This window comes from Pseudooceanicola sp., assembly GCF_029213205.1.
Classification (GTDB): Bacteria; Pseudomonadota; Alphaproteobacteria; order Rhodobacterales; family Rhodobacteraceae; genus Pseudooceanicola.
In genome coordinates this window covers 1-55,718 of the sequence record NZ_JARGNH010000013.1, presented here as the reverse complement: position 1 = coordinate 55,718, position 55,718 = coordinate 1, and the positions used below count along the sequence as shown (strand labels likewise).

Below are 55,718 nucleotides of genomic sequence, written 5' to 3'. Positions count from 1 at the left end.
AGAGTCAGCGCCCTCGGCGTGCTGAACCCACCGAGCCAGGCACGGGCGACCAGATCGGTCAGCACCAGCCCGATCAGCGCCATCGGAAACGCCGCCGCCCGGACCCCGGGCACGGTGCCGCCACAGACGGCCATCAACGCCAGCAACACCGCCGCCGGCACCAGCATCGAACGCCCAATGGTCAGCGCCAGACGCTGCGGGTCAATCGCGGTGTTGACGGCAGCAAAGCTGAAGATCCCCAATGTCAGCGGCAGCACCGGCCGCTCCTGACGGCGCGGCACATTGTCGAGCACCGGCAGCACATCCTCCATCGAGAAACCGACCTTGACGCTTCCCGCTGCCATCCGGTTCAGCTGCGCCTCGGCGGTTTTGCCATCCAGCCGCTCCAAATCGCCAAAGGCTGAAACCTGACCCAACCGGAAGGTGCCGTTGCCCTCGACATCGGGGCCCAAGACCTCCCAATCCCCGGCAAAGGCATAGCGCCAGGGTTTCGATCCCGGCGGACGGCGCACCATCAGCGATGGCGGCCCGTCCGGGGTGCCGGTGGCGACGAAATCGGTGCCATTGGTGACCAGCGTGGTGCCGCTTTCACCCGGTGCCGAAATCTGCTCCGCAATATGCGAAACGGTCATTTCATGCAGCGCCAGACGCTGGGCAAAGCTCGAGGCCGGGGCGATGAAGCCGCTGATCGCAAAGCTGAGGCAGGCCCCGAGCAGTCCAACCAGCAGGAACCCGGACACCAGCCCCCAGGACGGCGCCCCCGCCGCCGAGAGCACCACCAATTCGCCGTCGCGGCGCGACCGGCCGACTGCGGTATGAACCCCGACCAAGATCGCGATTGGCAGGGCCAGATCCAGGATTTCGGGGATCTTCCAGGACAGCAGCCGGATCAGGTCAAACGCCGATCCGCCGGTGCTGACGATGGTTTCCAGCAGGCCGGTGAATTCCTCGGCCAGAAAGACGATCTCGACCAGCGCCAGAATCGACAGCGTGACGGTGAGGGTCGGACCCAGGACAAGGCGCAGGTAGGGACGCATCCGGCCGCTCCTATGCCAGACCGGCGACGGCCAGCACCACAGCCAGGGCGCCACCGGTCGCGATCCAGGAATCAAAGATGTCGAATAGCCCGCCCTGATGCGGCACCAGCTGCGGGTAATCCTTGACCCCGGCCCGCCGTTTCAGATGCGAGGCGGTCAGATCGCCGATCACCGTGAACACGCCGATCAGCAGGGCAAAGGCGATGGCCTGACCAGAAGCGACCGAGGGCAGCAGCAACGCCGCGCCACCCGCAGTGAGCACCAGCATGATCGCGCCGCCTGCCAGCCCCTCGATCGTCTTGTTCGGGCTGAGAGCCGGAAACGCCTTGTGGCGGCCAAACACCTTGCCCGCCAGCAGCGCGTAGCTGTCAAAGGTCTCGATCCCGATCCAGGCGGCCAGAAACAGCGCCTCGTTGCCGCCGGTGCAGCTGACGCCAAAGGCCAGGATCGGCAACACCGGAAAGCTGAACAGATCGGCCGCAGCTGCCTCGGGCCGGGTCAGGCGGATGACCATCGCCGCCAGCCAGGCCAGCGCCAGCAGCGCCACGGCCCAGCCCCAGGGCACCAGCAGGATCAGCAGCAGAAAGCCAAGCCCCGCCGCTGTCGCCCAGACAATCGCCAGCCCGGCACCGCCGGGGCGAAACCGCACGCTTGCCGCCTCCCAGACCACCCGCAGGATCAGCCCCAGGCAGGCCAGCGGCATCAGGACCGGGGCAAAGGCGAACACTGTGCAGACCGACCCGACAATTGCGGCCTCGATATTCAGAATTGGCCAGATTTTTCGGGCACCGCTGCTGGTGGCGGGCACAATGCTCATCGCGCCAACGATGGCATAGCCAAGCGACAACAGCGCCAGCGCCGCAGCGACAACGCCAAGGGTCGACTGGGCCGCGATCATTTTTCGGCACCGACTTTGCGAACCACCCGGCCCTGGTGCCAGCGCATGATCGGCCAGATCAGCGGCGCGATCCAGTAGAGCGCGGTCATCTGCCAGCCCGGGGTGACCGCAAAGCGGCCACGCTCCATCCCACGGATGGTCAACCGGGCGACGTCGCCGGGCTGCCAGAGCCCGCCGCCTTCGCTGATGATCTTGGTCGCCTCGGGCTTGGTCAGCGATTCGGCGGCCAGCTGCGGCGTGTCGGTGTCGGGCGGATAGCAGAGGGTGACCGAAATATCATGCGGCGCCAGTTCGACACGCAAAACCTCGGCCAGGGCCCGCACCGCGAATTTCGACGGTGCATACGCACCATACCCATAAATACCAAAGAACGCCGCGCCGGAAGAGATCAGTGCCATCTGCCCGCCACCGGCGTCGCGCATCAGCGGGGCCGCCGCATGCAGCAGGTTCAGAGTGCCGGTGTAATTGACCGAAAGTTGGGCGTGATGCGATCCGATCTCCTGATCGAGGAACCGGCCCGGCTCGGCCAGACCGGCGCTGGCCACCACAATGCCGGGGGCGCCGCGCGCCGCAAACGCCTCGGCCACAGCCGCCATGACAGCGGCGTGATCAGTGACATCGCAAGCGATGCAATCAACCCCGGCGCCGGGCACGTCGCGGCGGAGCGAGCCCGCCGCGACCGCCAAGCGTTCAGCGTTGCGCGCGATCAGCACCACTGGCCGACCCTTGGCCGCGAGTTGCCGCGCGACCTCAAGCCCGATGCCGCTCGACCCGCCTGAAATCCAGGCCGGGGCGTGCTGCCCGGGCCGCGCCATTATCCGGTGGTCCCTTCCGCAAAGGCGACCATCTGCCGATAGGCCTCTTCATCGGCCATCTGTTCCGGCGGATGCTTGAAGATAAAGGCCGAAGCCGCCTTGACCGGACCGGCCATCCCGCGTTCGCGGGCGATCTTGGCACAGCGGATCGCCGCCAGCGCCTCGGCCGCCGCATTCGGACTGTCCTCGACCTCGAGCCGCATTTCGACATTGGTTGCGACACCGCCGAACAGGCGACCCTCAAGGCGGATATAGGCGACCTTGCGGTCGTTCAGCCATGGCACATAATCCGAAGGGCCGACACGAATGTCGTCGCCAGCCAACCGGGCATCCATCGCCTCTTGCACCGCTTCGGTTTTCGACTCGCGCTTCATTGCCAGCCGGTCACCGTCCATCATGTTGAGGAAGTCGGTGTTGCCGCCGACGTTCAACTGATAGGTCCGGTCGATCTGAACGCCGCGCATGTCGGCCAAGGCCGCCACCGTGCGGTGCATGATCGTGGCCCCGAACTGCGCCTTGAAATCGTCGCCCAGGATCGGAATGCCGGCATCTTCGAATTTCTTCGCCCAGACCGGGTTGGAAACGATGAACACCGGGATGCCGTTGACGATCGACACGCCCGCGTCCAGCGCACATTGCACATAGAACTCGACCGCCTCGATGGAGCCGACCGGCAGGAAGATGATCAGGACTTCGGCGTTCGAATCCTTCAGCACCTGGGTCACTTCGGCCTGGGTCAGCGCCGGTTCCGGCGACCCCTGAAAGGCCCGCTCCGGGTTCTGGTTGCGCATGAACGCGGTGAACCCGTCCAGGTCCGGACCACGGCGCACCATGGCCTTATGCTCGCTTACGTCATCGCAAAAGGTCGCGGTGCAGTTCGGCGCGGCCATGATCGCCTCGCCCAGCGGGCGATTGACCTTGCGCGCGTCGATATCAAACGCCGCCACAAATTCGATGTCCGACGGCGCATAGCCGCCAAGGTCGGGGAAGCTGACCCCGATGGCCTTGTCACCCATCTGCTTGCAGTAGGACACCCCCTGCACGAGTGAACTGGCACAGTTCCCTACCCCGGCAATAGCCACCCGGATTGGGTTTTTCTTTTCAATTGTCATTCTCAGAGCTCTCCGCCCGTAACCCGATATGTTTCAGTCACGTATTTGCCCGACGCGAGCCGCCCCACCAGCTTTAGACCGGTGACACGCGGGAAAAGCCCGCCGTCGTCGACATCGAGGTAGGCGTAAATCATACGCGCCTCCTCATCTCCCATGCGGGTAAACAGCGCAGGGCGCCCTTTTTCTACCCGCAAAATTGGTTTTACCGTCGGCAGCGCCTTGAAACTGACGTCATAGGTGCCGTCGCCGTTGGAACTTGCCGAAACGCCATAGGCCAGGCGGCGTTCCATGCCGCTCAGCCCCTTGGCCGCGCCATCGGTGTTGTACCGCCGCCAATAGGCCGAGACCGGCGATTTGGCGTCCAGCTGACCGCCCGTCACCCGCGCGGCATAGACCACCGTGTTGGAATTCGGCGAGCGCTGGATAAAGAACACCTGGCCGCCGTCCTTGGGCCGCGGGAACTCGCTGCGGAACACCGGCATCGCCGCCGTCACCTGCCGCGATTGCAGGCTCAGCTTGGGCGCCGCCTGCGCCGCCGGGGCGGCGAGGGTGAAAACAGCCGTCACAAACGCGAAAAGAAGCGCTATGGTTCCCCTGACCACGGCCGGGGTTACAGGTTGGATCTGTGCCATGGAGTTATGTTCCGACAGCTTTGCCCACGAGGTCGGCGGTCATTTCAGCGGCTTGCGCCAATGCCGTGACCACGCGGTCGATGTCGGCCTCTGTATGGCCGGCGGAAATGAAGAACCGAATGCGCGGCAGGTCCTTCGGAACGCCGACATGGATGATGGGCGGCGCATAGATCCCCTGCTCCAGCAGGATTTGCGAGATGGCAAGCGTCTGCTCCTGCGTCTGGAACAGAACCGGGATCACCGCTTCGCCCACCGCGGTGTGGGTGTCCAGACCCGCCGCGCGGGCCTTGCTCAGAAACATCTGGCTGTTGCGATGCAGGGCGCGCACCCGCTCAGGCTCGGCCTTGAGAATGTCCAATGCGGTCTGCGCGGTGGCCAGCGTGGCGGGCGACAGGCCCACCGAATAGACGAAACAGGGCAGCGTGAACCGCAGCCAGTCGATCACCACCTTCGAAGCCGCGATGAAACCGCCCGAAGAGGCAAAGCTTTTCGACAGGGTGCCGATCTGCAATTCGACCCGTTCGGGATCGACGCCGCAGCGTTCGCACAGGCCGCGGCCAGCGTCGCCCAGAACGCCATAGGAATGCGCCTCGTCCAGCAGCAGCCAGGCGTCGTGACGGTCCTTGATCTCGACCAGCCGAGGCAGGTCGGCCAGGTCGCCGTCCATCGAATAAAGTCCCTCTGCCGCGATGAGAACGCGGGCGTATTTCGACCGTTCCGTCGTCAGGATATGCTCCAGATGATCGAGGTCGTTGTGACGGAATTTGATATGGCTGAACTTGCCAGCCTTGGCGCCCATCACGATGGAATTATGCGCAAGGTCATCGGTGATGACCAGATCGCGCGCACCCATGAAATGGCTGATGATCGACATGTTGGTCAGATAGCCCGAGATCAGCGCCAGCACCCCGCCAACGCCCAGAAACTCGGCCATGTCGTCTTCGAATTTGCGGTGCGCGGTGCGTTCGCCACCAACCAGCCGCGACGCCCCGGCGCCGGATCCGAATTCGTCGATCGCCGCCTTGGCGGCGGCGGTCATCCGCGGATCCTTGAGCAGGCCAAGGTAATCGTAATGCGCAAAGCTGACGTATCCGCCCGCCAATTTATTCGACGCATCGGCAATCGTATCCGTATGCGCAAACCAGGGGTGTCCGCCTTCGAGAAGCGCAGAACCGGCCATCCGAAAACGGCGGCGCGCATAACCTTCGAAGCTCGAACTTTTGGGGTTCGGTTTGTCCACTCTTCCCTCCGACACGGGCGTCTCTGAATAGCAATGCCGTGCCAAAAACATAGGGGGCTTACGGTCACCGATGGGACGCTTTCTAGAGATCATAAAAGCGTCATGCAATGCACGAAAGGGGAAATGACGCGGGGTAGCTGGGCGCCGGTGCCTGTATGGCTTTGCGGCCCGAATCCCGTAATAAACCGAAACAATTGTAACAGAATACGAAGGAAATCGGCCAGTTTCCGCCACCTCGCCAGTTCAGCGCAGCCCGTCCTTGGCGATGTCCCGGGCCAGATCGCGCACCACCTCGCCACGCGCGGCGGCAACCGCGGCAACACCGCCGCCCGGGGCGATCGGCGCGCTCAGGGAAAACAGGCCCGAACGGTCTCGGCCACCGGCATCGGGGGCGACGAAATACTGGCCGCTCATCCGGAACAGCATGTCGCCGTCGGCGAACATCTCTTCGACCCTTACATCGACCCGCACCGCCGCCCTGTCGGCAAAGGGCCAGGGCTCCGGCGCCACCCGGGCGCTGGTCATCTGCGCCAGATAGCGCGCCAGTTCCAGGGTCACCGCCCGCGCCGGGGCATCCGACCAGAGCAACCCGCCCTGCGCGGTCAGGGCACCGTCGTTGCCACGCCTATGGATCTCTTCAGAGGCCGCATAGGCGGGCAGTGACACCTCGACCAGCTCAACACTTCGATAGGAAATCCGCATCTTTTCACCGCTCACCACGGCGGGCGGCACCGAATAGAGCTGCGAGGATTCACCGGAACAGGCGGTGAGCAGGGACAGGGCCAAAACGGCGTGCAGGATGGGATAGCGCATGTCGATCTACCTTCCGAAAAGCAGCGAATTCGGGTTGCGTTCCAGGGCCCGCGACAGCGATCCCACGGCGGCGGCGGCGCGTTCAACCTCGCGCAGCGCCTGCGCGGCGTCCTTGCCGATGCCTTTGGAGGCATCATAGCCGCGCAGCACGTCCGAGGCCTGACCGAGCACCGCCTGGGCACGGCGGATCAACGCTGGCAAATCGCTGGACGCCGCCGCGATGCTGTCGGCGGCATCGCGGGCCGAGGCAAAGGTCTGATTGGCGTTCTCGATCAGGCCACCATCGCGCAGGTCGTCCAGCACCTGACGCAGCGATGCCAGAGCCGCCGAAAGGTCGACGGGCAATTGCCGTGCCGCATCGGTGCCAATCAGCGCATCGGCGCTTTCCAGCAGCTTGGCCAGATCCGCCGCCAATTCGTTCAGCGGCAGGGTTTCGGCCTTGGCCGCCACCGCGTCGATCTTCTTGATCAGCTCCGGCACCCCGGCGACGCTGGTCGACAGATCCGCCGCCGCGTCACGCACAGCCACCAGCGCCTCGGCGGCGCTGCCCGCGACATTGCGATCGCGCAGGTCGCTCAGGAAGGCGGTGAGATTGTTCAGGCTGTCGGTGACGGCGCCAGGCATCGCCTTGGCCGCCTCGGTGCCGATCACCGCATTGGCGTTGCGGGCCAGCGCGTTGACCTCATCCACCAGTTCGTTCAGCGGCAGCGATTGCGCCTTGGCCGCCACCGCTTCCAGACGGGTCACCAGCGCCGGCACCCCGGCCACCGCCGCCGTGGCCGAAGCCGCAGCCGCGTTCACCGCATCCACCGCCGCCAGCAGCCGTGTCGCCGCTTGGTCTTCGTTCAGCCGGGTGACCAACAGGCGCAATTCCTCGGTGGTTGCCGACAACTGTCCGGGCAGCGCCTGCGCCGCCTCGGAGCCGATCAGCCCGCGGGCATCGCCAAGCAGCGCCCTGAGGTCGCCGGGCACCTTGCGCAGGTCATCACCGGCAACAAAGCGGCTGACATTATCGAGCGCGCCGATGGCGGCGTTCATCAGATCCTCGATCGGCAGGGCATTGATCCGCTCGAACAGACCTTCGGCTGTGGCCGAGACATCGGCGATTTCGCTTTCGGTGGTCGGGACCACCGGGTTCGGCGACCCGGTCTGGTCCAGCAACGCCGGTTCGGCATCTTCGACCATCAGCAATTCGACCTTCAGCCCGCCGGTCAGGATCGAGGCGGTCACCAGCCGTGCCCGCAGCCCGTCGCGGACCTGCTTGTCCAGAAACTCCAGGGCCGCTTCGGGCGAAGCCTCGCCAGAGGGCAGGCCCAGACGGCCAGGCCGGATCGCCAGCGTCGCCGCCAGCCGCACCTGCCGGTCGCCAAAACGCTCTGGATCGACCAACCCGTTGACCGAAGTCACCCGGCCAACCCGGACCCCGCCAAGATCGACCGGTGAATCCACCGTCAAACCGGCGACATTGTCGGCAAACACCGCCGTCAGGTTCAGCGGCGCGCCGTCGCCCTCGGCAAAGACGCTGGCGCGGGCCGCGCCTTCGTCGGTGTAAACGGAAAAGACGGTGCCCGGGGTCACCACGCCACCGCCTGACACCACGGTGGAAAAGCTGATGCCGCCGGAAATCAGCGAGGCCAGCGAGGAAAAGTCGATCTCAGCACCGCTCGGCCCCAGGTTGAAGGTGAAACCAGAGCTTTCCCAGAATCGCGTCGCGGTCGAGATCAGGCGGTCATGGGGCTTGAAGATGATCGCCTCGGCCTCGACCGTGGTGCCATCGGCAGAGACCTGGGCGCGGCCAATCCGGCCCACGTCGATGCCGCGATAGACGATTGGCGCGTTCTCGGTCAGGCCGGTGTCATCGACCGCACGCAGCACGATGCGCAGCCCGTCGCGCCCGTCGCGCGACAGCGGCGCCTCGCTCAGCCCGTCAAACCGCGCCGGGGCGTTGCCGGGCTTGGTGTTCCACAGCCCTTCGATGAAAACCCCGGTCAGGACGGTGTCCAGCCCCTCGATGCCTTCGGTCGAAATCTTGGGGCGCACCACCCAGAATTGCGCATCCTCATCGACATAGGGGGCAACGTCGCGATCCACCCGCACCCGCACCAGCACCTTGTCGAGCGATTCGGTAAAGGTCACCCGCTCGACCACCCCAACGGCGACATCGCGATAGCGCAGCTCGGTCTCGTTGGCGACCACGCCACTGGCGTTTTCAAAGGCGATTTCGATCACCGGCCCGCGGCTCTGATAGGATTGCCAGGCAACGCCCAGCGCAATCAGCAATGCAATCAGCGGGATGATCCAGACGATCGAGACCCGTTCCAGAATCGACTGGCGCACCGGTTCGACCGGCAACTGCGGCGGGATGATCTGATCGCTCATCCGGGCTGGCCCGGTAGGCGTCGCAAACGGTCGGCCCGGCTGACAATTGTGTCCGGGTCCCAGATCATCCGACTGTCAAAACTCTGCGCAGAAAGCATGGTAAAGACCACCGACATCGCGAAATACAGACTTGCCGGTCCCGGTGCCACGGCAGCCAACGCACCCAATTGCACCAATGACGACAGCAATGCCACGACAAAAACGTCAATCATTGACCACCGCCCGATATATTCGACCAGTTCGAACAGATGTTGCCGCCTGAGCTGGGACATTCCCGATCCATGCCGCACGCTGATCGCCAGCGCCGCGATCACCGCGAATTTGCCAATCGGGATCATCACCGAGGCGACCAGGATCACGATCGCCACGCCCCAATTGCCATGATCCGCCAATTGCGCGGCGCCACCGATGATGGTGTTGTTTTCAACCATGCCCAGGGTGCGGGTTTGCAGCATCGGCAGGACATTGGCCGGGACATAGCAAACCACGCCGACAATCCACCAGGCCCAGACCTTTTGCAGCGACAGCTGATCGCGTGAGGCGATGGCATGGCCACAGCGCCCACAGGTGGCGGTGCCTGCCGGCCACACCGTGGTGCAGCGGCGGCAGGCAATCAGCCCGGCGGCCCGGGCGGTGGTCACCGTTCCAGTGATTTCCATACCGAATACCTGCACATGAAGGTGTCCTGGGCAACCACCAGAACCACCAGGACCGCGAACATCCAGAAGGCCGGGCCGAAATCGACATCGGCCAGATCCGCGACTTTGACCAGCGCCACGGCGCAGCCGATAGCAAAGACCTCGGCCATCGACCAGGGCCGCAGGTCTTCGGAGAGACGAAAGGCGCGGCGCGCGCCGGTGGCCGGCGGGCGGTCCCAGACCAGCGGGATCAGAACATAGAGCATCAGCAGCGCCCGCAGCACCGGCACGAACACGATCAGCGCCGCCACCGCCAGCGCCAGAAACACGAAGGGCCCGCCATGGAACGACAGCGCCGCCCCGAGGATCGAGCTGGAATGCCAGGCGTTGCCAACCCGGATTGTCAGAAACGGAAATATGGTTGCCGAGATCACCAGAATCACCACGGTCAGCGCCACCGCGATCAGTTGCAGCCCGGCGCCACGCCGAGGCGCGATCAGCACCGTATGACACCGCGCGCAAACCGCCCGCTCGCCCCTCGCCGGTTCGCTGACCCGGTAAAGCGCATCGCAACGCGGGCAGGCGATCAGATCGGCAGGGTCGGGGCCGGGGATGATAGGCGCTGACTGCGACATGGGATTCCGGGTCTACCGCATAGGAGGTCTGGCTGGCCCCCAGCTATAGCAGCGCCGCGCCGGATCAACCAGCCGTGCCCGTCGCGGCCCCCTATTTTTCATCGGTGACCAGGCCATAGACCCGTTGCGCCTGCCAGTCGCCGCCTTTGCGGAACACCAGGTCGATGGATTTCTCGATCCGTTCGATGACGATCACCTCGCCCTCCGGATTGGGCCAATCCGGTTCGCCGTAATAGCCAAGTGCGCCATGATCCCCCGGCAGGCTGCGCAAGACCTCGGCCCGGGCCAGCAGCCCGCCCGCCACCAGCGTGCCGTCATCGGGGACCAGCCGCAAATCACTGCCATCCAGACACAGCGCCAGGGCGATCTGCCCCGTCGCACGCCCGGTGACGATCAGCGCCGCATCCGCTGCCGGGCCGGTGCCAAAGCCACCGACCAGGCCCGGCGGATCCAGGGTGGCGGCGGGCGACCAGCGCGCGAGGTCGAGCCCGCAGGCCACCAGCGCCGCCAGCGGATCCGCGCGTGACGGGTCCGGCCAGTTGAGGCAGATATCGACCCGCGCCGACAGGAATCCGGCCCGCGCGCCCTGCCCGACCGGCGTCAACGCCATCTCGGTGATCTCGATCCGAGCGCGGCCCTGTTCCGGGTCCGGCGCGGGTGCCGCGCCGCCAGAGGGTTTCAGACCGGCCGTGCCCGCCAGACGCGGATCGAACAGGAACTGGCGCAGCACCTGCGGCGCGTTCACATCGCCGGTGTTCGGGCCGCTGTTGGCAGCATTGCGAAAATGCCAGCCATGCAGGGCTCGGGGATCAATGCCAAAGCGCGGCACGCCGCCAGCGCTCAGGTCCAGCCCGTTCCAGTCGCGCAGCTGGACATCCCAGCCGCTTGCCACCGGGTCAAAGGTCAGGGTCCAGCCGCCGGGCACGTCAAGCGCGGTGCGCTGCCCGGCACTCAGCGCGGTGTCAGTGGCGGCAAAGGCCAGCCGCCCGGCGCCCGCTGTGCAATCCTCAGCCAGGGCTGGCCCGGCCAGGCCCAGCGCCAGCAGCACCGCGGTCAGGCGCCTCATCTCAATTGTCCGCCGCCGGGGCCGTCGGCTCAAGCGGCGCGGCGGGTGCGGCGACCGGGCGCTCCGGTTCCACCGGTGAATCCCCGGGCATCGCTGGCGGCTGGTTGATCCAGTAGATCAGCACCACGATGCCGAGGATCCCGAGCAGCGCCAGCACCCCGGGCACCCGGCCCAGCCAGCGTTTCAGCGCGCTTTGCTGTCGACGGGCCACGAACCAGAGCACCAGCGCGACAACCAGCCCGGCGATCTGGAATTCCATAAAGAGCTCAATGCGGTTGAACCCGCGCGTGAGGCCGAAATCCTTGGCCGCCGTCATCGCCGGGACGATGATCGACAGCACCATGAGCACGGCCCAAAAGCCGAGGAGAAGCCAGAATGTGAGATCGCGGCGCATGGAGTACCTCCAAATAGCCGCCAAATTACCCCCTCACCCGTCATCGACATAGCAAAAATGTGCTAGGCGATCCGCTCAAGCAATGCGCGGGTGTTCTCGAACGTCATTTCCACCGGATTGCCACCGACGCTGGGATCCTTCAGCGCCGCGCTGGCCAGCGCATCCAGATCGGGATGTTCGATCCCCAGACCTTTCAGCGATTTGGGAATGTTCAGCGCATCGTTCAGCGCGTCGACATAGGCGCAAAACCCGTCAAAGCCGCCGGGAATTCCCAGATAGGCCGCCACCCGGTCGAATTTCCCGGCAATCGCATCGCGGTTGAAGTGCAGCACCGCAGGCATGCAGACCGCGTTGGTGGTGCCATGGTGGGTGTGATAGATCGCGCCGATTGGATGGCTGAGCGCATGGATCGCGCCGAGGCCCTTTTGAAACGCCGTGGCGCCCATCGCCGCCGCGCTCATCATCATCGCCCGGGCCTCAAGGTCATTGCCATTGGCATGGGCGCGCGGCAGGTAATTGTGCACCAGCCGCATCCCCTCAAGGGCGATGCCCTGGCTCATCGGATGATAATGCGGGCTGCTGAACGCCTCGACGCAATGGGCAAAGGCATCCAGCCCGGTGCCTGCGGTGATGTGCTTGGGCATGCCCACCGTCAGTTCCGGATCGCAGATCACAATCGTCGGCAGCATCTTGGGGTGAAAGATGATCTTTTTCTCATGGGTTTCGGAATTGGTGATGACCCCGGCACGGCCAACCTCGGATCCGGTGCCGGCGGTGGTCGGCACCGCCACGATCGGGGCAATCCCCGCCGGATCGGCCCGGGTCCAGTAATCGCCGATATCCTCGAAATCCCACAGCGGGCGGGTCTGCCCGGACATGAAGGCAATGGTCTTGCCCAGATCCAGCGCCGAGCCGCCGCCAAAGGCGACAACCCCGTCATAACCGCCCTCGCGATAGGCGCGCAGCCCCTCGGCGACGTTCACCTCGGTGGGGTTGGGGTCAACCTCGGAAAACAGACCAACGTCGAGCCCGGCCGCCCGCAGCAACGCCAGCGCGCTGCGGGTGATCTCCATCAATGCCAACCCCTTGTCGGTGACCAGCAGCGGCTTGCTGATACCGGCACTGCGGCAGGATTCGGCCAGTTCGGCGATCCGCCCCGGTCCAAAACGAATGGCGGTTGGATAGGACCAGTTGGCGGTGGGTGCCTGGGTAAATGCCATCGGGATCAGCCCTTTTTCAGATGATAGGATTTCGGTCGGGTCAGCGCGTGATAGCCCAGCACAGAAAGCCCGGTGCCGCGGCCTGTGTCCTTGCACCCCGACCAGCACAATGCGGGATCGAGGTAATCGCAGCGGTTCATGAACACGGTGCCGGTTTCCAGCCGGTCGCCAATCGCTTCGGCCGCCACCGCATCGGCGGTAAAGATCGCCGCGGTCAGGCCGAACTGGCAATCGTTCATCAGTGCAATTGCCTCTTCGTCGTCCCTGACCGGCATGATGCCGACCAGCGGCCCAAAGGTTTCCTCGCGCATCACATCCATCGCCTGGGTCACATTGGTCAGGATCTGCGGCGTGACATATGCGCCGCCGTCATCGGCGGGCATCGTGTCAATATGTGCCTTGGCCCCCTGCGCCAGCGCCTGCGCCAGCTGATCGCGCACCACCTTGGCAAAGCGCAGATTGGCCATCGGGCCGATATCGGTCGCCTTGTCCATCGGATTGCCCAGCTTGTAGCCTTGGACCAGCGCCACCGCCTTGGTCAGAAATTCGTCGAACCGGCTTTCATGCACATAGATCCGCTCGATCCCGCAGCAGCATTGGCCGGAATTGAACATCGCCCCGTCGATCAGCCCGGCAACCGCCGCATCGACATCGGCATCGGCGCGGACATAGCTCGGGTCCTTGCCGCCGAGTTCGGTGGCCACGGCGGTAAAGGTCCCCGCCGCCGCGCGTTCCATCGCCTTGCCGCCGCCGACCGAGCCGGTGAAATTGACCACGTCAAAGGCGCGGGCGGCGATCAGGGCGCTGGTGGTGTCATGATCGAGGAAGACATTCTGAAAGACCTCCTCGGGCACGCCAACGGCGTGGAAGGCTTCGGCCAGATGGTCGCCGACCAGCAGCGTCTGGGTGGCATGTTTCAAGAGCACCGCCGAGCCCGAGATCAGTGCCGGGGCCAGGGTGTTGATCGCGGTCATATAGGGGTAGTTCCACGGCGCCACGATCAGCACCACGCCCGCCGCTTCGCGTTTGATCACCCGACGCGCGGTGGCGCTGTCCTCGATCACCAGCGGGGCAAGCGCGTCCTCGGCAATGCTGGCCATATAGCTGGCGCGTTCGTTGAAGCCGCCGAATTCACCGCCATAGCGGATCGGCCGGCCCATTTGCTGCGCCAGTTCGAGGGTCATCCGCTCCTGCTGTTCGCCGATCCGGGCCACCCCGGCCATCACCAGGTCGCGGCGTTCGCTCAGCGGGCGCGCCGCCCAGGCTTTTTGCGCCGCACGGGCGCGGGTGGCAACGGCATGTGCGCCCGCAAGGCTGAGCGCCGCGCGCGTCGCCAGGGTCGAGCCGTCGATGGGGGAGGTGCAGGTGAGCGTGGTCATTTTCGTCCTCACTGGGCCAATTGGCCCGAAAAACCTTTGGGTTGAGCGGCGCGGGGTCGCCACGGGTGGCCTCAGGCCTTTTCGAACCCGCGGGCGATTTCCCAATCGGTGATGGCGGCGTCAAAGGCCTCCTGTTCGACCTCGGCGGCGCGGGTGTAATGGTCGACGGTCCAGTCGCCAAACGCCTCGCGCAGCATGGTCGAGGCGCGTAGCCGCTCGGTTGCCGCCGCCAGCGAGCGCGGGATTTCCGGGACCGTGGTGTCGTCATACAGATCACCCCCGACCGGATCGCCAAGGCTCAGCCTCTCTTCGATGCCCTTCAGCCCGGCGGCCAGCAGCGCCGCCTCGGCCAGATAGGGGTTCATGTCGGATCCCGGGATCCGGCATTCCATCCGCACCGCTTTCGACCCCTCGCCGCAGAGCCGGAACCCGGCGGTGCGGTTGTCGACGCTCCAGGCGATCTTGGTCGGGGCAAAGGTGCCCTTTGCGAACCGTTTGTAGGAATTCACATAGGGCGCCAGGAACACCGTCACGTCGGCGGCGTATTTCAGCATCCCGGCGCAAAAGGCGCGCATTGTCGAAGACATGCCATGGGCGCCGTCCTTGTCGTAAAACGCCGGATCTTTGCCCGCCCAGAGCGACAGATGCACATGCGCAGCGCTGCCGACCGCGTCGTCTCGCCATTTCGGCAGGAAGGTCGCCGAAACCCCCTGTTGCCAGGCGATTTCCTTGATCGCCTGTTTGGCAATCACATGGTTGTCGGCGCAATCCAGCGCCTCGGCATAACGGATGTTCAGCTCTTCCTGACCGGCCTCGGCCTCGCCCTTGGAATTCTCGACCGGCACCCCGGCGGCCACCAGATGGTTACGGATCGGCCGCATCACATGCTCTTCCTTGGTGGTGGCCAGCATGTTGTAGTCAAGATTGTAGGGCGAATAGGGTTTCAGGTCGCGATAGCCGCTGTTGCGCAGCGCGTTGTAATCGCCCTGGAACAGGAAAAATTCCAGCTCGGTCGCCATCATCGGGGTCAGGCCCAGCGCCTGCGCCCGGGCGATCTGACGTTTCAGAATGGCGCGCGGCGAATGTTCGATATCGCCCTGGTCGTGATGATCGCGCAGATCGCACAGCACCATCGCCGTGCCCGCAAGCCAGGGCACCAGCCGCAAGGTGGCGAGATCAGGCTTCATCATGTAGTCGCCGTAACCCGCCCGCCAGGAGGTCGCGGCATAGCCCTCGGGCGTTTCCATCTCAAGGTCGGTGGCCAGCAGGTAGTTGCAGCAATGGGTCTCTTCCCAGGCGCTGGCGGCGAAATGGCTGCCGGTGAACCGCTTGCCCATCAACCGGCCCTGCATGTCGACGATACAGGCCAATACCGTGTCGATGCTGCCATCGGCCACTTTGGATTTCAGATCGGTGAATGTCAGGTTGCCGGGCATGGCGTTCTCCTTTCGGCCAGACGGCGCCCCGAAACCTTCGGGGCGCCGCGATGCTTTCAATGTCGCAAAGCCCGCAGCTTAGCCATAGCGGTAGGGACGTCCGGCCTTTTGCATATCGGCATTATACTGCTTGAAGATCTCGACGACCTTGGCCTTGGTCGGGCTTTCGGCAGCGATCTCGTCCCAGAACTTGTGCGCAGCACTTTCGACCTGATCCCATTCGGCATCGGGAATCGTGGTCAGCTGCATCTTCGGCCCATTGACCCGCAGCGAAGCCTCGCCCCCCCAATACCACCACTGACGGTAGTAGTGGCTCTGCTCCATGCAGACCTTCAGCAATTCCTGAAGATCGGCGGGCACCTCGTTCCAGCGTTCCATATTGGCAAAGAAGTGGCCAATCCAGGCGCCCGAGATGTTGTTGGTGAGGAAGTAGTTGGTCACATCGGCCCAACCGACGGTGTAATCCTCGGTGATGCCGGACCAGGCGATGCCGTCCAGCTCGCCGGTTTGCACCGCGACCTCGATGTCTTCCCAGGGCAGGGTCACCGGGATCACCCCGAACTGGCTGAGGAAGCGGCCAGCGGTGGGGAAGGTAAAGACCCGCTTGCCCTTGAGGTCAGCCAGGCTGTTGATCGGGTCCTTGGTGGCGAAATGGCACGGATCCCAGGACCCGGCGCTGATGTGTTTCACCCCGACCTTGGCATATTCCTCGGCCCAGATCTCGTTCAGGCCGTATTGGTTGAACAGCACCGGCACGTCGAGGCTGTAGCGCGAGGCGAAGGGGAAATAGCCGCCGAAGACGGTGACTTCGGTCGGCGAGGCCATCGAATCGTCGTCCGATTGCACCGCGTCGATGGTGCCGCGCTGCATCGCCTGAAACAGCTCGCCGGTCGGGACCAGCTGATCGGAGAAATAGAGCTCGATCTGCATGCGGTCGCCCGCGATCTTGTTAAAGCTGTCGACGGCGGGCTTGATCACATGTTCGGCCAGTGCCGCGCCAGCATAGGTTTGCAGCCGCCATTTGATCGTCGATTGCGCCAGCGCCGGGGTGGCCAGCGCGGCGGCGGGCGCGATGGCCGCGCCTTGGATAAACTTGCGTCTCGTGGTCATAATCTTACCTCCGATTGGGTTGCATTATCGTGCTCAACGGCCCCTTTCCGGGGCACTTATGTGGTTAATCTCCATAGACCAGTCCCGGCAGCCACAGGGCGATCTCCGGCACCAGCATCACGATCACCAGCGCCGCGACCATCACCAGAACGAAGGGGGTGATCGAGGCATAGATATCACGCAGCGAAATCTCTGGCGGCGCCATCGCCCGCATCAGGAACAGGTTATAGCCGAACGGCGGCGTCATATAGGCGATCTGCGTGGTGATCGTATAAAGGATACCATACCAGATCAGATCGAATCCCAGCGCCTGAACCAGCGGCACATAAAGCGGCGCGACGATCACCAGCATCGCGGTGTCATCCAGGAACGTGCCCATCAGGATAAAGCTCAGCTGCATCAGGATCAGGATGCCCCAGGGGCCGAGGCCCAGCTGTTCGGTGAACAGGTTCTCGATCGCCTTGACCGCGCCGAGCCCGTCAAACACCGCGCCAAAGGCCAGGGCGGCGAGGATGATCCACATGAACATGCAGGAGATCCCCAGGGTGTTGCGCACCGAATTCTCAAACACCTCGCGGGTCATCCGCCCCTTGACCACCGCCGCCAGAAACGCCGCCATCGCGCCAATGGCGCTGCTTTCCACCAACGAGGTCCAGCCATTCACAAAGGGAATCATCATCGTCGCAAAGATGAACAACGGCAGCAGGCCAGCCCCCAGCAGGCGCCTCTTTTCGGCCCGTGACACATTGCGCTCCTCGGGCGACAGCACCGGCCCCAGCTCGGGCTGCAGCTTGCAGCGCACCGCAATGTAGACCACGAACATCGCCGCCATCATCAGCCCCGGCACCACCCCGGCCAGCCAGAGTTGACCCACCGGTTGCCGCGCGATCATCGCGTAGAGCACCAGCACCACCGAGGGCGGCACCAGAATCCCGAGCGAGGATCCGGCCTGGATCACCCCGGTCACCATCCGCTTGTCATAGCCGCGTTTCAGCAGCTCTGGCAGCGCGATGGTGGCGCCAATCGCCATGCCCGCGACGCTGAGCCCGTTCATCGCTGAAATCAGCACCATCAACCCGATGGTGCCAATCGCCAGCCCGCCATGCAGCCCGCCCATCCAGACATGGAACATCCGATAGAGGTCATCGGCGATTTTGCTCTCGGACAGCACATAGCCCATGAAGATGAACATCGGCAGGGTCAGCAGCGGATACCATTTCATCAGCTTCATCGCGGCGGAAAACCCGAGGTCGAAACCGCCGCGGTCGCCCCAGAGCAGCAGCGCCGCCACCACCGCGACAAAGCCGATGGCGCCGAACACCCGTTGCCCGGTCAGCAGCATCAGCATCATCGAGCTGAACATCAGGATGGCGATCATTTCATAAGGCATCAGATCGCCTGCCCCCGGATCCGCAGGATGTCCTTGAAGAATTCGGACAGGCATTGCAGCAGCATCAGAAACACCCCGGTGCACATGATCAGCTTGATTGGCCAGATCACCGGCCGCCAGGCGGTCGAGGACCGTTCGATGAACCCCATCGGCTCTGTCGCGCCCTCGATGCCACCGGTAAAGAACCCTGTGATGATCCGGCCAAAAAAGCTCCAGAAATCGCCGGAAAAATTGCCGAGGCTGTAGGACAGCGACGACAGCCCGCCCCAAAGCAACACCACCAGATAGAATATCAGGAAAAACACGCTGAACCCGTCGACCATGGCCTTTTTGCGATCCGACCATTCGCCATAGATCAGGTCCATCCGCACATTCGATCCCAGCTGGATCGAATAGGGCCCGCCGAGGATGTAATAGGCGACCATCGCGAATTGCGCCATTTCCAACGTCCACAGCGACGGCAGGGTGAAGGTCTTGGAAAACGACGACCACAGCAGGATCCCCATCATCACAAAGATCCCGTACATCACGATCCGACCGATCCAGCGGTTCATCCGGTCCACAATGGCGATGAACCGCCTCATTGCGCCGCCCCCGTGCCCAGCGCCAGCCGGATCAGATCGGCCAGCGCCTGCCCCATCGCGGCGGCGGCCTCGGGCGTGGCGATCAGATCATTGCGGATTTCGATCATCACATTGCGGCGCCCGGCCCCGTGCAGTTTCAGCGTATGGGTGACCCCGTCCGCCGCCGCATAGGGCACGTTCAGTGCCGCCTTGGCGGGCAGCGATTGGGCCCCTGCCAACATCGCTGCGGCGAGACGGTCATCGGCATCATGCAGCAACCCGATCTCGGCGGCGCGCGGCTGGCCGAACCAGGTCGGGGTAAAGGAATGGACCGTCACCAATGCAGCGCCCGGATGCGCCGCAAGGGTGGCCCGCAATCGTGCCTGGAACGGGTCATAGATCGCGGCACTGCGCGCGGCGCGTTGGGCGGCGCTCAGATCGCGGTTGCCCGGCACCTCGATCACTTCGCTGCGGGCGGGCATCGCATTCGGCGCGTCCGGCGGGCGGTTGCAATCATAGACCAGCCGCGACACCCGAGCCGCCACCAGCGGCGCGTCCAACGCCGCTGACATCGCCTGCGCCACGGCCAGAGCACCGGGATCCCAGGCGGCGTGGCTGAGCCGGTCAGCGTCACTCAGCCCCAGACCATTCAACGCGGCAGGGATATAGGCACTGGCATGTTCGCAGACCAGAACCAGCGGCCCCGAACCGTCAGGATTGAGGCAGTCCACCGGCGTGCCTTCACCGGGGCACAAAAGAGGTTGGGCAGCAGTCATAGGAAGCAAGTGACCCGCCGATTGAAACCTTGTCAACGGACAAGTTGTAGTCTTTGCTACAGACGGATGCGTCAATGTAGGAAAAATTAGCAATCCGATGAAAGGGTCCCCTCTGACTGGCTCAGCGCAAATCGTCAAAGACCGCATTCTCGCCCGCCGGGCCGAGCTGACGGCGGCCGAACGGACGCTGGCCGAGGTGCTGCTCAAGGATTATCCGGTCGCCGGGCTGCAATCGGTGACCAGGCTCGCCGGGGCGGCGGGGGTGTCGTCCCCAACGGTGATCCGGATGGCCCGCAAGCTGGGCTTTGACGGCTTTACCGATTTGCAGAACGCCCTGCGCGAAGAGGCGGCGGCGCAGATCCGCGAACCGATTGCCCGCCGCGCGGTCTGGGCGGCGGGCACCGCCGAGGGCCATGTGCTGAACCAATTTGCCGAAGCGGTGGCCAACAATCTGCGCCAGACCCTGGACCGGGTCGATGCCGCGACCTTTGACGCGGTGGCAGCGCTGCTCGCCGATCCGGCGCGGCGGGTGCAGATCGCCGGGGGCCGGATCACCCGGTCCAATGCGGATTACCTGTTCAACCATCTGCAGATCATCCGCCCCGACGTGACCCTGCTGTCGCAAAGCGCCAATGTCTGGCCGCAATACATTCTGGATATGGGGCCGGACACGGTGCTGGTCCTGTTCGACATCCGCCGCTACGAGGCCGATCTGGCCCGGCTGGCCGGGTTGGCGGCCGAGCGCGGCGCCGAGGTGGTGCTGTTCACCGACCAATGGGGATCGCCGCTGTCATCGGGGGCGGCGCATGTGTTCAACGCCCATGTCGAGGCGCCGTCCTCCTGGGATTCGACGATCGCCATCATGCTGCTGGTCGAGGCGCTGATCGCCGAGGTCCAGGCGGCGCGCTGGGACACCGCCAAGGACCGGATCGAGGCACTGGAGCAGATGTTTTCGGCGACACGATTGTTTCGTGGCTAGCGGGCTTGCCCGGAGCGCCCGGCGCCCTCAGCCCAGGCTGATATTGATCACCTGGCCGTCGCGATGTCCCGCTGAATCGCCAGCGCCGCGCCGCGTGGATCGGCCGCGCGCCAGATTGGTCGGCCGACGACGATGTGATCGGCGCCGTCGCGGATCGCGCTGCGCGGGGTGGCCACCCGTTTCTGATCGTCTTCGGCGGCGGCCATCGGGCGGATGCCGGGGGTGACGATCAACCGGCCTTCCGATTCGGGCAGGGCCCGGATCGCGGCAGCCTCGCGGGCCGAGCAGATGACACCATCGGCCCCCGCCTCAAAGGCACGGGCGGCGCGGGTGCTGACAATCTCGGCAACATCGCCCGGCACGATCAGCGCCGCATCCAGATCGGCGCGTTCCAGCGAGGTCAGGATGGTCACGGCAAGAATCTTGGTCTGCGCTTTGGCGGCACCCGCGCGGGCGGCGCGCACCACGTAGGGATCACCATGCACGGTCAGGAAATCGAGGTCGAACCCGGCCAACCCGCGCACCGCGTTTTCCACCGTGGCCGGGATGTCGAACAGCTTCATGTCGAGGAATATGCGCTTGCCATGCTCCTGCTTCAGCTCGTTGGCCAGGGCCAGCCCGCCGCCGGTCAGCATCCCGAGGCCGACTTTGTAAAACGACACCGCGTCGCCGATGCGTTCGGCCAATTGCAGACCCTCCAGCGCATTCGGCATATCCAGCGCCACGATCAGTTTGTCATCAGCCATTTCGATCTCCTGCACCCATCGGGGTTGCTGGCGGTGATGCGGGGGAAGTGGCATGGGGTCAAGACCGGAACCAAATCAAGGCGGATTTCCATCCCAACATCTTGAACCGCCCGCGATCCTGCCCCATCTCATCAACAAGGTTCCCAACCGGCCATGCCTTTTCCAGGGTGGCCCTCAAGGGGGACGCTTGCAAAAGGAGAATGATGATGGACTTGTCCAAGTTCACGGAACGGTCACGCGGTTTCATCCAGGCGGCGCAGACCATCGCAATTCGTGAAAACCACCAACAGCTTTCGCCTGAGCACCTGCTCAAGGCCCTGATGGACGACAGCGAAGGGCTGGCCAGCAACCTGACCCGCAAGGCTGGCGGCGACCCCGATGCGGTGACCCAGGCGCTTGATCTGGCGCTGGCCAAGATCCCGAAGGTCAGCGGCGATGCCGGGCAGACCTATATGGGTCAGCAAACCGTGAAAGTGCTGAGCGAGGCGGAAAAAGTCGCGCAAAAGGCCAAGGACAGCTTCATCCCGGTCGAACGGTTGTTGACCGCGCTGGCGCTGGTGAAAAGCCCGGCCAAGGACGCGCTTGAGGCCGGTGGCATCACCGCGCAAAAGCTGAACGAGGCGATCAACGACATCCGCAAGGGCCGCACCGCCGACAGCGAAAGCGCCGAGGACACCTTTGAGGCGCTGGAAAAATACACCCGTGACCTGACCAAGGCCGCCGAAGAGGGAAAAATCGACCCGATCATCGGGCGCGACGATGAAATTCGCCGCTCGATGCAGGTGCTGTCGCGCCGGACCAAGAACAACCCGGTGCTGATCGGGGAACCCGGCGTCGGCAAGACCGCGATCGCCGAAGGCATGGCGCTGCGGATCATCGACGGCGATGTGCCCGAAAGCCTGAAGGACAAGCGCTTGCTGGCGCTCGACATGGGCGCGCTGATTGCCGGTGCCAAATACCGTGGCGAATTCGAAGAACGGCTGAAAGCCATCCTCAAGGAAATCGAAGCCGCCTCTGGCGAGATCATCCTGTTCATCGACGAGATGCACACGCTGGTTGGTGCCGGCAAGGCCGATGGCGCGATGGATGCGGCCAACCTGATCAAACCGGCGCTGGCCCGGGGCGAATTGCATTGCATCGGTGCCACCACGCTGGATGAATACCGCAAATACGTCGAAAAGGACGCGGCGCTGGCCCGCCGGTTCCAACCGGTCGTGGTCGAAGAGCCGACAGTCGAAGACACGATCTCGATCCTGCGCGGCATCAAGGAAAAATATGAGCTGCACCATGGCGTGCGGATCTCGGATTCCGCTCTGGTGGCGGCGGCGACCCTGTCGAACCGCTATATCACCGACCGGTTCCTGCCCGATAAGGCGATCGACCTGATGGACGAGGCCGCCAGCCGTCTGCGGATGGAGGTGGATTCCAAACCCGAGGAGCTGGACCAGCTCGACCGGCAGATCCTGCAGTTGCAGATCGAAGGCGAGGCGTTGAAGAAAGAGGACGACGCCGCCTCGAAAGACCGGCTGGAGCGGCTGGAAAAGGAACTCGCGGATCTGCAGGACAAATCCAACGAGATGACCTCCAAATGGCAGGCCGAGCGTGACAAGCTCGCTTCGGCCCGCGACATCAAGGAACAGCTGGATCGCGCCCGCGCCGACCTGGAGATTGCCAAACGCCACGGCGATCTGGGCAAGGCCGGTGAGCTGTCCTATGGCGTCATCCCGCAGCTTGAGAAACAGCTGGGTGCAGCCGAGCAGCAAGACGCAAACGGCGTGATGGTCGAAGAAGCGGTGCGCCCGGAACAGATCGCCCAGGTGGTCGAACGCTGGACCGGGATACCCACCGCACGGATGCTGGAAGGCGAGCGTGACAAGCTGCTGCGCATGGAGGACGGGCTGCACAAGCGGGTCATCGGCCAGAACGCAGCGGTGAATGCGGTCGCCAATGCGGTGCGCCGCGCCCGCGCCGGGCTGAACGACGAAGGCCGCCCGCTGGGCAGTTTCCTGTTCCTCGGCCCGACCGGCGTCGGCAAGACCGAGCTGACCAAGGCGGTCGCCGAATTCCTGTTCGACGACGACAACGCCATGGTGCGCATCGACATGAGCGAATTCATGGAGAAACATTCGGTGGCCCGGCTGATCGGCGCCCCTCCGGGCTATGTCGGCTATGACGAAGGCGGGGTGCTGACCGAAGCGGTGCGCCGTCGCCCCTATCAGGTGATCCTGTTCGACGAGGTCGAAAAGGCGCATCCGGATGTGTTCAACGTGCTGCTGCAAGTGCTGGATGACGGTATCCTGACCGATGGCCAGGGCCGGACCGTGGATTTCAAGCAGACGCTGATCGTGCTGACCTCGAACCTCGGCTCGCAGGCGCTGTCGCAATTGCCCGAAGGCGCTGATGCGGCGGAAGCCAAGCGCGGGGTGATGGATGCGGTGCGGGCACATTTCCGCCCGGAATTCCTGAACCGGCTGGATGAGATCGTGGTGTTCGACCGGCTGCAGCGCGAGGATATGGACGGCATCGTCGATATCCAGATGCGGCGCCTGGCCAAGCGTCTGAAGGCGCGCAAGATCACCCTGAACCCGGATGGGGATGCGCTGAAATGGCTGGCCGACGAAGGCTATGACCCGGTGTTCGGCGCGCGGCCGCTGAAACGGGTGATCCAGAAGGCGTTGCAGGATCCGCTGGCCGAATTGCTGCTGGCGGGCGACGTCAAGGACGGTGACAGCGTCGATGTCAGCGTCGGGTCCGATGGGCTGATCCTGGGTGACAGGATCGGCGCCTCGCATCGCGGCAAGCCGGACGATGCGGTGCTGCACTAATCGCTGCGCCATGAAAACCTGCCCCCGGTCAATTGCCTGACCGGGGGCATCGCGCCGCGCGCCCCCGCAAATGGCCCGCCGGGCCAATCTTTCTCTACGCTGACGGTACCTTTGCCAGGTCAGGCGCATGCGCTGCCGGGCGATCCGAAAGCGCCAATCGCTTTGGCAATACCCGCAGATGTCGTTCGATCCCGATGCGGCAATCTAACGGCGCAATCTATCAGAAACTCACGGGTCTCGGCGTCGGTTCGCCACAGCGTCGGGATCGGGGCGGTTATTTCCGTCGCAGCCGGATCACCACGTCGATCTTGGCGATTTCGGCGCCCTCCGGCGCGTCGGGCAGCTGAGCGATGGTCAATTGATCGGCGGGGACGTCGGTCAACCGGCCCTCGTCCTCCCAATAGAAATGCGGGTGATCGTGCATATTGGTGTCAAAATAGCTTTTCGAGCCGTCGACGGTAATTTCCCGCAGCAGCCCAGCGTTACAGAACGCCCGCAGGGTGTTGTAGACGGTGGCCATCGACACCGGGTGATCCTGCGCCTTGGCGGCGGCGAACAGGCTGTCAGCGGTGACATGGCGGTTGCAGCCATCACCAACCAGCAGCATTGCCAGAGCCACCCGCTGCCGCGTCGGGCGCAGCCCGCCGCTGGTCAGCCAGCGGGTTCCGGTTTCGCGCGCATCTTTCGGCAAACTCTGCAAATCGCATCTCCTCGGCCAGCAATATAACGGCCCGGGCGCAACAAACTCAATTGCTTTCACTTTGCGCGCCCCGGGCGGCCATTCACCGCATCAGCCCCTGCGCCCCTTGCAACGCAGTTTACGCGGGTGGTAGAGGGAAACGGATCCGCGCGGACAATCGACACGAAGGAGCTGCACCGCATGGCCGGATATCCGACCAGTTTCAACAAGGACGATCTGCTAAAATGTGCCCGCGGCGAATTGTTCGGGCCGGGCAATGCGCAATTGCCCGAACCGCCGATGCTGATGATGGATCGGATCACCGAGATCAGCGGCGATGGCGGTGAGCATGGCAAGGGCCATGTCGTGGCCGAATTCGATATCACCCCGGACCTGTGGTTCTTTGCCTGCCATTTCCCCGGCAACCCGATCATGCCCGGTTGCCTGGGCCTGGACGGGCTGTGGCAATTGACCGGCTTCAATCTGGGCTGGCGCGGCTGGCTTGGTCGCGGCTATGCTATGGGTGTCGGCGAGGTCAAGCTGAAGGGCATGGTGCGCCCGGACCGCAAGCGGCTGACATATTATGTGGATTTCACCAAGGCCGTGCAGACCCGCCGGTTGACCATGGGCGTCGCCGATGGCCGGGTCGAGGCGGATGGAGAAGTGATTTATCTGGTCAAAGACATGAAGGTCGCCCTGTCAGAAAGCTGACAATGTGGTCCTTGGATCGGGAAGGAGAGCGTGATGCGCCGTGTCGTCGTTACAGGATTGGGAATAGTGTCCTCGATCGGCAATTCAGCCGATGAGGTGATTGCCTCTCTCAAGGCCGGTCGGTCGGGCATCGAAGCCTCGCCGGAAATGGCAGAACATGGGTTCCGCAGCCAGGTTGCGGGCACCCTCAAGATTGACGTGGCCGACCATATCGACAAGCGCAGCCTGCGCTTCATGGGCGGCGGTGCGGCCTATGCGCATATCGCGATGAGCCAGGCGATTGCCGATGCCGGGCTGGACGAGGCCGATATCGTGAACCCGCGGACCGGGCTGATCGCCGGGTCCGGCGGGCCCTCGACCTCGGCCATGTTCGCGGCGCATCAGGTGGTGCTGAAATCCGGCGCAACCAAGCGGATCGGCCCGTTTGCGGTGCCCAAATGCATGTCCTCGACAGTCTCGGCCAATCTGGCGACGGCGTTCAAGATCAAGGGCATCAACTATTCGATCACCTCGGCCTGTTCGACCAGCCTGCATTGCATCGGCAATGCTGCCGAACAGATCATGCTGGGCAAGCAGGATGTGATGTTTGCCGGCGGCGGCGAAGAACTCGACTGGACCCTGTCCTGCCTGTTCGACGCAATGGGGGCTATGTCGTCGAAATATAACGACACCCCGCAACAGGCCTCGCGCGCGTTTGACGAGGGCCGCGATGGTTTCGTGATCTCGGGCGGCGGCGGCATTGTCGTGCTTGAGGAATTGGAGCACGCCAAGGCGCGCGGCGCCAAGATCTATGCCGAGGTCACCGGCTATGCCGCCACTTCGGACGGGCATGACATGGTCGCGCCCTCAGGCGAGGGCGGCGAACGGGCGATGCGCCAGGCGCTGACCACCCTGCCCGAGGGGCGCAAGATCAGCTATATCAATGCGCATGGCACCTCGACCCCGGTCGGCGACATCGGCGAAGTCGAGTCGGTGCGCCGGGTGTTCGGCACAGGGTCCACCCCGCCGATCTCATCGACCAAATCGATGACCGGCCACGCCCAGGGCGCCGCCGGCGCGCTCGAGACGATTTTCTGCCTGCTGATGCTCGACGGTGATTTCATCACCCCGTCGATCAATGTCGAAACGATCGACCCCGCCTTGAACCCCGCGGAAATCGCGACGGCGCTGGTGGAAAATGCGGGTCTCGATACGGTGATGACCAATTCCTTCGGGTTCGGCGGCACGAATGGTTCGATGCTGCTCTCCCGTTTCAACGGCTGAACCGAAGGCAGGACGGACGGAACATGGGCGACGCATTAAAAGGTAAACGCGGCCTGATCATGGGCGTGGCGAACGAACGCTCGATCGCCTGGGGCATCGCCAAGGCGATGGCCGCCGAGGGCGCCGAACTGGCCTTTACCTATCAGGGCGAAGCCTTTGGCAAGCGGGTCGAGCCGCTGGCGGCGACGCTGGGATCGTCGATCCTGGTCGATGCCGATGTGACCAACGATGCTTCGCTCACCGCCGCTTTTGCGGAGCTGGAAAAGCAATGGGGCACGATGGACTTTCTGGTCCATGCCATCGCCTATTCCAACAAGGACGAACTTTCGGGCCGGTTCATCAACACCAGTCGCGAGAACTTCAAGAATTCGCTGGATATCTCCTGCTATTCGCTGATCGAAGTGTCGCGCCGCGCCGCCAAACTGATGAAGGACGGCGGCACCATCCTGACCCTGACCTATCAGGGGTCGAACCGGGTGACGCCGTTTTACAATGTGATGGGTGTCGCCAAGGCGGCGCTGGAGGCGGCGGTGCGCTATCTGGCCAATGACCTCGGTCCCGACGGGATCCGGGTCAATGCGATTTCGCCCGGCCCGATGAAGACCCTGGCCGGGGCGGCGATTGGCGGCGCACGCAAGACCTTTCGCCAGACCGAGGCCAATGCCCCGCTGCGCGCCAATGCGACGCTGGAAGCGGTGGGCGGCACTGCCGTCTACCTCGCCTCGGCGGCCGGCGCCTGCACCACTGGCGAGATCGTGCGCGTCGATGGCGGCTATCACATCCTCGGCATGCCGCAGCCGGAGAATCTGTAACCCGCGACCGATCCGTAGGATCGACCTGGCGGCGCATTGCTTTTGTTCATGCGGCAGCTTCCGGGCGGACTCCGCCGCATGTGCCTCCGGCGGGGAAACGTTCTACCAGAGCCAGGGCCAGGGCCAGGCGCGGCGATCCGCCGATCGGCGCCCGCAATGGGCGGAGCACCACCGAGACCGGGGCCATTGCGCAGAATGTCTTTGCCTGACGCCCCGCCTGCGGCACTCTGGCGTCATGGGGACATTGAACTTCAAATCCAGTCACCGACCGGGCCGGGCCAGATCCCGGCGCGGGTTGCCAAAGCTGATTGTCGGGCTGGCGCTGGGCGGTGTGGCGCTGGCGCTGCTGTTAATTCGCAGTGAGCCGCCGCTCTAGAACCATTGCCCCGGCTCCATCAGGCCAAGGTCGAGGAGCTGGCGCGAATGCCATTCAAACGGTTCGGAATTGTGCCAGCAAAACGACTGGATATCAAAGCGTGACCCGGGGTTGAGCCGGAGCGCCTTGGCGGTGCGGAACGAGCAGACCGAGGCGGTCAGATTGTGGTGCCAGGGGCAGGAATAGGTGTTGTATTCCTCGTCGTTGAACACGAATCCCGGCAGCAATTTCAGCCCCGGCTTGGCCCGAAACAGCGAGATCCTGTCGATCTTGCGCCGGGCCTGGGGCACATGTTCCTCGAACCGCCAGCGCAGCCCGCCGTAGAAATCGAGCTGCCGTTCTTTCGGGTGATTGTGGTTCATCACATCGGGCCGGGCCAGGGCGTAATAGCCGGAGCGGTCCAGTTGCGCGTCTTCGAGGGAGACCGCGTTGGGAGAGGCGTCGAGGTTCCCGGCGTAAAGATCGACCACATAGGTCAGCATCGCATCGCGCCGCTCTTCGGTGTGAAAGGCCAGCATCTCGGCGATCGAGCGGGTCTCGCAGAACGGGTGGAACAGGTATTCGGCATTGTAGCAATAATAGAGCCACAGCCCCGGCGCGGCGTCGATCACCGCATTGACCGCCTGTTCCAGCGCATTGGGCTGCACCATGTCGTAATCGATCCGCCAGCAGACCCGCTCCAGATCGGCGGGCAGGTCAAAGGCGGGCGACATGAACACCAGGGTCTGGACGAACCCGGCCACCCGGTGATGGCGGATGGTCGAGGCCAGCTCGACGTCGTCCTCGGCAAAGATCATCGCCACCGGCCCCTTGAGCAGCGCATCGGTGCCGTTCTTCAGGAAATCGGGCAGGTTTTCGAACCGCATTCGGCGTCGTCCTTTCGTGTCGGCGCCAGAATCGCCGCTCGGGCCGCGCATTGCAAGCCACCCTGAACCTGGTGTAGTCAGCGGCGTGATTTCCCGGCCAGAGGCGCAGAGATGGGCGAGCCCAAGAAACTGTATATCAAGACCTATGGCTGTCAGATGAATGTCTATGACAGCGAACGCATGGTCGAAGCTTTGGGCGGCAATGGCTATGTCGAGGTCGCGACGCCGGATGAGGCGGATATGATCCTGCTCAACACCTGCCACATTCGCGAAAAGGCCGCCGAAAAGGTCTATTCCGAGCTCGGCCGGTTCCGGGATCTGAAGGTGGCAAAGCCGGATCTGAAGATCGGCGTCGCCGGCTGTGTGGCCCAGGCTGAGGGCGCCGAGATCATCGCCCGCCAGCCGATGGTCGATCTGGTGGTCGGCCCGCAGAGCTATCACCGCCTGCCAGAGATGGAGGCGCGGGCCGGGTCGGAAAAGGTGATCGACACCGAATTTCCCGAGGAAGACAAGTTTGAACGGCTGAAGGCACGGCCCAAGGCCAAGCGCGGACCGAGCGCGTTTTTGACGGTGCAAGAGGGCTGTGACAAGTTCTGCGCCTTTTGCGTGGTGCCCTATACCCGTGGCGCCGAAGTCTCGCGCCCGGCGGCGCGGGTGCTGGAAGAGGCCCGCGATCTGGTTGAGCGCGGGGTGCGCGAGATCACCCTGCTGGGCCAGAATGTGAACGCCTATCACGGCGCCGGGGCGGAGGGCGATTGGGGGCTGGCACAGCTAATCTGGGCCCTGAACGACATCGACGGGCTGGAGCGCATCCGCTTTACCACCAGCCACCCCAATGACATGGGCGATGATCTGATCGCGGCGCATGGGGACTGTGCCAAGCTGATGCCCTATCTGCATCTGCCGGTGCAATCGGGCAGTGACCGGATTCTGAAACGGATGAACCGCAGCCACACCGCCGAAAGCTACCTGCGGCTGATCGAGCGGATTCGCGCCGCCCGGCCCGATATCCTGATCTCGGGCGATTTCATCGTCGGCTTTCCCGAAGAGACCGAGGTGGATTTTCAGGCCACCCTCGATCTGGTCGAGTCGGTTGGCTATGGTCAGGCCTATAGTTTCAAGTATTCACCACGTCCCGGCACCCCCGCCGCCGAACGCCCGCAGGTTGATCCGGCCGAGGCGGCGGAACGGCTGCACCGGTTGCAGGCGCTGATCACTGCACAACAGCGGGCAGCGCAGGATGCAATGGTCGGGCGCGAGGTCGGGGTGCTGTTTGAACGTGCCGGACGGATGCCGGGGCAGATGACCGGTAAATCCGATCACCTGCATGCGGTGCATGTTCAGGCGCCGCCCGAGGTTCTGGGCCAGTTGCACCGGGTGAGAATCACAGCAAGCGGTCCGAACTCGCTGGCCGGTGCGCTGATCTGACCGGCGCGATGCGGCGTTAACCAATTCACTTCGATGTCGTTCCGGTACCGCCGATCGCGGTCCAAATCCGTGTGGATTAGATAACAATCCACCGGAAATCTGGGAAGTGTTACCTTATTGGCTACAATATATGGTGAAATGCGCTTCACTTTGTGGCATAACCAGATAAAGTGCACAGCAGACTTATCCACATTTTGCGGGGTCGGGGGCGGTTTTGACCGTCCGGGAACTGGGACCTCGGGGGAACGACAAAGGAATACGGACGTGGCGAAGCTGATTTCCAAAACGATGTCCAGCCTGGCTGGAGCCGCTGCCGCAGCGGTAATCGCAATGCTTGCCTCGGCCGGGGCGGCTGCAGCGCAGAGCGAGCCCTATGTGCCGACAATCTGGGTTGACCCGGATGGCTGTGAGCATTGGGCGATGGACGATGGTGCCGAGGGCTATATGACCCCGCACACCAACCGTCAGGGGATTCCGGTCTGCCGTCGCGGCAATGTCTGCGGCGTGATGGAGGCCGATCAATTCTTTGCCACCGACAAATATTACATCTCGCCGGCCAACCAGCAGCGCCTGACGCAATTCTTCAAAACCACCACCGCGTCGGCCTTTATCATTGCCGGTCACACCGACAGCCGGGCCAGCGACGAATACAACATGCGGCTCAGCTATAACCGTGCCAATGCTGTGGCCCGGGTCGCCAAATCGAGCGGCGCGCGCATCGCTGACGTGCGCGGCTATGGTGAACGCATGCCGGCCGCGTCGAACAGCACCCGCGCGGGCATGGCCAAGAACCGTCGCGTCGAAATCATCTGCATTCGCTGAGAGGGACCAGATCGATGAGCATCATCAAGACCACCGCAGGCCTGGTCATCATCGGCGCATTGGCCGCATGTGGCCACCCGGGCAACGTGCCGGGCGACAAGAGTATCGATTACGGCATCAACAACCACCATCTGAGCACGATGAAAGCCGGGATCTGGGTCGACCCGAATGGCTGTGACCACTGGATCATCGACGATGGCCTCGAAGGCTATCTGTCGGCGCGTCTCGATCCCTATGGCAAACCGGTTTGTTCCGGCACCGCCGGTGCGCCGAACACCGCCAACGGCCCGTTCAAGAAGGGCACGTTCATTCCTGACCCGACGCGAAACGCCAAAGGTCAGCCGATCGGAAACGTCTCCGGCTCGTCGACGTGACACCGGTCGAACATATCTGCACAAAGGTGCCGACAGCGAACACGCTTGCGGCACCTTTTCGTTTCGGGGGACGGGTTCAGGCAATTCCGCTTGCGCCCTTCCCCGCCCCAATGCACCCTGAACTCACACCCTTCAGCTAGGAGAGTTGTTTGGCCATCAACACGCTGCCCCCGCTCACCCCTGACGCCCCGCTGACCGAGGCACAGGTCGATTTTCCTGACAATTTCCTGCTGATCGCCCTCTGTGGCGAATACGACAGGAACCTCGCCGAGATCGAGAAGAAGCTGTCGGTGCAGATCCTGAGACGCGGCAATCACCTGGTGGCAATGGGCGAAAAAGCCAGTGCCGATCAGGCCATCTCGCTGCTGAAATCGCTCTATTCCAGGCTGGAAGCCGGGCGCGAGGTCGGGCTGGCCGACATCGACCGCGAATTGCGCATGTTCGCCCCCGAACCGACCCGGCCTTCGCGCGATGGCAATCAATTCGAGATGTTTGGCTCCGGCCCGGTCGAGATCAAGACCCGCAAGAAGATGATCGAGCCGCGCACCGAGGCGCAAAAGGCCTATGTCCGGTCCTTGTTCGCCAATGAGTTGGCGTTCGGCATCGGCCCGGCGGGCACCGGCAAGACCTATCTGGCGGTGGCGGTTGGCGTGTCGATGTTCATCGAAGGCCATGTTGACCGGATCATCCTGTCGCGTCCCGCCGTCGAGGCGGGCGAAAAGCTGGGCTATCTGCCCGGCGACATGAAGGACAAGGTCGATCCCTATATGCAGCCGCTCTATGACGCGCTGAACGATTTCCTGCCCGCCAAGCAGCTGCAAAAGATGTATGAGGAAAAGCGGATCGAAATCGCACCGCTGGCCTTTATGCGCGGGCGCACCCTGGCCAATGCCTTTGTGGTGCTGGATGAGGCGCAGAACGCCACCACCATGCAGATGAAGATGTTCCTGACCCGGCTTGGCGAAGGGTCACGCATGGTGATCACCGGCGACCGCACCCAGGTCGATCTGCCACGTGGCATGCCCTCGGGCCTAGCCGATGCGGAGCGTATTCTGGACACCGTCGAGGGCGTCAGCTTCAACTATTTCAGCGCCAAGGACGTGGTCCGGCACCCGCTGGTCGCGGCGATAATCGAGGCTTATGAAGCCAAGGGGTAGACCCGGAGGTGCGGCTCAGGCCGCCCACATCCGCAGCAGGTTCGACCGAGCCTTGGAGATACGGCGCGCCTGATCCAGATCCCCGCCCGCCTCGGCCGCCGCCATCGCTTGCCAGAGGTCGAAAAGGACCTCACGCCCGCGCGGATCAGCGACCCAGCTGGACACCCAGCCAACGATTGCCAGGCGGCGGCCGCGGGTGACCGGATCGACCCGGTGCAGGGTGTTTGACGGATAGACAATCATCTCACCGGGGTTGAGTCGAAAGCTGCGGTCTTCGGTGTGATCGCTGATGGTCAGGGCGCCGCCGTCATAGTCATCGGTCGGGGTCAGGAACAGGGTGAACGAGACATCCGCCCGCATCCCCGCCATCACCGCATTGTCGACGTGCTCGCCGTAGCGACCGCCGCCTTCGGTGCACGACACCAACATCCGGGCAAAGCCCTTGGGATAGCACAGGGCCTGAAACAGCGGATGCCGCAGCAATGCGGCCTGCACCTTGTCCAGCAGCGCGGCGGAGGCGGGGGAATCGACGGCCTGGAGGTTGTCCTTGACCCCACGGGCCAGGCTGCCCGCGGTACCCGCGCCATCGGCAAAGTCGAGGTCCAGCGCGGCGGCGTGCAGAACCTCGGTTTCAGCCGAGGACAGGAGATCGCTGAGCACCACCGGCATGGTCAGCGGGTCCGTAACGCGATGATTTCGATCCAGCCTGCGGCCACCGCCAGCGGCGACGGATCGGCGGCGGCGGTCTGTGCGGTCAGGCCAGGATAAAGCGCATCTAGCCCATCCATCCGGCGCAGAACATCCGCTGCGGCGGCGGCCAGCGTGGCGTCACCGCCTGCGGCGAAATGTTCCGCGCGCGCCTTGGCGCTGGAATAAAAGCCCCAGCTGTCGCGATATTCAATCGCCATTTCAACGGTGCCGTCACCGACTCCGCCCTGGTATTCCGAAGCGGCAAGCAGCATCAGCCGATGTAGCGCGATGAGCTGCTGGTAGGCCGTGGCGCCCGTGGCCTCCGCCGCGCTGGTGACAGCATTCATCAGGGCGCGATAGGCGCCCTCAACCTCGGCATCGGGGGCATCGGCATTGATTTTGGCGGCAAAGGCTGCGGCCAGATCTTCGAAACCGGGCGCGTGGTTTGCCGCCAGCTCTTCTTCGATATCTTCGTAAAATGCGTGGTGCGACAGGTCCAGATGCTCACGGGCCAGACCGCGCTGACCAGCCAGATAGGCGGTGGCGATGATACGGTAGGTGCCCTCGAAATAGCCAAGGTGGGTGAGGAACGCCGCAGGCCCGTCGGTCGGCGGCAGGCCCGCCTCTCCGGCTTCGCCCGCTTCACCGCTTTCGCTGGCGTGCAGGGGTGTCGGGTGGAAACCGGCGATGAGGGCGGGTTGCAAGATGGCCAGGCTGGCGGCGGTGGCTGCGACCCAGCGGCGCGGGGTCACGCTGCGGCTCCGGCGATTGGATGAGGTGCTCATGATCGGGGCCTATAAAGACGAGTGTTTCTGTCAGATAAAAGGGTTTCTCCGAACGGTCAAGTCAGTTTTGTAGTTGCGCGGCGGCGGAAAGCGACTATTCCCCGGGCATGGCAGTTGATTTGATGATCGAGGACGCGCGCTGGCGCGATGCGGGTTTGCAGGCCCTCGCCGATGCGGCGAGCCGGACGGCGCTGACGCATCTGCGTCTTGATCCCGAACATTTCGAGATTTCGCTGCTGGCTTGCAATGACAGCCGGATCGCCGCGCTGAATGCCGATTTTCGCGGCAAACCGGCACCGACCAATGTGCTGAGCTGGCCCTCTGAAGAACGCGGCGCCCGGACGCCCGGCGCCAGCCCGCGCCCGCCTGCGCCGCAGGAGGCCGAGCTGGGCGATATCGCCATTGCCTATGACACCTGTCGGAATGAGGCCGCGGCGGCGGACAAGCCCTTTGATCAGCATGTGACCCATCTGATCGTACACGCGACATTGCATTTGCTAGGGTATGATCACGAGCGTGACGAAGATGCCACTTTAATGGAGCGTCTGGAATCCGCCATACTTGCCGAGATGGGCCTATCGGACCCATATGAAGAACAAAATGCGTGACTGCCGGAAATTCCGCGCCCGGCATGATGGAAAGGACAGATGGGCGACACCACCGACGGGTCTTTGACCGCAGCGCAAGGCGCGCTGCCGCAAGGCCAGACGACACCAGCGGCACCGGCGCCGAATTCAGCGCCGTCCAAGCTGCCCGATGCAACACCCGCACCGGCACCGCGCCGCAGCTTTCTTTCCCGCCTTTTCGCGCGCCGCGGCACCTCTGTGCCCGAAGCCGCGCATCTGGCCACACCGGCGCCAACGCTGCGCCCGGCCCATGGCATGGGCAACCTGCGCCGGATGCGGGTCGAGGATGTCTCGATCCCCAAGGCCGATATCGTGGCGGTGCCATCGACCATCACCCGCGACGATCTGGTGAAGGTGTTCCGCGATTCCGGGATGACCCGGGTGCCGGTCTATCAAGACACGCTCGACACCCCCATCGGCTTTGTCCATCTCAAGGATTTCGCGCTGAAGCACGGGTTCAATGGCCCCGGCGGCGGACGCTATTCGCTCAAGGCGCTGCTGCGCCCGCTGCTGTTCGTGCCACCGTCGATGCCAATCGGCGTGTTGCTGCAAAAGATGCAGCAAGAGCGGCGGCATATGGCGCTGGTAATCGACGAATATGGCGGTGTTGACGGGCTGGTGACCATCGAGGATCTGATCGAACAGGTGATCGGCCAGATCGAAGATGAGCATGACATCGAAGAGGGTGCGCTCTGGACTCACGAGCCATCCGGCAGCTGGCTGGTCTACGCCAAGACGCCGCTGGACGAGTTCGAGGCCGAGTCCGGGGTGTCACTGACCGATCATGACAGCGTCGACGAAGAGGAAATCGACACGCTCGGCGGGCTGGTGTTCATGCTCTCGGGTCGGGTTCCGGCGCGCGGCGAGGTGGTGGAACACCCGGCGGGCCATGAATTCGAGGTGATCGACGCCGATCCGCGCCGGATCAAGCGCCTGCGGGTGCGCCTCCATGCCACCGCCGCGAATGGCTGACAGCCCGATCCCGGCGCCGACCAACCCGCCGCGCCGCAGCCTGCGGCAACGGCTGGCACCGCCGCGTCCGAAAATGGCGCTGCTGGCGGCCGCTGTCGGGGCGCTGGCGGCGATGGGGCTGGCCCCGTTCAACCTCTGGCCACTGGCGCTGCTGGCGCTGGCGGCCCTGGTCTGGCTGCTGGCACGGGCCAGCGGCCGGGCCGATGCGATCTGGATCGGCTGGGCGGCGGGCGCAGGCTACTTCGCCCTGGCCCTGCACTGGATCGTCGAGCCGTTCCTGGTCGATATCGCCCGCCACGGCTGGATGGCGCCGTTTGCGTTGATTTTCCTGGCCGGGGGGCTGGCGCTGTTCTGGGGCCTGGCCGCCGGTCTAGCGCATCTGCTGGCCCCGCGCGGGGCGCTGCGCCTGGTCGCCATCGTCGCCGCACTGACGCTGGCGGAACTGCTGCGCGGCTATGTGCTGACCGGCTTCCCCTGGGCGCTGATCGGCCATGTCCTGATCGCCTCGCCGCTGCTGCCGCTGGCGGCCTGGGTCGGGCCTGATGGGCTGACCCTGCTGGCGCTGGCGCTGGCCGCCGGGCTGTCGCTGCTGCCCGCACGACCGTTGGCAGCCGGGGCACCGCTGGCACTGGTTGCGGCAGGGCTGTTCCTGACCGCCCCGCTGTTCGCGCCGCGCCCGCCCGCGACCGCTGCCGATGCGCCGATCCTGCGGCTGATGCAGCCCAATGCCGCCCAGAACGAGAAATGGGATCCGCGGATGATCCCGGTGTTTCTCGACCGGATGCTGGCCTATTCCGCCGCGAGTCCGGTGCCGGATGTGATAATATGGCCGGAAACCGCCGTCCCGGCGTTTCTGGAAACCGCGCCAGGGCTGATGCAGGCGATTGGCGGTCAGGCGGGTGGCGCGCTCAGCGTCATCGGCATCGAACGGCGCGAAGACGGCGCCTATTACAATTCTCTGGCGGTGATCGCCCCAGATGGCCAGATCGCTGATGTCTATGACAAGCATCATCTGGTGCCGTTTGGCGAATATCTGCCGCTCGGCGGGTTGCTCTCGCGGCTCGGCCTGTCGCCGTTGGTTGCCCGCTATTCCGGCTTTGCCGCCGGGGCTGGGCCATTGTTGGTCGATCTCGGTCGCGCCGGTCGTGCCCTGCCGCTGATCTGCTATGAGGCGGTGTTCCCGCGCGACATTTCCGCCGCGCTGGAGCGGCCCGATCTGCTGTTACAGATCACCAATGACGCCTGGTTTGGCGGCTTTTCCGGGCCGTTTCAGCATCTCGCCCAGGCACGGCTGCGGGCGGTGGAACAGGGGCTGCCGATGGTGCGGGTGGCCAATACCGGGGTCTCGGCGATGATCGCGGCGGATGGCCGGATCCTCGGCTCGATCCCGCTCGGGCAGACTGGATACCTCGACCTGCCGCGCCCCAATGCCGCCGCACCGACGCTGTTTTCCCGAACCGGCAGCTGGCCGGTGGCGCTGCTCGCCGGGCTTGGCCTGCTTGTTGCCGCGCTGCAAGGCTGGCGGCAATTGCGCGCCCCAGGGCATTGACCTTGCCCATTGGCTGAGACTAGTTGGGCGAAATCCCGTCACAACGGCTTCCTGGCGTGACGGGTTAAACCCAATGGAGCGCTCTTCATGACTCGCAAGAATTACATCTTCACCTCGGAATCCGTTTCCGAGGGGCATCCGGACAAGGTCTGTGACCGGATCTCGGATGCGGTGCTCGACGCGCTGCTGACCGAAGAACCGCAGGCCCGCGTCGCCTGCGAGACCTTTGCCACCACCAACCGGGTGGTGATCGGTGGCGAAATCGGGCTGTCTGATTCAGCCAAGCTGACCGAGATGATGGGCCGGATCGAAGGCATCGCCCGCGACTGCATCCGCGACATCGGCTATGAGCAGGACAAGTTCCACTGGCAGACCGTCAAGGTCACCAACCTGCTGCACGAACAATCCGCCCATATTGCCCAGGGTGTGAACGCCCGCGACAACAAGGACGAGGGTGCCGGCGATCAGGGCATCATGTTCGGCCATGCCACCACCGAGACCGAGGCGCTGATGCCGGCGCCGATCCAATATTCTCATGCGATCCTGCGCCGCCTGGCCGAGGCCCGCAAAAGCGGTGAAGAGCCGAGCCTGCGCCCGGATGCCAAAAGCCAGCTGAGCCTGCGCTATGAGGGCGGCAAGCCGGTCGAGGTGACGCAGTTGGTGCTGTCGACCCAACATGCCGATGAAGGCCAGTCCAGCGAAGACATCCGCGCCATCGTCGAACCCTATATCCGCCAAGTGCTGCCCGACGGCTGGATCACCGCCAACACCGAATGGTGGGTGAACCCGACCGGCACTTTTGTCATCGGCGGCCCGGATGGCGATGCCGGTCTGACCGGACGCAAGATCATCGTCGACACCTATGGCGGCGCTGCCCCGCATGGCGGTGGCGCGTTTTCCGGCAAGGATCCGACCAAGGTGGATCGCTCGGCCGCCTATGCGGCGCGCTATCTGGCCAAGAATGTGGTCGCAGCCGGGATGGCCGAACGCTGCACGATCCAGCTGTCCTATGCGATCGGCATCTCGAGACCGCTGTCGATCTATGCCGACACCCATGGCACCGGCGAGGTCGACGAGGCCGAGATCGAGCGCGCCGTGGCGCAGGTGATGGACCTGACCCCGCGTGGCATTCGCGAGCATCTGCAGATGAACAAGCCGATCTACCAGCGCACCGCCGCCTATGGCCATTTCGGCCGGGCCCCGGATGCCGATGGCGGATTTTCCTGGGAGAAAACCGATCTGATCGAGGCGCTGAAAAAGGCGGTCTGAACTTTCCGGCAAGTGGCGGCGCTTTGACGGGTCAATCCCAGGTTGCCGGGTCAAGCCGGAAAAGTGCTGCCAGTTGGCGATAGACCTCGGGTTCCTCGTGGGCGAGCCGCGTCGGTTGTTCAAAGAACACCTCGACCGCAACCGCAAAGAATTCCTCGGGCGCGACCGCGCCATAGGCATCAAACACGGCCCTGTGGCCGTGTTCGACCTTGCCGACATGCCGGTGAAAGGCGCCGCCGATGACACGGTGCCATTCGGCCAGGCTCTGGCCCCTGTTCAGGACAGGGATGCCATCGGTGCGGCCCGACAGGTCGTCGATCTGATGGGCGAATTCGTGAAACACCACGTTGTGGCCATCCGCCGTGTCTTCGGCGCCCTGCGCGGCATCCGCCCAGGACAGGATCACCGGCCCGCGTGCCCAGCTTTCCCCGGTGCGCACGGTTTCGCGTTCGGTCACCACATAGCCATTTTGTTCCTTGCGCCGCGACTTGAAAGCGCCGGGATAGACCAGGATGGTGCGAAGATTGCTGAACCAGGTGTCGGTGTTCACCACCAGCAGGCAGGCCTGCGCCGCGATCGACAGTTCGATGTCCTCAGTCACCTCCAGGCCGTTGCAACCGATGAACTCGATCTGATCCAGAAACAGAGTGATCTTGCCGTCCAGTTTGCCGCGCAGTTCGGTCGGAAGCCTGCGGGTCAGCGGCACCGAGGTTTCGACGATGGCGCGCTGCTCCGCTGACAGCGCGGTGGCCAACAGCCGGGCCCGGGCGCGGCGTTTCGACCAGGCCCGATAGGCAACCAGGCTCGCGCCGAGAAGCAATAGCAGAAGGACAATCCACATCCGCGCCATCTACACCGGACGCAAATCCCGTGGTAGCGGATTTATGCGCCGCAGCGCATCTTGTCGGCGCCGGGCGGGGCCACTAAACCGGCGGGATGACAGATCAGCACCCCTCTGGCGCCCCCTGGCGCAATTTCTATGGCCGTTACAAGGGCAAGCATCTGCGCAAGTCGCAGGAGGCCTATCTCGATCAGGATCTGGCGGCATTGTCGCCCGGGCCGGTGGATTGGGAGGTCAACCCGGAGCGCAGGCCGCTGGATCTGGCGGCGCTGTTTGATGGCCGCGAGGTCTGGCTTGAAATCGGCTTTGGCGGCGGCGAGCATCTGGTGCATCAGGCCGGGTTGCACCCGGAGGTCGGGATCATCGGCGCCGAGCCTTATATCAATGGCGTCGCGATGCTGCTGGGCAAGATCCGGCAGGCGGGGGTGGACAACCTGCGGGTACATCCCGGCGACGCCCGCGATCTGTTCGACGTGCTGCCCGAGGCCAGTATCGCCAAGGCCTTTCTGCTCTATCCCGATCCCTGGCCCAAGGCGCGCCATCACCGGCGCCGGTTCGTGACCCCCGAACATCTGGCGCCGCTGGCGCGGGTGCTGAAACCGGGCGCGGAATTCCGGGTGGCGACCGACATCGCCGATTATGTCCGCCAGACGCTGGAAGAGGTGCCGCGCCAGGGCTTCACCTGGCTGGCCGAGGGGCCTGAGGATTGGCGCCGCCCTTGGGCTGACTGGCATTCGACCCGCTACGAGCAAAAGGCGCTGCGCGCCGGCCGGGTGCCGCATTACCTGACCTTCCGGCGCGACGGATAGCGCCCCTCCGGGGGGAATATTTTTGGCAAGATGAAGCCCCGGCGCCGCGATGGACGTGACCGCCTTGCTGGGTTATCAGGCCGGGGCAATGGCAGGGAGAGTTCCGATGGCGACGCATGGTAATCCGGTTCCGATGATCGCCCACGGGGGCGCCCCGCTGCAGGGCGTGGCCGAGGTGCCGGGGGACAAATCGATCAGCCACCGGGCGCTGATCCTGGGGGCGCTGTCAATTGGCGAGACCCGGATCACCGGGTTGCTGGAAGGACAGGATGTGCTCGACACCGCCGCGGCGATGCGCGCCTTTGGCGCCGAGGTGACGCAGCAGGGACCGGGCGCCTGGACGGTGCAGGGGGTTGGCGTCGGCGGCTTTGCCGAACCAGAGCAGGTGATCGATTGCGGCAATTCCGGCACCGGGGTGCGGCTGATCATGGGCTGCATGGCGACCTCGCCAATCAGCGCGACCTTTACCGGCGATGCCAGCCTGAATGGCCGCCCGATGGCGCGGATCACCGACCCGCTGGCGCTGTTCGGGGCACGCGCCTTTGGCCGCCGCAGCGGGCGCCTGCCGATGACCATTGTTGGCGCCGAGTCGCCGGTGCCGGTGCGCTATGCGACGCCGGTGCCCTCGGCGCAGGTGAAATCGGCGGTGCTGCTGGCCGGGCTGAACGCCCCGGGCGAAACCGTGGTGATCGAACGCGAGGCGACACGCGATCATTCCGAGCGGATGCTGCGCGGCTTTGGCGCCACGCTCAATGTCGAGGACAGCGCCGACGGCCGGGTGATCACCCTGGTCGGACAGCCGGAGCTGGTCGGACAGGTTGTCGATGTGCCACGCGATCCCTCAAGCGCCGCCTTTCCGGTCTGCGCGGCGCTGATCACCGAAGGCTCGGACGTGCTGGTGCCCAATATCGGCCTGAACCCGACCCGTGCCGGCCTGTTCGAAACCCTGCGCGAGATGGGCGCCGATCTGACCTATGAGAACCCGCGCGAAGAGGGCGGCGAGCCGGTGGCCGATCTGCGCGCCCGGTTCTCCCCGGCGATGAAAGGCATCGAGGTGCCGCCGGAGCGCGCCGCCAGCATGATCGACGAATACCCGATCCTGTCGGTGGTCGCCGCCTGCGCCGAGGGGCGCACCCTGATGGCCGGGGTCAAGGAATTGCGGGTCAAGGAAAGCGACCGGATCGACGCGATGGCCGTAGGGTTGCGCGCCTGTGGCGTCAGCGTTGAGGACGGCGCGGATTGGTGGGCCGTCGAGGGGCGCGGCCCCGGCGGCGTGCCCGGCGGCGCGACGGTGGAGAGCCGTCTCGATCACCGGATCGCAATGTCGTTCCTGTGCCTGGGTCTGGCCGCACAAGCGCCGGTCAGCGTCGATGACGGCGGCCCGATCGCCACCTCATTCCCGGTGTTCGAGCCATTGATGCGCGGCCTTGGTGCAAAGATCGAACGGGTCGAGACATGAGCCGACGGTGGGCGCTTTGGCTGGTCTTCGGGCTGAGCTTTGTCGCCGCCGGGGCGCTTTATGCAGCGATGGCCACGCTGACCCTGCCGGCGCTTCTGGCCGGGCCCGAGGCGCTGCGCCCGTTTGATGTGCGCCCGCTGGGCTATGATGCGGCTGAGGCACGGGCCTATCTGGCGGCCTTGTCACAACAGGGCCGGGCGACCTACCTGGGGCTGCAGCAGCGGCTGGATTTCTGGTTTCCGGCGGCCAATGCGCTGTGGATGGGGGCGGCGGTGCTGCTGCTGTTCGGCGGGCGGGTCCGGTTTGTGTTGCTGGCGGTGATCCTGGCGGCAACTTTGGGGGATTATTCGGAAAATGCGGCGGTGGCGGCGCTGTTGACAGCGGATCCCGGCACGCTCAGCGATGCGACGATTGCGACCGCCAACCGGTTTACCTTGATCAAATCGCTGGGCACCTCGCTGGTCTGGCTGGCGCTGCTGGGCGGATTGTTCATGGCATGGAGGCGACGGAAATGACGGGCGCAACATCATACAACGGGGCCTTTACCGTGGCCATCGACGGGCCGGCGGCGGCGGGCAAGGGCACGATATCCAAGGCCGTCGCGGCGCATTTCGGCTTTGCCCATCTCGACACCGGGCTGATCTATCGCGCCTGCGGGCGGCGGGTGCTGGATGGCACCGCGCCTGAGGCGGCGGCGCGGGCGCTGCGGCCTGAGGATCTGCAGGCCGATGGGCTGCGCAATCCCGAGGTGGCGCAGGCGGCCAGCCGGGTTGCCGCGATCCCCGAAGTGCGTGCGGCGCTGGTCGAGTTTCAGCGCGACTTCGCCCGTCGCGCCGGGGGCGCGGTGCTGGACGGGCGCGACATCGGCACGGTGATCTGCCCAGAGGCCGAGGTGAAGCTCTTTGTCACCGCCGGTGACGAGGTGCGGGCCGAGCGGCGCTACCTGGAGCTGTGCGGCAACGGCATCGAGGTGACCCGGGCCGACGTTCTGGCCGATCTGCGCGCCCGTGACGCCCGTGACGCGGGCCGCGACGCGGCGCCGATGCTGGCGGCGGCGGATGCGCTGACCCTGGACACCTCGGACATGGCGATCGAGCAGGCGGTGGCGGCGGCGATTGCCGCGGTTGCGGCACAGTTGCCACGGAGTTGAGCGGCCCGACCCGGGGGCGTTGTCCGGTCACGACTTGACCGGTATCCTGCCCTCTCAATGCCACAACCGGTGGGTACACATCGGGGTGGAGGATCGAGCAGCATGAACAAACACGCAACCCTGACGTTGATGGACGACGCCACCGCGCTGCCCGATGTGGCGGTCAATCGGCGCGTTCTGATCTGTGATCTTGACGAATTGATAACCGGCGATCTGCGGCTCGAAGCGTTCTGGGCCGGGTTCGCGGTGCATGGGCTGAGCCACGCGATGGTGCTGCTCGGGCAGACCCGACCGCTGCCGAAACGGGTCGATGTCAGCCACCTGCCGTTTCAGGAAAGCCGGATTGCCGCGCTCAGGGCCTGGCGGCGGCAAGGGCTGCGGGTGGTGCTGGTGACCGGCGCCGATCAGGGCTTTGCCGAGGCGGTGGCCCGGCATCTTGATCTCTTTGACGAGGTGCATGGATCGGTCCCCGAAGACGAGCGCGCCGAATTGCTGGATTCCCGCTTTGGCGCCGAAGGTTTTGATCATATTGAATCGCACACCGTTCCGGCCCCCAGGAGCCGGGCCGATCTGGTCCTGCCGATGCTCAAGGCGCTGCGCCCGCATCAATGGGCCAAGAACGGGCTGATCTTTGTGCCGCTGCTGGCCGGACATGCGCTGGAACTGGTCACCCTGTTTCAGGCGGTGCTGGCCTTTGTCGCCTTCAGCATGGTCGCCTCCAGCGTCTATCTGCTGAACGATTTGCTGGATTTGGCGGCTGACCGGGCGCATCCGCGCAAGCGCAACCGCCCCTTTGCCAGCGGCGCGCTGCCGCTAAGCTATGGCACCTGGATGGCGCTGGGGCTGCTGGCCCTGGGGGCGGCGGTGGGCACCGCGCTGGGGCCGGTGTTTCTGGCGGTTCTGGCCGGGTATTACGCGCTGACCACCCTCTATTCCTTTGCCTTGAAGGAGCGCCCGATCATCGACATCTGCACTCTGGCCGGGCTCTATGCGCTGCGCATCGTCGCCGGGGGCGCCGCGACCGGTATCGGGCTTTCGGTCTGGCTGCTGGCCTTTTCGATCTTTTTCTTCTTTTCCCTCGCCGCAGTGAAACGTCAGGCCGAACTGGTCGATGGGCTGGCCACCGGGCGCAAGATGGCGCGGCGTGGCTATCGTGTCGACGACCTGCCCCTGGTGTCGATGATGGCCCTGGCGGCGGGTTATGTTTCGGTGATGGTGATGGCGCTTTATGTGCATTCACCGGAAGTGCGCGAGCTTTACTCCAAGCCTGAGATGCTCTGGGGAATCTGCGCGGTGCTGCTCTATTGGCTCAGCCGGATCGTGTTCATCACCCACCGGGGCCGGATGCATGACGATCCGGTGGTCTTTGCCGCCCGTGACCGGGTCAGCCAGCTGCTGTTCATTGTCGTCCTCGGAATTTTCAGTGCGGGCAGCCTGCTGTGACACTGACAACGCTGGTTCTGCGCCATTCCGGGTTTGCCTGTCTGGCGGTGCTGGCCAATCTCAGCATGCAGCGGGTGCTGCTGTCGCTCGACGCCTCTCTGCTTGGCTATAGCGGCGCGCTGATTGTCGGCACCGGGACTGGCCTGGTGGTGAAATACATCCTCGACAAACGCTGGATATTTGGCGACCGGGCGACTGGGCTGGCCGCGCATGGGCGCCGGTTTTCGCTCTATTCCCTGATGGGGGTGGCGACCACGGCGATCTTCAGGGTCAGCGAAACCGCGTTCTGGCTGATCGGCTATGCGGTGAAATACCGGCTCGACCGCCGCTTTGTGTTCTCGCAATCGGCGCCGGCAGCATGAGGCTGGCGGCATGAGTCAGAGCCTGTCGGGCTGGGGCCGGTATCCGGTGCTGGACTGCGAGTTGAGCCAGCCGCGTGACGAAGCGGCCCTGCGCGCCGCTTTGGTGCAGGGCCCGGTGATCGCCCGGGGCAATGGCCGCGCCTATGGCGATTCGGCGCTGCAACCGGCGGGCACCATCGACATGCGGGCAATGAACCAGCTGCACGACTTTGATCCTGCCACCGGTCAGGTCGTGACCGAGGCCGGCGTCCTCCTTGGCGATATCATCACCGCCTTTCTGCCGCGTGGCTGGTTTCCGGCGGTGACACCGGGGACCAAGTTGGTGACCATTGGCGGCTGCATCGCCTCGGATGTGCATGGCAAGAACCACCGCCACGCCGGCGGCTTTTCCAACCATCTCGACTGGATCGAACTGATGGGCGCCGATGGCCAGGTGATCCGCGCCGATGCCAACAGCAATCCGGACCTGTTCCGCTGGACACCCGGGGCGATGGGCCTGACCGGGGTGATCCTGCGTGCCGGGTTCCGCCTGCAAAAGGTGACCAGCGGCTGGATTCAGCAAGACACCATCGCCTGCGCCAATCTGGGCGAGGCAATGGCAGTTCTGGAAGACACCGACGCCGCCTATTCGGTGGCCTGGTTCGATTGCCTCGGTCGCGGTGCGGCGCTGGGCCGGTCGCTGGTGATGCTGGGCGAACACGCCGCGCGGGATGATCTGCCATCGGACAAACGCCACCGCCCCTTCCATGTGCCACCGCGCCGTCGTCGCCGGGTGCCGATGGATGCGCCCGCTGCGGCGCTGAACCGGTTCACCCTGCGGGCGTTCAACCGGCTCTATCACTGGAACGGCCGCCGCCATGCCGGCCGGGCGCTGGTCGATTGGGACAGCTATTTCTATCCGCTCGACGCGATCCTCGACTGGAATCGGATCTATGGTCGCGCCGGGTTTGCCCAGTTTCAATGCGTGATCCCGCTGCAATCGGCCCGCGACGGGTTGCACGATCTGCTCGGTGCGATTTCCGAGTCCGGACAGGGATCGTTTCTGGCGGTGCTGAAACGGCTGGGTCCGCAGGACAGCCCCTTTGCCTTTCCGATGGAGGGCTACACATTGGCGCTGGATTTCCCGGTGAATGACCGGACGCTGGCGCTGCTGCGCGAGCTGGACGCGATCACCGTCGATCATGGCGGGCGGTTCTACCTGACCAAGGACAGCCGCCTGTCGGCAGAGACCCTGCGCCACGCGGATAGGCGGGTGGCGGAATTTGCCGAAATACGCAACAAATACGGACTGACGGGCGCCTTTGCCTCGGCCCAATCGGAAAGGTTGAATCTGTGAAAGATACGGTTCTGATTCTGGGTGGACGCTCGGATATCGGGCTGGCGGCGGCCCATGCCCTGGCCGCCGAGGGCCATCCGATCCAGCTGACTGCGCGCCATGTCGCCGGGCTGGAGGCGGCGCGCACCGACCTGGCCCTGCGCCATTCGGTCGAGGTCAGCCTGCATGAGATCGACGCGCTGGCGACTGCGGGCCACGAAGATTTCGCCGCCGGGCTGCACCCCGAACCCGGCATCGTCATCTGCGCCATCGGGGCGCTGGGTGAGCAGGTCAGGGACGAAGAGGATCACGCCAGCGCCGTGCAGGTGATGCGCGCCAATTTCGAGGGGCCGGCGATCCTGATGGCGGTCTTTGCCAATCGCATGGCGGCGCGGGGCAGCGGCACTCTGGTCGGCATTTCCTCGGTCGCGGGCGACCGGGGGCGGGCATCGAACTATATCTATGGCGCCGCCAAGGCCGGGTTCACCGCCTATCTCTCCGGCCTCAGGAACCGGCTGGCGAAACAGGGTGTGCATGTGGTGACGGTCAAACCCGGCTTTGTCGCCACCCGCATGACCCAAGGGCTGGACCTGCCGGAAAGGCTGACCGCGCAGCCGGATGCCGTGGGTCAGGCGATCCGCCGCGCCATCCAGAACAAGCGCAACGTGATCTATGTGAAACCAATCTGGTGGCTGGTGATGAGGGTGATCAAGGCGATTCCCGAGGCAATTTTCAAGAAAACCTCGATCTGAACCCGCCCGCGCGCGGGTGATCATCGCTCAGGCGGCTTGCAATTCGCGGCCCCGCCCCGTATGACGCGCGCGTCGACAAGGCGCAAACGCCGCAACGAAAACACGAGCAGAGGGTCGGGACGAACCGGCCCTGTTTTGTTTGCGGGTGCTCAGTGACCAAACCCCAAGACCGGCGGAGACAACCGCGCGGCCAGAAAAATCGAAACAAAGGATATCGAAAGCCACATGGCTATGAACGCATCTATGGAGGAATTCGAAGCCCTCCTGAACGAAAGCCTCGAAATGGACACGCCCGATGAGGGCTCTGTCGTCAAAGGCAAGGTCATCGCAATCGAAGCGGGCCAAGCCATCATCGATGTCGGCTATAAAATGGAAGGCCGCGTCGATCTCAAAGAATTTGCAAGCCCCGGCGAAGCGCCCGACCTGTCGGTCGGTGACGAAGTCGAGGTTTTCCTGCGCTCGGCAGAAAACTCGCGCGGTGAAGCGGTTATTTCCCGTGAAATGGCCCGCCGCGAAGAAGCCTGGGACCGCCTGGAAAAAGCCTACGCAGACGACGCGCGCGTCGAAGGCGCGATCTTTGGTCGGGTCAAGGGTGGCTTTACCGTCGATCTGGGCGGTGCGGTTGCCTTCCTTCCCGGCAGCCAGGTTGACGTCCGCCCGGTGCGCGACGCCGGCCCGCTGATGGGTCTGAAACAGCCGTTCCAAATCCTGAAAATGGACCGTCGCCGGGGCAACATCGTTGTGTCGCGCCGCGCCATCCTGGAAGAAAGCCGTGCCGAACAGCGTGCCGAAGTCATTGGCAACCTGACCGAAGGTCAGACTGTCGACGGCGTGGTCAAGAACATCACCGAATACGGGGCCTTTGTGGACCTCGGCGGTGTCGATGGCCTGCTGCACGTCACCGACATGGCCTGGCGCCGGGTCAACCACCCGTCGGAAATCCTGTCGATTGGCGAGACCGTCAAGGTTCAGGTCATCAAGATCAACAAGGAAACCCACCGTATCAGCCTGGGCATGAAACAGCTGCAAGAGGATCCCTGGAACCTCGTCGCTGCCAAATACCCGCTGGATTCGACCCATCAGGGCCGGGTGACCAACATCACCGATTACGGCGCGTTTGTTGAGCTTGAGCCGGGCGTCGAAGGCCTGGTCCACGTCAGCGAAATGTCCTGGACCAAGAAGAACGTCCATCCGGGCAAGATCGTTTCGACCAGCCAGGAAGTCGAAGTCATGGTGCTGGAGATCGATCAGGCGAAACGCCGGGTGTCTCTGGGTCTGAAACAGACCATGCGCAACCCGTGGGAGGTTTTCGCGGAAACCTATCCCGAGGGCACGGTTGTCGAAGGCGAAGTCAAGAACATCACCGAATTCGGTCTGTTCGTTGGCCTCGACGGCGACATCGACGGCATGGTCCACCTGTCCGACCTCAGCTGGGACGAACGGGGTGAGGACGCGATCCAGAACTATCGCAAGGGCGATATGGTTCAGGCGGTCGTTTCCGAAGTCGACACCGACAAAGAGCGGATTTCGCTTTCGATCAAGAACGTCGGCGGCGACAAATTCGCTGATGCGGTTGGCGGCGTGAAACGGGGATCGGTGATCACCGTGAACGTCACCGCCATCGAAGACGGCGGCATCGAAGTGGAATATGAAGGCATGAAATCCTTCATTCGCCGCTCTGATCTGTCGCGCGACCGGTCCGATCAACGCCCCGAGCGTTTTTCGATCGGCGACAAGGTCGATGCGCGGGTCACCAATGTGGACAGCAAATCGCATCGTCTGGGTCTGTCGATCAAGGCGCGCGAAATTGCCGAAGAGAAAGAGGCCGTGCAACAATACGGGTCCTCGGACTCGGGTGCGTCGCTTGGCGATATCCTCGGCGCGGCGCTGAAAGGCGACGATTGATCGCCTCTCGCGATTGCGTCTGAAGACATGAATCGGGGCCCCGGCGGAACTGCCGGGGCCCTGTTTTTTTGACCCGAATCAATGCGGTCTGCGCTGCGTCGCGGCATCGCCCCGCACCCCAGCCCGATGAGGTTTCAGAGCAGATCCTGGCGGCTCGATGCCTGGAAATATTGCGCGACCTGCCGGAATCTCATGAATTCTCGGTGGATAGCACCTATCTAAGTGTTTCCGCGCTGAAACAAATTTTCTATAGTCATCACTGCTGCAAACGAAGTTCTTAGCAAGCCCTGGGGAGTGCTTTTGCCGATGATCCGTTCGGAATTGATTCAGATTGTCGCTGAGGAAAACCCTCATCTATATCAACGCGATGTTGAAAGGATCGTGAATACGATCTTTGATGAGATCATCAAGGCGATGGCAAATGGTGATCGGGTTGAACTGCGCGGTTTCGGCGCATTTTCAGTAAAGAAACGCGATGCCAGATTGGGGCGCAATCCGCGCACCGGCGAATCTGTCGAGGTTGAAGAAAAATACGTTCCATTTTTCAAAACCGGGAAATTGTTGCGCGACCGGCTGAACGGAAAGGCATGATCTGATGCGTTACCTGCGCTACGCCTTCCTCGTGGCTCTTGCGGCGGGGCTCATTTCTGTCGCTCTGGCGAATCGCCAGATGGCGACGCTGACGCTGCTGCCGGACGGGCTGTCGCGGATCGTCGGCATGAACACCGCGATTGAACTGCCGCTGTTCGTGGTGATCTTTCTCGGTATCCTCGCCGGGCTGCTGATCGGGTTCGTCTGGGAATGGCTGCGCGAATACAAGCACCGCTCGGAGGCGCGCCGCCACGCCAAGCAGGCGGGCAAGCTGGAACGCGAAGTGCGCCGCCTGAAGGGCGAAAAGCACAAGGGCAAGGATGAGGTTCTGGCGCTGCTGGAATAGGCCGGAGCCGCCGATCATGACCGTCTCAGTGAAAATCTGCGGCCTGCGCCGCGCCGAAGACATCCGCACCTGTGCCGAGGCCGGGGTGCGCTATGTCGGATTCAACTTTTTCTCCAAATCACCGCGCTATGTCACATTCGAGGCGGCCCGCGCCCTGGCGCTGGAGGTGCCGCCCGGGGTCGCCAAGGTCGCGCTCAGCGTCGATGCGGATGACGCGCTGCTGGACCGGCTGACCGATGCGGTGCCGCTCGACATGCTTCAGCTGCACGGATCGGAAAGCCCTGAGCGGGTGGCGGCGGTGCGCGCCCGCTATGGCCTGCCGGTGATCAAGGCCATCGGCATCGCCGAGGCCGCCGATCTGGCCGCTATCCCGCTTTATGAGGCGGTGGCCGATCAGCTGTTGATTGACGCCAAACCGCCACCTGACGGTGACTTGCCGGGCGGCAACGGGCTGACTTTTGATTGGCAATTGCTTGCGGGTCGCAAATATTGGGCCCGGCCCTGGATGCTGTCCGGTGGCCTGACCCCGGAGAACGTCGCCGAGGCGATCCGCCGGACTGGCGCGCGCCAGGTCGATGTTGCCTCCGGTGTCGAATCGGCGCGCGGGGTCAAGGACGCGGAACTGATCCGCAGGTTTGCCGCCGCCGCCTCTGGTGACGCGGCGACGGGCTGACGCTCAGAATCCGACATCGCTGCGGTTCACCCGCGGCACCCCGTGTCGCACCAGTGCCTGATCGACGAAATCGTGGTCGCTGCGGCTCAACCTTTGATGGCGCGGATAGATCGGATCGGCGCGGTCATCCAGCACCGTGCCCCAGCCGTCGGTGGTGTCAAAGAACCGCAGGGCAGCATCGGCGTCGAATTCGCGTAGATAGCCCGCGATCACCACATCCAGATAGGACAGCAGCACCGGCTGCTTCTGTGGCGCGGGCGGATGCTTGGCGACAGGAATCGTGTAGATCGCAACCTGGGTGTCGGGGCCCATCGCATGGTCGATCTGCCCGGCGGCTTCGACCCGGTCATAGGCCTCTTCGCGCCGGTCCAGCGCCTGCCAGTCGGCAGCGGGCACCGCCGCGATCAGCCCGTCGATCACGCTGTCAGGGTCGGGAATCGCCGCCAGCACCGCCGCCCGGCGCCCGGCGATATGGCGCCATGTCCGCCGCCAGCCGCGCGCCCGCGCCGGTTGCGCCTCGGGATAATCATGGGTTGCCCGGTTCACCAGCGAACCATAGCCGAAAAAGAAAGGGTCCATACCGCCACTTTTGATCTGTGTCATGTCATTAGATGTTATTTCTTGTCAGCTTTTAGGTCTTCAGAACAGAGGTCACTGATGCGCCTGACCAAAAGAACCAACATTTCCATGCGAGTGCTGATGTATTGCGCCGCGAATGCTGATCGGCTGGTCACCAAGGCGGAAATCGCCCAGTGCTGCAACATTTCCGAAAACCATCTGGCACAGGTGATCAACCGGCTGGGGCAGCTTGGTTTTCTGCACACCCAGAGGGGCCGCAACGGCGGCATGACCCTGGCGCGCGAGGCTGCGGATATCCAGGTCGGTGCGGTGTTTCGGGCCATCGAAGCCGCAGTGCCGGTCGCCGAATGCTTCAGCGAGACCGACAACACCTGTCCGCTGATTGCCGCCTGCCTGCTGCGCCGAGCCATCGCCGACGCGACAGAGGCCTTCTATGCAAAGATGGACGAGGTGACCCTGGATCAGCTGGTTCACGGCAATACCCCCCTGCTGAGCCTTCTGGCAACCGACACCCGCCACGACCGGTCCGCACCGGTTTGACTTGCATCGACCCGCCCGGTTGGTAATCATCACGGTATCGATACGGGAGAACCGGCAATGCCGGTGCCGAAGGAGCAACCGCCCCGGAAACTCTCAGGCCCATGGACCGTTTCGACAAGGAACTCTGGAGAGAGGCGCAGCTGATGCGTCCGCCGAAGGGATAGCGTTCTCAGGCGAAGGGACAGAGGGGGCATTGCAGCGCGCGGAACGATCCGCGCGTATATGTAATGCCGGTTCCGGTCCTATCGGCCCCGGCACAACCCTACGGAGGGATGATGACCGGGCTTTTGAAAACCCCATTGCATGGGCTGCACCTGGAACTTGGCGCCCGGATGGTCGCCTTTGCTGGTTACGACATGCCGGTGCAATATGCGCCCGGGGTGATGAAGGAACATATCCACTGCCGCGACGCTGCGGGCCTGTTCGACGTGTCGCATATGGGCCAGGTGATCCTGCGTGGCGACAACTATCCGGCGATTGCGCACGCACTTGAGGCGCTGATCCCGGTCAACATCGCCGACCTGGCACCGGGGCGTCAGCGCTATGGCTTTTTCACCAATGATGCGGGCGGGATTCTGGATGATCTGATGCTGGCCAACCGCGGCGACCACCTGTTCCTGGTGGTCAACGCCGCCTGCAAGCAGGCGGATCTGGCGCATCTGCGTGCCCATCTCAGCGGCATCGAGATCACCGAGGTCACCGACCGCGCCCTGGTCGCCCTGCAGGGACCGCAGGCCGAGGCGGCATTGGCCAGGCTGGCCCCGGCGGTGGCGCAGATGCGATTCATGGATGTGCTGACGCTGGATATCCTCGGCGCGGATTGCTGGGTGTCGCGGTCGGGCTATACCGGCGAGGACGGGTTCGAAATCTCGGTTCCTGCGGACAGGGCCGAGGCGCTGGTGCGGGCGCTGCTGGTGGATGAGCGGGTGCTGCCGATCGGGCTGGGCGCCCGCGACAGCCTGCGGCTTGAGGCCGGGCTGTGCCTTTATGGCCATGACATGGACGCCGAGGTTTCGCCGGTCGAGGCCGGGCTGGCCTGGGCGATCCAGAAGGTTCGCCGCAGCGGTGGCGACCGGGCCGGCGGCTTTCCCGGTGCCGGACGGATCCTGTCGGAATTGGACGCCGGTGCGTCGCGGCTGCGGGTCGGGCTGCTGCCCGAAGGCCGCGCCCCGATGCGCGAAGGCACGCCGCTGTTTGCCGATGCTGAGGCCGCCGAGCCGATCGGCGCGGTGACCTCGGGCGCCTTCGGTCCGACGCTTGGCGCGCCGATGTCGATGGGCTATCTGCCTGTTGATCTGGCCACGCCCGGCACCGAAATCCTTGGTGAAGTGCGCGGCAAGCGCCTGCCGGCCCGGGTGGCCACACTTCCCTTTGTTCCCGCACGTTTCAAACGCTGACAACCTGACCCAGAAAACCCTAGACAAGCCAGAGAGAAGCCCGATGAAGTATACCGAAGAACACGAATGGCTCCGCGCCGAGGACGATCTGATCGTCGTCGGAATCACCGAACATGCCGCCGAGCAACTGGGCGACATCGTCTTTGTCGAATTGCCCGAGGTCGGCACCACGGTCAGCAAGGATGACGAATGCGTGGTGATCGAAAGCGTCAAGGCCGCCTCCGACATCCTGGCGCCACTGGACGGCGAGATCGTCGAGGTGAATGCGGCGCTGGTCGACAATCCCGGCGCGGTCAATGACGATCCGTTGGGCGATGCCTGGTTCTTTAAGATCAAGCCCGACGATCTGTCGCAAATGGATGATTACCTGTCCGAAGCACAGTATAAGGACATGATCGCGTGATCCGATGACTGTCCTGCGCATCGTGCCCAATCTGACCTGCGATGACCCGGCACAGCTGTCGGGCTTTTATCGCGATCTGTTTGGGGTCGATGTGGCGATGGACATGGGCTTTATCGTGACGCTGGCCGCATCCGGCGGCCAGCAGTCTACGCAGCTGTCGCTGGCCAGCGAAGGAGGGTCGGGCACCCCGGTGCCCGCATTGTCGATCGAGGCTGACGACCTTGAGGTTGCCATCGCCCGGGCGGCGCAGCTGGGCATCGCCCCGGAATACGGGCCGGTTGAGGAACCCTGGGGCGTCCGCCGCTTCCATGTCCGCGATCCGGCGGGCCATCTGATTAATGTTCTGACCCATATGAGGCCGACATGAATGATGATCCCCGCCCTGCCCGATCCGCCCGGATCGAACGTCTGATTGAAGCGCCACAGGCAGATGTCTTTGCCGCCTGGGCCGACAGCGACCTGCTGGCGCGATGGCTGCCGCCTGTCGGGCTCAGCCTCGATATCGAGAGTTTCGAGTTCCGCGAGGGCAGCACCCTGGCGCTGGTTTTCAACTATGGCCAGGCTGATCCCTGGGCCAAAACCGGCGTCGATCACACCTCGGTTCGCATGCGTTTCGCTGAAATCTCGGCCCCGGATCGGTTGCGACTGGAGGTCACGTTTCTGACCGATCAGCCGGGGTTCGAGGTGCCGATGCGCAGCACCTGGACCTATGAACCCATCGGCCCACACACAAGGGTTGTCGTCGAAACCGAAGACATCCCGGAGGGAATGGCGATTGAGGATCACAAATCCGGGGTTACCGCCCTGCTCGCCAATCTCGCCCGGGTTATGAAACCGGTCAGCAAAGTCTGACCCCCCGGATTATCCGCCCTACAGGAGCTTTCATGACATTCGCGCCCACCGATTATCAGCCCTATGATTTTGCCAACCGTCGTCACATCGGCCCATCTCCGGCGGAAATGGCGCAGATGCTCAAGGTGGTCGGGGCGGCCAACCTTGAGGCGCTGATCGACGACACCGTGCCGCAGGGCATCCGCCAGGACGATCCGCTGGATTTCGGGGCGCCGATGTCGGAACAGGAATTGCTGGTCCACATGCGGGCGGTGTCGAAAAAGAACAAGGTGCTGACCTCGCTGATCGGCCAGGGCTATCACGCCACGATCACGCCCCCGGCGATCAAGCGGAACATCTTTGAAAACCCGGCCTGGTACACCGCCTACACCCCCTATCAGCCCGAGATTTCGCAAGGGCGGCTTGAGGCGCTGCTGAATTACCAGACGATGATTTCCGACCTCACCGGCCTGCCGATTGCCAATGCCTCGCTGCTGGACGAGGCGACAGCGGCGGCCGAGGCGATGACGATGGCGCAACGCTCGGCCAAGTCGAAGGCGACGGCCTTCTTTGTCGACGAGGCGCTGCATCCGCAGAATATCGCAGTGATCCGCACCCGGGCGAAACCGCTGGGGATCGAGATCATTATCGGACGGCCCTCGGACCTCGATGCCGAAGCGGTGTTCGGCGCGGTGTTCCAGTATCCCGGCAGCAATGGCGTGCTGCGCGATTTCGCGCCGCAGATGCAGGCGTTGCACGCGGCCAGGGCCATCGGCATCGTCATCGCCGATCCGCTGGCGCTCTGCGTGCTCAAGGAACCCGGCGCCATGGGCGCCGATATCGCCGTCGGCTCGACCCAGCGCTTCGGGGTGCCGGTCGGCTATGGCGGCCCGCATGCCGCCTATATGGCCTGCAAGGACGAGTTGAAGCGCAGCATGCCGGGCCGTCTGGTCGGGGTCAGCATCGACGCGCGCGGCAACCGCGCCTACCGGCTGGCGCTGCAGACCCGCGAACAGCATATCCGCCGCGAAAAAGCGACGTCGAATGTCTGCACCGCACAGGCGCTGCTGGCAGTCATGGCCTCGATGTACGCGGTGTTTCACGGGCCAAAGGGGCTCAAGGCCATTGCGCAGCGGGTGCATGCCCAGACGGTGGATATGGCGGCGGGCCTGCGCGCTGCGGGGTTCGATGTGTTCCCGAAACGGGTGTTCGACACGCTGACGGTCGATGTCGGCCCATTTCAGGCGACGATCCTGAAATCGGCACGCGAAGAGGGGATCAACCTGCGCCGGGTCGGCGACACCAGGATCGGCATTTCGCTGGACGAATGCACCACCCCGGCGGTGATCGAATCGGTCTGGCGCGCCTTTGGCGTCAGCGACCGCAAGGCGGCGACCGATCCGGTCTATGACCTGCCCGAGGCGCTGGTGCGCGAAAGCGATTACCTGACCCACGATATCTTTCACATGAACCGGGCCGAGACCGAAATGATGCGCTATATGCGCCGCCTGTCGGATCGTGATCTGGCGCTGGACCGGGCGATGATCCCGCTCGGCTCCTGCACGATGAAGCTGAATGCCGCGACCGAGATGATCCCGGTGTCCTGGGATGAATTCGCCGCACTGCATCCGTTCTGCCCGCCCGATCAGGCGCAGGGCTATGCTGAAATGATCAATGACCTCTCAGCCAAGCTCTGCGATGTCACCGGCTATGCGGCGTTCTCGATGCAGCCCAATTCCGGCGCCCAGGGCGAATATGCCGGGCTGTTGAGCATCGCGGGATTTCACGCGGCCAATGGCGCGGCGCATCGCAATGTCTGCCTGATCCCGACCTCGGCCCATGGCACCAACCCGGCCTCGG

General features: G+C 64.2%; 58 protein-coding genes and 3 riboswitches (1 of these 61 running past the window's edge). Of the genes, 32 read left to right on the top strand and 26 right to left on the bottom strand.

The features are described from left to right. The 19 genes from P1U48_RS11365 to P1U48_RS11275 all read right to left on the bottom strand — a co-directional run. A protein-coding gene (locus tag P1U48_RS11365; protein ID WP_301069102.1) for an LptF/LptG family permease crosses the window boundary here: on the bottom strand, positions 1-1,037 show its 5' portion. Its footprint begins 94 nt before the window's first position; 1,037 of the gene's 1,131 nt are visible here — the first part of the coding sequence; its start codon is at positions 1,035-1,037; its stop codon lies off the left edge, out of view. Between the two features lie 10 nt (positions 1,038-1,047). Beyond that, positions 1,048-1,935 (bottom strand): phosphatidate cytidylyltransferase, encoded by an 888-nt coding sequence (locus P1U48_RS11360; protein ID WP_301069101.1) that lies wholly within the window; start codon positions 1,933-1,935, stop codon positions 1,048-1,050. Beyond that, complete coding sequence (locus P1U48_RS11355) at positions 1,932-2,750, bottom strand: SDR family oxidoreductase (RefSeq protein WP_301069100.1); 819 nt, start codon at positions 2,748-2,750, stop codon at positions 1,932-1,934. Before P1U48_RS11355 ends, P1U48_RS11360 begins: the two co-directional genes overlap by 4 nt. Beyond that, positions 2,750-3,766 (bottom strand): inositol-3-phosphate synthase, encoded by a 1,017-nt coding sequence (locus P1U48_RS11350; protein WP_301069099.1) that lies wholly within the window; start codon positions 3,764-3,766, stop codon positions 2,750-2,752. Before P1U48_RS11350 ends, P1U48_RS11355 begins: the two co-directional genes overlap by 1 nt. A 98-nt stretch (positions 3,767-3,864) precedes the next feature. Then, the gene (locus P1U48_RS11345; RefSeq protein ID WP_301069098.1) at positions 3,865-4,428 is read right to left on the bottom strand and encodes a DUF4833 domain-containing protein; all 564 of its coding nucleotides are present in this window, start codon (positions 4,426-4,428) and stop codon (positions 3,865-3,867) included. Positions 4,429-4,498: 70 nt separating this feature from the next. After that, entirely contained in the window at positions 4,499-5,674 is a 1,176-nt protein-coding gene (locus tag P1U48_RS11340) for an aminotransferase class I/II-fold pyridoxal phosphate-dependent enzyme (protein ID WP_301069097.1), read from the bottom strand. Positions 5,675-5,977: 303 nt separating this feature from the next. Then, complete coding sequence (locus P1U48_RS11335) at positions 5,978-6,547, bottom strand: ABC-type transport auxiliary lipoprotein family protein (protein WP_301069096.1); 570 nt, start codon at positions 6,545-6,547, stop codon at positions 5,978-5,980. Positions 6,548-6,553: 6 nt separating this feature from the next. Continuing rightward, the gene (locus P1U48_RS11330) at positions 6,554-8,926 is read right to left on the bottom strand and encodes an MlaD family protein (RefSeq protein ID WP_301069095.1); all 2,373 of its coding nucleotides are present in this window, start codon (positions 8,924-8,926) and stop codon (positions 6,554-6,556) included. Further along, positions 8,923-9,585, bottom strand: a complete 663-nt coding sequence (locus tag P1U48_RS11325) for a paraquat-inducible protein A (RefSeq protein ID WP_301069094.1) — start codon at positions 9,583-9,585, stop codon at positions 8,923-8,925. Before P1U48_RS11325 ends, P1U48_RS11330 begins: the two co-directional genes overlap by 4 nt. Continuing rightward, a complete protein-coding gene (locus tag P1U48_RS11320; RefSeq protein ID WP_301069093.1) occupies positions 9,564-10,199 on the bottom strand; it encodes a paraquat-inducible protein A in 636 nt (211 codons plus the stop codon). Before P1U48_RS11320 ends, P1U48_RS11325 begins: the two co-directional genes overlap by 22 nt. Before the next feature lie 91 nt (positions 10,200-10,290). After that, positions 10,291-11,265: a hypothetical protein gene (locus P1U48_RS11315; RefSeq protein ID WP_301069092.1), complete on the bottom strand. Its 975-nt coding sequence runs from the start codon at positions 11,263-11,265 to the stop codon at positions 10,291-10,293. 1 nt (position 11,266) lies between these two features. Beyond that, entirely contained in the window at positions 11,267-11,659 is a 393-nt protein-coding gene (locus P1U48_RS11310) for a hypothetical protein (RefSeq protein WP_301069091.1), read from the bottom strand. A 62-nt stretch (positions 11,660-11,721) separates the two neighbouring features. Then, positions 11,722-12,879 (bottom strand): iron-containing alcohol dehydrogenase, encoded by a 1,158-nt coding sequence (locus P1U48_RS11305; RefSeq protein ID WP_301069090.1) that lies wholly within the window; start codon positions 12,877-12,879, stop codon positions 11,722-11,724. 5 nt (positions 12,880-12,884) lie between these two features. After that, the gene (locus P1U48_RS11300) at positions 12,885-14,258 is read right to left on the bottom strand and encodes an aldehyde dehydrogenase family protein (RefSeq protein WP_301069089.1); all 1,374 of its coding nucleotides are present in this window, start codon (positions 14,256-14,258) and stop codon (positions 12,885-12,887) included. Between the two features lie 71 nt (positions 14,259-14,329). Continuing rightward, positions 14,330-15,694 (bottom strand): glutamine synthetase family protein, encoded by a 1,365-nt coding sequence (locus tag P1U48_RS11295; RefSeq protein WP_301069088.1) that lies wholly within the window; start codon positions 15,692-15,694, stop codon positions 14,330-14,332. A 78-nt stretch (positions 15,695-15,772) separates the two neighbouring features. Further along, positions 15,773-16,804 (bottom strand): TRAP transporter substrate-binding protein, encoded by a 1,032-nt coding sequence (locus P1U48_RS11290; RefSeq protein ID WP_301069086.1) that lies wholly within the window; start codon positions 16,802-16,804, stop codon positions 15,773-15,775. Positions 16,805-16,868: 64 nt separating this feature from the next. Beyond that, a complete protein-coding gene (locus tag P1U48_RS11285; protein ID WP_301069085.1) occupies positions 16,869-18,194 on the bottom strand; it encodes a TRAP transporter large permease subunit in 1,326 nt (441 codons plus the stop codon). Then, the gene (locus tag P1U48_RS11280; RefSeq protein ID WP_301069084.1) at positions 18,194-18,778 is read right to left on the bottom strand and encodes a TRAP transporter small permease subunit; all 585 of its coding nucleotides are present in this window, start codon (positions 18,776-18,778) and stop codon (positions 18,194-18,196) included. The genes P1U48_RS11285 and P1U48_RS11280 overlap by 1 nt, the downstream gene beginning before the upstream one ends. Then, on the bottom strand, positions 18,775-19,488 hold the full coding sequence (locus P1U48_RS11275; RefSeq protein ID WP_301069083.1) for an N-formylglutamate amidohydrolase: 714 nt from the start codon (positions 19,486-19,488) through the stop codon (positions 18,775-18,777). The genes P1U48_RS11280 and P1U48_RS11275 overlap by 4 nt, the downstream gene beginning before the upstream one ends. A gap of 142 nt (positions 19,489-19,630) precedes the next feature. Between P1U48_RS11275 and P1U48_RS11270 the strand changes: the two genes are divergently transcribed. Next, a complete protein-coding gene (locus tag P1U48_RS11270; protein WP_301069082.1) occupies positions 19,631-20,512 on the top strand; it encodes a MurR/RpiR family transcriptional regulator in 882 nt (293 codons plus the stop codon). Positions 20,513-20,559: 47 nt separating this feature from the next. On the opposite strand, the gene pyrF is transcribed toward P1U48_RS11270, so the two are convergent. Then, positions 20,560-21,258, bottom strand: a complete 699-nt coding sequence (gene pyrF / locus P1U48_RS11265; RefSeq protein WP_301069081.1) for an orotidine-5'-phosphate decarboxylase — start codon at positions 21,256-21,258, stop codon at positions 20,560-20,562. Positions 21,259-21,464: 206 nt separating this feature from the next. Here pyrF and clpB point away from each other — a divergent pair, with 206 nt between their 5' ends. Continuing rightward, positions 21,465-24,083 carry an ATP-dependent chaperone ClpB gene (clpB, locus tag P1U48_RS11260; protein WP_301069080.1) on the top strand — a complete coding sequence of 873 codons (2,619 nt, stop codon included), beginning with the start codon at positions 21,465-21,467 and terminating at the stop codon, positions 24,081-24,083. Between the two features lie 274 nt (positions 24,084-24,357). Here clpB and irr read toward each other — a convergent pair whose 3' ends face one another. Next, positions 24,358-24,774: a Fur family transcriptional regulator Irr gene (irr, locus tag P1U48_RS11255; protein ID WP_301069145.1), complete on the bottom strand. Its 417-nt coding sequence runs from the start codon at positions 24,772-24,774 to the stop codon at positions 24,358-24,360. A gap of 189 nt (positions 24,775-24,963) precedes the next feature. Between irr and fabA the strand changes: the two genes are divergently transcribed. From fabA to P1U48_RS11235, 4 genes are all read left to right on the top strand, one after another. After that, positions 24,964-25,473: a bifunctional 3-hydroxydecanoyl-ACP dehydratase/trans-2-decenoyl-ACP isomerase gene (fabA, locus tag P1U48_RS11250; RefSeq protein WP_301069079.1), complete on the top strand. Its 510-nt coding sequence runs from the start codon at positions 24,964-24,966 to the stop codon at positions 25,471-25,473. A gap of 33 nt (positions 25,474-25,506) precedes the next feature. Continuing rightward, positions 25,507-26,736: a beta-ketoacyl-ACP synthase I gene (gene fabB, locus P1U48_RS11245; RefSeq protein WP_301069078.1), complete on the top strand. Its 1,230-nt coding sequence runs from the start codon at positions 25,507-25,509 to the stop codon at positions 26,734-26,736. A gap of 23 nt (positions 26,737-26,759) precedes the next feature. Next, the gene (locus tag P1U48_RS11240) at positions 26,760-27,548 is read left to right on the top strand and encodes an enoyl-ACP reductase (RefSeq protein ID WP_301069077.1); all 789 of its coding nucleotides are present in this window, start codon (positions 26,760-26,762) and stop codon (positions 27,546-27,548) included. Positions 27,549-27,783: 235 nt separating this feature from the next. Next, positions 27,784-27,924 (top strand): hypothetical protein, encoded by a 141-nt coding sequence (locus tag P1U48_RS11235; protein WP_301069076.1) that lies wholly within the window; start codon positions 27,784-27,786, stop codon positions 27,922-27,924. Here P1U48_RS11235 and P1U48_RS11230 read toward each other — a convergent pair. Then, entirely contained in the window at positions 27,921-28,790 is an 870-nt protein-coding gene (locus P1U48_RS11230) for a hypothetical protein (RefSeq protein WP_301069075.1), read from the bottom strand. The genes P1U48_RS11235 and P1U48_RS11230 overlap by 4 nt on opposite strands. 111 nt (positions 28,791-28,901) lie before the next feature. Between P1U48_RS11230 and miaB the strand changes: the two genes are divergently transcribed. The 4 genes from miaB to P1U48_RS11210 all read left to right on the top strand — a co-directional run bounded on the left by miaB (position 28,902) and on the right by P1U48_RS11210 (position 32,571). Next, the gene (gene miaB, locus P1U48_RS11225) at positions 28,902-30,218 is read left to right on the top strand and encodes a tRNA (N6-isopentenyl adenosine(37)-C2)-methylthiotransferase MiaB (protein WP_301069074.1); all 1,317 of its coding nucleotides are present in this window, start codon (positions 28,902-28,904) and stop codon (positions 30,216-30,218) included. Between the two features lie 330 nt (positions 30,219-30,548). Further along, on the top strand, positions 30,549-31,040 hold the full coding sequence (locus tag P1U48_RS11220; RefSeq protein WP_301069144.1) for an OmpA family protein: 492 nt from the start codon (positions 30,549-30,551) through the stop codon (positions 31,038-31,040). 14 nt (positions 31,041-31,054) lie between these two features. After that, complete coding sequence (locus P1U48_RS11215; protein WP_301069073.1) at positions 31,055-31,414, top strand: hypothetical protein; 360 nt, start codon at positions 31,055-31,057, stop codon at positions 31,412-31,414. A 149-nt stretch (positions 31,415-31,563) separates the two neighbouring features. Continuing rightward, complete coding sequence (locus P1U48_RS11210; RefSeq protein WP_301069072.1) at positions 31,564-32,571, top strand: PhoH family protein; 1,008 nt, start codon at positions 31,564-31,566, stop codon at positions 32,569-32,571. A gap of 15 nt (positions 32,572-32,586) precedes the next feature. Here the strand turns inward: P1U48_RS11210 and P1U48_RS11205 are convergent, their stop codons facing one another. Both P1U48_RS11205 and P1U48_RS11200 read right to left on the bottom strand, forming a co-directional pair. Beyond that, positions 32,587-33,240, bottom strand: a complete 654-nt coding sequence (locus P1U48_RS11205) for a Fe2+-dependent dioxygenase (protein ID WP_301069071.1) — start codon at positions 33,238-33,240, stop codon at positions 32,587-32,589. A gap of 2 nt (positions 33,241-33,242) precedes the next feature. After that, a complete protein-coding gene (locus P1U48_RS11200) occupies positions 33,243-34,046 on the bottom strand; it encodes a hypothetical protein (protein WP_301069070.1) in 804 nt (267 codons plus the stop codon). A gap of 107 nt (positions 34,047-34,153) precedes the next feature. Between P1U48_RS11200 and ybeY the strand changes: the two genes are divergently transcribed. The 4 genes from ybeY (at position 34,154) to metK (ending at position 38,462) form a co-directional block, all read left to right on the top strand. Next, positions 34,154-34,654 (top strand): rRNA maturation RNase YbeY, encoded by a 501-nt coding sequence (gene ybeY, locus P1U48_RS11195; protein WP_301069069.1) that lies wholly within the window; start codon positions 34,154-34,156, stop codon positions 34,652-34,654. A 39-nt stretch (positions 34,655-34,693) separates the two neighbouring features. Next, a complete protein-coding gene (locus tag P1U48_RS11190) occupies positions 34,694-35,644 on the top strand; it encodes a hemolysin family protein (protein WP_301069068.1) in 951 nt (316 codons plus the stop codon). Further along, complete coding sequence (gene lnt / locus P1U48_RS11185) at positions 35,637-37,193, top strand: apolipoprotein N-acyltransferase (RefSeq protein ID WP_301069066.1); 1,557 nt, start codon at positions 35,637-35,639, stop codon at positions 37,191-37,193. The genes P1U48_RS11190 and lnt overlap by 8 nt, the downstream gene beginning before the upstream one ends. 32 nt (positions 37,194-37,225) lie before the next feature. Then, a riboswitch (SAM-SAH riboswitch) is annotated at positions 37,226-37,274 on the top strand. Positions 37,275-37,280: 6 nt separating this feature from the next. Continuing rightward, positions 37,281-38,462: a methionine adenosyltransferase gene (metK, locus tag P1U48_RS11180; protein WP_301069065.1), complete on the top strand. Its 1,182-nt coding sequence runs from the start codon at positions 37,281-37,283 to the stop codon at positions 38,460-38,462. Positions 38,463-38,493: 31 nt separating this feature from the next. Here metK and P1U48_RS11175 read toward each other — a convergent pair whose 3' ends face one another. Further along, complete coding sequence (locus P1U48_RS11175) at positions 38,494-39,303, bottom strand: M90 family metallopeptidase (protein ID WP_301069064.1); 810 nt, start codon at positions 39,301-39,303, stop codon at positions 38,494-38,496. Between the two features lie 95 nt (positions 39,304-39,398). On the opposite strand from P1U48_RS11175, the gene P1U48_RS11170 reads away from it, so the two are divergent. From P1U48_RS11170 to P1U48_RS11115, 12 genes are all read left to right on the top strand, one after another. After that, entirely contained in the window at positions 39,399-40,112 is a 714-nt protein-coding gene (locus P1U48_RS11170; protein WP_301069063.1) for a tRNA (guanine(46)-N(7))-methyltransferase TrmB, read from the top strand. A 106-nt stretch (positions 40,113-40,218) separates the two neighbouring features. Further along, positions 40,219-41,571, top strand: coding sequence for a 3-phosphoshikimate 1-carboxyvinyltransferase (aroA, locus tag P1U48_RS11165; protein WP_301069143.1), 1,353 nt, complete (start codon positions 40,219-40,221; stop codon positions 41,569-41,571). Beyond that, entirely contained in the window at positions 41,568-42,086 is a 519-nt protein-coding gene (locus P1U48_RS11160; RefSeq protein ID WP_301069062.1) for a hypothetical protein, read from the top strand. Before aroA ends, P1U48_RS11160 begins: the two co-directional genes overlap by 4 nt. Then, on the top strand, positions 42,083-42,721 hold the full coding sequence (locus P1U48_RS11155; RefSeq protein ID WP_301069061.1) for a (d)CMP kinase: 639 nt from the start codon (positions 42,083-42,085) through the stop codon (positions 42,719-42,721). The genes P1U48_RS11160 and P1U48_RS11155 overlap by 4 nt, the downstream gene beginning before the upstream one ends. Before the next feature lie 102 nt (positions 42,722-42,823). After that, positions 42,824-44,164, top strand: coding sequence for a UbiA family prenyltransferase (locus P1U48_RS11150; protein WP_301069060.1), 1,341 nt, complete (start codon positions 42,824-42,826; stop codon positions 44,162-44,164). Next, positions 44,161-44,526, top strand: a complete 366-nt coding sequence (locus tag P1U48_RS11145) for a GtrA family protein (protein WP_301069059.1) — start codon at positions 44,161-44,163, stop codon at positions 44,524-44,526. The genes P1U48_RS11150 and P1U48_RS11145 overlap by 4 nt, the downstream gene beginning before the upstream one ends. Before the next feature lie 10 nt (positions 44,527-44,536). After that, a complete protein-coding gene (locus P1U48_RS11140) occupies positions 44,537-45,862 on the top strand; it encodes an FAD-binding oxidoreductase (protein WP_301069058.1) in 1,326 nt (441 codons plus the stop codon). Continuing rightward, positions 45,859-46,593, top strand: a complete 735-nt coding sequence (locus P1U48_RS11135; protein ID WP_301069057.1) for an SDR family oxidoreductase — start codon at positions 45,859-45,861, stop codon at positions 46,591-46,593. The genes P1U48_RS11140 and P1U48_RS11135 overlap by 4 nt, the downstream gene beginning before the upstream one ends. A gap of 198 nt (positions 46,594-46,791) precedes the next feature. Continuing rightward, on the top strand, positions 46,792-48,498 hold the full coding sequence (gene rpsA, locus P1U48_RS11130) for a 30S ribosomal protein S1 (RefSeq protein WP_301069142.1): 1,707 nt from the start codon (positions 46,792-46,794) through the stop codon (positions 48,496-48,498). Positions 48,499-48,804: 306 nt separating this feature from the next. Next, positions 48,805-49,089, top strand: coding sequence for an integration host factor subunit beta (gene ihfB / locus P1U48_RS11125; RefSeq protein ID WP_301069056.1), 285 nt, complete (start codon positions 48,805-48,807; stop codon positions 49,087-49,089). Positions 49,090-49,093: 4 nt separating this feature from the next. Next, on the top strand, positions 49,094-49,435 hold the full coding sequence (locus tag P1U48_RS11120; protein ID WP_301069054.1) for a LapA family protein: 342 nt from the start codon (positions 49,094-49,096) through the stop codon (positions 49,433-49,435). Between the two features lie 16 nt (positions 49,436-49,451). Further along, positions 49,452-50,108 carry a phosphoribosylanthranilate isomerase gene (locus tag P1U48_RS11115; protein WP_301069053.1) on the top strand — a complete coding sequence of 219 codons (657 nt, stop codon included), beginning with the start codon at positions 49,452-49,454 and terminating at the stop codon, positions 50,106-50,108. Between the two features lie 3 nt (positions 50,109-50,111). Here P1U48_RS11115 and P1U48_RS11110 read toward each other — a convergent pair whose 3' ends face one another. After that, positions 50,112-50,711, bottom strand: coding sequence for a gamma-glutamylcyclotransferase family protein (locus P1U48_RS11110; RefSeq protein ID WP_301069052.1), 600 nt, complete (start codon positions 50,709-50,711; stop codon positions 50,112-50,114). Between the two features lie 54 nt (positions 50,712-50,765). Here P1U48_RS11110 and P1U48_RS11105 point away from each other — a divergent pair, with 54 nt between their 5' ends. The 6 genes from P1U48_RS11105 to gcvPA all read left to right on the top strand — a co-directional run. Further along, positions 50,766-51,227: an Rrf2 family transcriptional regulator gene (locus tag P1U48_RS11105; protein WP_301069051.1), complete on the top strand. Its 462-nt coding sequence runs from the start codon at positions 50,766-50,768 to the stop codon at positions 51,225-51,227. A gap of 33 nt (positions 51,228-51,260) precedes the next feature. Next, a riboswitch (glycine riboswitch) is annotated at positions 51,261-51,346 on the top strand. 3 nt (positions 51,347-51,349) lie between these two features. After that, positions 51,350-51,414: riboswitch (glycine riboswitch) on the top strand. 88 nt (positions 51,415-51,502) lie between these two features. Next, on the top strand, positions 51,503-52,624 hold the full coding sequence (gene gcvT / locus P1U48_RS11100) for a glycine cleavage system aminomethyltransferase GcvT (protein ID WP_301069050.1): 1,122 nt from the start codon (positions 51,503-51,505) through the stop codon (positions 52,622-52,624). Positions 52,625-52,667: 43 nt separating this feature from the next. Then, positions 52,668-53,027, top strand: coding sequence for a glycine cleavage system protein GcvH (gene gcvH / locus P1U48_RS11095; RefSeq protein ID WP_301069049.1), 360 nt, complete (start codon positions 52,668-52,670; stop codon positions 53,025-53,027). 4 nt (positions 53,028-53,031) lie between these two features. Beyond that, positions 53,032-53,394 carry a VOC family protein gene (locus P1U48_RS11090; RefSeq protein WP_301069048.1) on the top strand — a complete coding sequence of 121 codons (363 nt, stop codon included), beginning with the start codon at positions 53,032-53,034 and terminating at the stop codon, positions 53,392-53,394. Then, positions 53,391-53,879: an SRPBCC domain-containing protein gene (locus P1U48_RS11085; RefSeq protein WP_301069047.1), complete on the top strand. Its 489-nt coding sequence runs from the start codon at positions 53,391-53,393 to the stop codon at positions 53,877-53,879. The genes P1U48_RS11090 and P1U48_RS11085 overlap by 4 nt, the downstream gene beginning before the upstream one ends. 32 nt (positions 53,880-53,911) lie before the next feature. Then, positions 53,912-55,718: aminomethyl-transferring glycine dehydrogenase subunit GcvPA (gcvPA, locus tag P1U48_RS11080; RefSeq protein ID WP_301069046.1), on the top strand; the 1,807-nt coding region annotated here is incomplete at its 3' end.

Excerpts from the sequence above, each read along its gene's own strand:
- P1U48_RS11105 (WP_301069051.1), top strand. The coding sequence starts at position 50,766 with ATGCGCCTGACCAAAAGAACCAACATTTCCATGCGAGTGCTGATGTAT.
- P1U48_RS11115 (WP_301069053.1), top strand. The coding sequence starts at position 49,452 with ATGACCGTCTCAGTGAAAATCTGCGGCCTGCGCCGCGCCGAAGACATC.
- ihfB (WP_301069056.1), top strand. The coding sequence starts at position 48,805 with ATGATCCGTTCGGAATTGATTCAGATTGTCGCTGAGGAAAACCCTCAT.
- P1U48_RS11295 (WP_301069088.1), bottom strand. The coding sequence starts at position 15,694 with ATGCCCGGCAACCTGACATTCACCGATCTGAAATCCAAAGTGGCCGAT.
- P1U48_RS11330 (WP_301069095.1), bottom strand. The coding sequence starts at position 8,926 with ATGAGCGATCAGATCATCCCGCCGCAGTTGCCGGTCGAACCGGTGCGC.
- P1U48_RS11315 (WP_301069092.1), bottom strand. The coding sequence starts at position 11,265 with ATGAGGCGCCTGACCGCGGTGCTGCTGGCGCTGGGCCTGGCCGGGCCA.
- P1U48_RS11150 (WP_301069060.1), top strand. The coding sequence starts at position 42,824 with ATGAACAAACACGCAACCCTGACGTTGATGGACGACGCCACCGCGCTG.
- aroA (WP_301069143.1), top strand. The coding sequence starts at position 40,219 with ATGGCGACGCATGGTAATCCGGTTCCGATGATCGCCCACGGGGGCGCC.
- P1U48_RS11310 (WP_301069091.1), bottom strand. The coding sequence starts at position 11,659 with ATGCGCCGCGATCTCACATTCTGGCTTCTCCTCGGCTTTTGGGCCGTG.
- P1U48_RS11230 (WP_301069075.1), bottom strand. The coding sequence starts at position 28,790 with ATGCGGTTCGAAAACCTGCCCGATTTCCTGAAGAACGGCACCGATGCG.
- P1U48_RS11160 (WP_301069062.1), top strand. The coding sequence starts at position 41,568 with ATGAGCCGACGGTGGGCGCTTTGGCTGGTCTTCGGGCTGAGCTTTGTC.
- P1U48_RS11305 (WP_301069090.1), bottom strand. The coding sequence starts at position 12,879 with ATGGCATTTACCCAGGCACCCACCGCCAACTGGTCCTATCCAACCGCC.
- metK (WP_301069065.1), top strand. The coding sequence starts at position 37,281 with ATGACTCGCAAGAATTACATCTTCACCTCGGAATCCGTTTCCGAGGGG.
- ybeY (WP_301069069.1), top strand. The coding sequence starts at position 34,154 with ATGGCAGTTGATTTGATGATCGAGGACGCGCGCTGGCGCGATGCGGGT.
- P1U48_RS11190 (WP_301069068.1), top strand. The coding sequence starts at position 34,694 with ATGGGCGACACCACCGACGGGTCTTTGACCGCAGCGCAAGGCGCGCTG.
- gcvT (WP_301069050.1), top strand. The coding sequence starts at position 51,503 with ATGACCGGGCTTTTGAAAACCCCATTGCATGGGCTGCACCTGGAACTT.
- P1U48_RS11205 (WP_301069071.1), bottom strand. The coding sequence starts at position 33,240 with ATGCCGGTGGTGCTCAGCGATCTCCTGTCCTCGGCTGAAACCGAGGTT.
- P1U48_RS11350 (WP_301069099.1), bottom strand. The coding sequence starts at position 3,766 with ATGGGTGACAAGGCCATCGGGGTCAGCTTCCCCGACCTTGGCGGCTAT.
- P1U48_RS11110 (WP_301069052.1), bottom strand. The coding sequence starts at position 50,711 with ATGACACAGATCAAAAGTGGCGGTATGGACCCTTTCTTTTTCGGCTAT.
- P1U48_RS11285 (WP_301069085.1), bottom strand. The coding sequence starts at position 18,194 with ATGCCTTATGAAATGATCGCCATCCTGATGTTCAGCTCGATGATGCTG.
- P1U48_RS11170 (WP_301069063.1), top strand. The coding sequence starts at position 39,399 with ATGACAGATCAGCACCCCTCTGGCGCCCCCTGGCGCAATTTCTATGGC.
- P1U48_RS11280 (WP_301069084.1), bottom strand. The coding sequence starts at position 18,778 with ATGAGGCGGTTCATCGCCATTGTGGACCGGATGAACCGCTGGATCGGT.
- P1U48_RS11240 (WP_301069077.1), top strand. The coding sequence starts at position 26,760 with ATGGGCGACGCATTAAAAGGTAAACGCGGCCTGATCATGGGCGTGGCG.
- P1U48_RS11120 (WP_301069054.1), top strand. The coding sequence starts at position 49,094 with ATGCGTTACCTGCGCTACGCCTTCCTCGTGGCTCTTGCGGCGGGGCTC.
- P1U48_RS11360 (WP_301069101.1), bottom strand. The coding sequence starts at position 1,935 with ATGATCGCGGCCCAGTCGACCCTTGGCGTTGTCGCTGCGGCGCTGGCG.
- P1U48_RS11155 (WP_301069061.1), top strand. The coding sequence starts at position 42,083 with ATGACGGGCGCAACATCATACAACGGGGCCTTTACCGTGGCCATCGAC.
- gcvH (WP_301069049.1), top strand. The coding sequence starts at position 52,668 with ATGAAGTATACCGAAGAACACGAATGGCTCCGCGCCGAGGACGATCTG.
- fabA (WP_301069079.1), top strand. The coding sequence starts at position 24,964 with ATGGCCGGATATCCGACCAGTTTCAACAAGGACGATCTGCTAAAATGT.
- P1U48_RS11235 (WP_301069076.1), top strand. The coding sequence starts at position 27,784 with ATGGGGACATTGAACTTCAAATCCAGTCACCGACCGGGCCGGGCCAGA.
- P1U48_RS11085 (WP_301069047.1), top strand. The coding sequence starts at position 53,391 with ATGAATGATGATCCCCGCCCTGCCCGATCCGCCCGGATCGAACGTCTG.
- P1U48_RS11090 (WP_301069048.1), top strand. The coding sequence starts at position 53,032 with ATGACTGTCCTGCGCATCGTGCCCAATCTGACCTGCGATGACCCGGCA.
- P1U48_RS11335 (WP_301069096.1), bottom strand. The coding sequence starts at position 6,547 with ATGCGCTATCCCATCCTGCACGCCGTTTTGGCCCTGTCCCTGCTCACC.
- P1U48_RS11215 (WP_301069073.1), top strand. The coding sequence starts at position 31,055 with ATGAGCATCATCAAGACCACCGCAGGCCTGGTCATCATCGGCGCATTG.
- P1U48_RS11325 (WP_301069094.1), bottom strand. The coding sequence starts at position 9,585 with ATGGAAATCACTGGAACGGTGACCACCGCCCGGGCCGCCGGGCTGATT.
- clpB (WP_301069080.1), top strand. The coding sequence starts at position 21,465 with ATGGACTTGTCCAAGTTCACGGAACGGTCACGCGGTTTCATCCAGGCG.
- P1U48_RS11290 (WP_301069086.1), bottom strand. The coding sequence starts at position 16,804 with ATGACCACGAGACGCAAGTTTATCCAAGGCGCGGCCATCGCGCCCGCC.
- fabB (WP_301069078.1), top strand. The coding sequence starts at position 25,507 with ATGCGCCGTGTCGTCGTTACAGGATTGGGAATAGTGTCCTCGATCGGC.
- P1U48_RS11340 (WP_301069097.1), bottom strand. The coding sequence starts at position 5,674 with ATGGCCGGTTCTGCGCTTCTCGAAGGCGGACACCCCTGGTTTGCGCAT.
- miaB (WP_301069074.1), top strand. The coding sequence starts at position 28,902 with ATGGGCGAGCCCAAGAAACTGTATATCAAGACCTATGGCTGTCAGATG.
- pyrF (WP_301069081.1), bottom strand. The coding sequence starts at position 21,258 with ATGGCTGATGACAAACTGATCGTGGCGCTGGATATGCCGAATGCGCTG.
- P1U48_RS11220 (WP_301069144.1), top strand. The coding sequence starts at position 30,549 with ATGCTTGCCTCGGCCGGGGCGGCTGCAGCGCAGAGCGAGCCCTATGTG.
- P1U48_RS11300 (WP_301069089.1), bottom strand. The coding sequence starts at position 14,258 with ATGACCACGCTCACCTGCACCTCCCCCATCGACGGCTCGACCCTGGCG.
- P1U48_RS11140 (WP_301069058.1), top strand. The coding sequence starts at position 44,537 with ATGAGTCAGAGCCTGTCGGGCTGGGGCCGGTATCCGGTGCTGGACTGC.
- P1U48_RS11320 (WP_301069093.1), bottom strand. The coding sequence starts at position 10,199 with ATGTCGCAGTCAGCGCCTATCATCCCCGGCCCCGACCCTGCCGATCTG.
- P1U48_RS11200 (WP_301069070.1), bottom strand. The coding sequence starts at position 34,046 with ATGAGCACCTCATCCAATCGCCGGAGCCGCAGCGTGACCCCGCGCCGC.
- lnt (WP_301069066.1), top strand. The coding sequence starts at position 35,637 with ATGGCTGACAGCCCGATCCCGGCGCCGACCAACCCGCCGCGCCGCAGC.
- P1U48_RS11355 (WP_301069100.1), bottom strand. The coding sequence starts at position 2,750 with ATGGCGCGGCCCGGGCAGCACGCCCCGGCCTGGATTTCAGGCGGGTCG.
- P1U48_RS11270 (WP_301069082.1), top strand. The coding sequence starts at position 19,631 with ATGAAAGGGTCCCCTCTGACTGGCTCAGCGCAAATCGTCAAAGACCGC.
- P1U48_RS11175 (WP_301069064.1), bottom strand. The coding sequence starts at position 39,303 with ATGTGGATTGTCCTTCTGCTATTGCTTCTCGGCGCGAGCCTGGTTGCC.